This window comes from Pseudophaeobacter sp. C1-32P7, from assembly GCF_041008775.1.
Classification (GTDB): Bacteria; Pseudomonadota; Alphaproteobacteria; order Rhodobacterales; family Rhodobacteraceae; genus Phycobacter; species Phycobacter gallaeciensis_A.
In genome coordinates, this window is sequence record NZ_JAXGFR010000002.1 from 1 (window position 1) to 55,943 (window position 55,943).

At 61.8% G+C, this 55,943-nt stretch carries 57 protein-coding genes, 1 tRNA gene and 1 pseudogene (1 of these 59 running past the window's edge); 28 read left to right on the forward strand and 31 right to left on the reverse strand.

Annotated elements, in window-relative coordinates; translation table 11 throughout:
* From SM763_RS02840 to SM763_RS02935, 20 genes and pseudogenes are all read right to left on the reverse strand, one after another.
* Window positions 1-2,806, reverse strand: a 2,806-nt coding sequence (locus tag SM763_RS02840) for a phage tail tape measure protein (protein ID WP_490363260.1), incomplete at its 3' end; no start/stop codon positions are given.
* A 1-nt stretch (window position 2,807) separates the two neighbouring features.
* Window positions 2,808-3,038: a hypothetical protein gene (locus SM763_RS02845; RefSeq protein WP_368997516.1), complete on the reverse strand. Its 231-nt coding sequence runs from the start codon at window positions 3,036-3,038 to the stop codon at window positions 2,808-2,810.
* 98 nt (window positions 3,039-3,136) lie between these two features.
* Complete coding sequence (locus SM763_RS02850) at window positions 3,137-3,508, reverse strand: GTA-gp10 family protein (RefSeq protein WP_368997518.1); 372 nt, start codon at window positions 3,506-3,508, stop codon at window positions 3,137-3,139.
* Window positions 3,505-3,954, reverse strand: a complete 450-nt coding sequence (locus SM763_RS02855) for a phage tail protein (protein WP_368997520.1) — start codon at window positions 3,952-3,954, stop codon at window positions 3,505-3,507. Before SM763_RS02855 ends, SM763_RS02850 begins: the two co-directional genes overlap by 4 nt.
* 51 nt (window positions 3,955-4,005) lie before the next feature.
* Window positions 4,006-4,368: a tail completion protein gp17 gene (gene gp17, locus SM763_RS02860; RefSeq protein WP_368997521.1), complete on the reverse strand. Its 363-nt coding sequence runs from the start codon at window positions 4,366-4,368 to the stop codon at window positions 4,006-4,008.
* Window positions 4,365-4,844 (reverse strand): HK97-gp10 family putative phage morphogenesis protein, encoded by a 480-nt coding sequence (locus SM763_RS02865; RefSeq protein ID WP_368997522.1) that lies wholly within the window; start codon window positions 4,842-4,844, stop codon window positions 4,365-4,367. Before SM763_RS02865 ends, gp17 begins: the two co-directional genes overlap by 4 nt.
* Before the next feature lie 373 nt (window positions 4,845-5,217).
* The gene (locus SM763_RS02870) at window positions 5,218-5,553 is read right to left on the reverse strand and encodes a head-tail adaptor protein (RefSeq protein WP_368997524.1); all 336 of its coding nucleotides are present in this window, start codon (window positions 5,551-5,553) and stop codon (window positions 5,218-5,220) included.
* On the reverse strand, window positions 5,550-6,155 hold the full coding sequence (locus tag SM763_RS02875; protein WP_368997525.1) for a head-tail connector protein: 606 nt from the start codon (window positions 6,153-6,155) through the stop codon (window positions 5,550-5,552). Before SM763_RS02875 ends, SM763_RS02870 begins: the two co-directional genes overlap by 4 nt.
* 6 nt (window positions 6,156-6,161) lie before the next feature.
* Window positions 6,162-6,389 (reverse strand): hypothetical protein, encoded by a 228-nt coding sequence (locus SM763_RS02880; protein ID WP_368997527.1) that lies wholly within the window; start codon window positions 6,387-6,389, stop codon window positions 6,162-6,164.
* 74 nt (window positions 6,390-6,463) lie between these two features.
* Complete coding sequence (locus SM763_RS02885) at window positions 6,464-7,669, reverse strand: phage major capsid protein (protein WP_368997529.1); 1,206 nt, start codon at window positions 7,667-7,669, stop codon at window positions 6,464-6,466.
* A 216-nt stretch (window positions 7,670-7,885) separates the two neighbouring features.
* A pseudogene (locus SM763_RS02890) lies at window positions 7,886-8,368 on the reverse strand (HK97 family phage prohead protease); the annotation flags it as partial.
* Window positions 8,368-9,591 carry a phage portal protein gene (locus SM763_RS02895; RefSeq protein WP_368997533.1) on the reverse strand — a complete coding sequence of 408 codons (1,224 nt, stop codon included), beginning with the start codon at window positions 9,589-9,591 and terminating at the stop codon, window positions 8,368-8,370. The gene SM763_RS02895 and the pseudogene SM763_RS02890, both read right to left, overlap by 1 nt.
* Before the next feature lie 3 nt (window positions 9,592-9,594).
* Window positions 9,595-11,379: a terminase large subunit gene (locus SM763_RS02900; RefSeq protein WP_368997534.1), complete on the reverse strand. Its 1,785-nt coding sequence runs from the start codon at window positions 11,377-11,379 to the stop codon at window positions 9,595-9,597.
* A gap of 3 nt (window positions 11,380-11,382) precedes the next feature.
* The gene (locus tag SM763_RS02905; protein ID WP_368997536.1) at window positions 11,383-11,829 is read right to left on the reverse strand and encodes a hypothetical protein; all 447 of its coding nucleotides are present in this window, start codon (window positions 11,827-11,829) and stop codon (window positions 11,383-11,385) included.
* Window positions 11,830-11,885: 56 nt separating this feature from the next.
* Entirely contained in the window at window positions 11,886-12,296 is a 411-nt protein-coding gene (locus tag SM763_RS02910; protein WP_368997537.1) for a DUF8602 domain-containing protein, read from the reverse strand.
* A 477-nt stretch (window positions 12,297-12,773) separates the two neighbouring features.
* Entirely contained in the window at window positions 12,774-13,469 is a 696-nt protein-coding gene (locus SM763_RS02915) for a hypothetical protein (protein WP_368997538.1), read from the reverse strand.
* Entirely contained in the window at window positions 13,466-14,050 is a 585-nt protein-coding gene (locus SM763_RS02920; RefSeq protein WP_368997539.1) for a hypothetical protein, read from the reverse strand. Before SM763_RS02920 ends, SM763_RS02915 begins: the two co-directional genes overlap by 4 nt.
* A 275-nt stretch (window positions 14,051-14,325) precedes the next feature.
* Window positions 14,326-14,958, reverse strand: a complete 633-nt coding sequence (locus SM763_RS02925) for a hypothetical protein (protein WP_274840212.1) — start codon at window positions 14,956-14,958, stop codon at window positions 14,326-14,328.
* Entirely contained in the window at window positions 14,955-15,203 is a 249-nt protein-coding gene (locus SM763_RS02930) for a hypothetical protein (RefSeq protein ID WP_368997541.1), read from the reverse strand. The genes SM763_RS02925 and SM763_RS02930 overlap by 4 nt, the downstream gene beginning before the upstream one ends.
* Window positions 15,200-15,526, reverse strand: coding sequence for a hypothetical protein (locus SM763_RS02935; RefSeq protein ID WP_368997542.1), 327 nt, complete (start codon window positions 15,524-15,526; stop codon window positions 15,200-15,202). The genes SM763_RS02930 and SM763_RS02935 overlap by 4 nt, the downstream gene beginning before the upstream one ends.
* A gap of 304 nt (window positions 15,527-15,830) precedes the next feature.
* Between SM763_RS02935 and SM763_RS02940 the strand changes: the two genes are divergently transcribed.
* The 6 genes from SM763_RS02940 to SM763_RS02965 all read left to right on the forward strand — a co-directional run bounded on the left by SM763_RS02940 (window position 15,831) and on the right by SM763_RS02965 (window position 19,577).
* Window positions 15,831-16,094: a helix-turn-helix domain-containing protein gene (locus SM763_RS02940; RefSeq protein ID WP_065271008.1), complete on the forward strand. Its 264-nt coding sequence runs from the start codon at window positions 15,831-15,833 to the stop codon at window positions 16,092-16,094.
* Window positions 16,095-16,415: 321 nt separating this feature from the next.
* Window positions 16,416-16,697, forward strand: coding sequence for a hypothetical protein (locus SM763_RS02945; RefSeq protein ID WP_274832573.1), 282 nt, complete (start codon window positions 16,416-16,418; stop codon window positions 16,695-16,697).
* Window positions 16,698-16,936: 239 nt separating this feature from the next.
* On the forward strand, window positions 16,937-17,257 hold the full coding sequence (locus tag SM763_RS02950; RefSeq protein WP_368997543.1) for a hypothetical protein: 321 nt from the start codon (window positions 16,937-16,939) through the stop codon (window positions 17,255-17,257).
* A 77-nt stretch (window positions 17,258-17,334) separates the two neighbouring features.
* Entirely contained in the window at window positions 17,335-17,607 is a 273-nt protein-coding gene (locus SM763_RS02955) for a DUF2312 domain-containing protein (protein WP_368997834.1), read from the forward strand.
* A gap of 4 nt (window positions 17,608-17,611) precedes the next feature.
* Window positions 17,612-18,292 (forward strand): hypothetical protein, encoded by a 681-nt coding sequence (locus SM763_RS02960; protein ID WP_368997545.1) that lies wholly within the window; start codon window positions 17,612-17,614, stop codon window positions 18,290-18,292.
* 193 nt (window positions 18,293-18,485) lie between these two features.
* Window positions 18,486-19,577, forward strand: coding sequence for a tyrosine-type recombinase/integrase (locus tag SM763_RS02965; RefSeq protein ID WP_368997546.1), 1,092 nt, complete (start codon window positions 18,486-18,488; stop codon window positions 19,575-19,577).
* 74 nt (window positions 19,578-19,651) lie between these two features.
* Here SM763_RS02965 and SM763_RS02970 read toward each other — a convergent pair.
* From SM763_RS02970 to SM763_RS02980, 3 genes are all read right to left on the reverse strand, one after another.
* Window positions 19,652-19,727: transfer RNA gene (locus SM763_RS02970), tRNA-Val, on the reverse strand.
* A 73-nt stretch (window positions 19,728-19,800) separates the two neighbouring features.
* Entirely contained in the window at window positions 19,801-20,376 is a 576-nt protein-coding gene (locus SM763_RS02975; RefSeq protein WP_368997548.1) for a histidine phosphatase family protein, read from the reverse strand.
* Between the two features lie 123 nt (window positions 20,377-20,499).
* Window positions 20,500-20,970, reverse strand: coding sequence for an Lrp/AsnC family transcriptional regulator (locus tag SM763_RS02980; RefSeq protein WP_065270674.1), 471 nt, complete (start codon window positions 20,968-20,970; stop codon window positions 20,500-20,502).
* 127 nt (window positions 20,971-21,097) lie between these two features.
* On the opposite strand from SM763_RS02980, the gene putA reads away from it, so the two are divergent.
* Together putA and SM763_RS02990 are read left to right on the forward strand one after the other, a co-directional pair.
* A complete protein-coding gene (gene putA, locus SM763_RS02985) occupies window positions 21,098-24,538 on the forward strand; it encodes a bifunctional proline dehydrogenase/L-glutamate gamma-semialdehyde dehydrogenase PutA (RefSeq protein ID WP_347510130.1) in 3,441 nt (1,146 codons plus the stop codon).
* A gap of 72 nt (window positions 24,539-24,610) precedes the next feature.
* Complete coding sequence (locus SM763_RS02990; protein WP_368997550.1) at window positions 24,611-25,393, forward strand: rhomboid family intramembrane serine protease; 783 nt, start codon at window positions 24,611-24,613, stop codon at window positions 25,391-25,393.
* Window positions 25,394-25,514: 121 nt separating this feature from the next.
* Here the strand turns inward: SM763_RS02990 and SM763_RS02995 are convergent, their stop codons facing one another.
* Window positions 25,515-26,300 carry an inositol monophosphatase family protein gene (locus SM763_RS02995; protein WP_065270677.1) on the reverse strand — a complete coding sequence of 262 codons (786 nt, stop codon included), beginning with the start codon at window positions 26,298-26,300 and terminating at the stop codon, window positions 25,515-25,517.
* Between the two features lie 244 nt (window positions 26,301-26,544).
* Here SM763_RS02995 and SM763_RS03000 point away from each other — a divergent pair, with 244 nt between their 5' ends.
* Window positions 26,545-27,585 (forward strand): NADPH-dependent curcumin/dihydrocurcumin reductase, encoded by a 1,041-nt coding sequence (locus SM763_RS03000; protein WP_065270678.1) that lies wholly within the window; start codon window positions 26,545-26,547, stop codon window positions 27,583-27,585.
* A gap of 66 nt (window positions 27,586-27,651) precedes the next feature.
* On the opposite strand, the gene SM763_RS03005 is transcribed toward SM763_RS03000, so the two are convergent.
* Window positions 27,652-28,557: a LysR family transcriptional regulator gene (locus SM763_RS03005; RefSeq protein WP_274828422.1), complete on the reverse strand. Its 906-nt coding sequence runs from the start codon at window positions 28,555-28,557 to the stop codon at window positions 27,652-27,654.
* A 94-nt stretch (window positions 28,558-28,651) separates the two neighbouring features.
* Here SM763_RS03005 and metF point away from each other — a divergent pair, with 94 nt between their 5' ends.
* Both metF and SM763_RS03015 read left to right on the forward strand, forming a co-directional pair.
* On the forward strand, window positions 28,652-29,521 hold the full coding sequence (metF, locus tag SM763_RS03010; RefSeq protein WP_065270680.1) for a methylenetetrahydrofolate reductase [NAD(P)H]: 870 nt from the start codon (window positions 28,652-28,654) through the stop codon (window positions 29,519-29,521).
* Between the two features lie 102 nt (window positions 29,522-29,623).
* On the forward strand, window positions 29,624-30,115 hold the full coding sequence (locus tag SM763_RS03015; RefSeq protein ID WP_347510128.1) for a PaaI family thioesterase: 492 nt from the start codon (window positions 29,624-29,626) through the stop codon (window positions 30,113-30,115).
* Between the two features lie 17 nt (window positions 30,116-30,132).
* Here SM763_RS03015 and SM763_RS03020 read toward each other — a convergent pair whose 3' ends face one another.
* From SM763_RS03020 to SM763_RS03030, 3 genes are read right to left on the reverse strand one after another with little or no spacing between them, the layout of a single operon-like run.
* On the reverse strand, window positions 30,133-31,215 hold the full coding sequence (locus tag SM763_RS03020) for a T6SS phospholipase effector Tle1-like catalytic domain-containing protein (protein ID WP_065270682.1): 1,083 nt from the start codon (window positions 31,213-31,215) through the stop codon (window positions 30,133-30,135).
* Complete coding sequence (locus SM763_RS03025) at window positions 31,193-33,490, reverse strand: xanthine dehydrogenase family protein molybdopterin-binding subunit (RefSeq protein WP_347510127.1); 2,298 nt, start codon at window positions 33,488-33,490, stop codon at window positions 31,193-31,195. Before SM763_RS03025 ends, SM763_RS03020 begins: the two co-directional genes overlap by 23 nt.
* Before the next feature lie 42 nt (window positions 33,491-33,532).
* The gene (locus tag SM763_RS03030) at window positions 33,533-34,690 is read right to left on the reverse strand and encodes a type III PLP-dependent enzyme (RefSeq protein ID WP_368997552.1); all 1,158 of its coding nucleotides are present in this window, start codon (window positions 34,688-34,690) and stop codon (window positions 33,533-33,535) included.
* Window positions 34,691-34,822: 132 nt separating this feature from the next.
* Between SM763_RS03030 and SM763_RS03035 the strand changes: the two genes are divergently transcribed.
* The 15 genes from SM763_RS03035 to SM763_RS03105 all read left to right on the forward strand — a co-directional run bounded on the left by SM763_RS03035 (window position 34,823) and on the right by SM763_RS03105 (window position 50,808).
* Window positions 34,823-35,266, forward strand: a complete 444-nt coding sequence (locus SM763_RS03035; RefSeq protein ID WP_065270684.1) for an Lrp/AsnC family transcriptional regulator — start codon at window positions 34,823-34,825, stop codon at window positions 35,264-35,266.
* A gap of 331 nt (window positions 35,267-35,597) precedes the next feature.
* Complete coding sequence (locus SM763_RS03040) at window positions 35,598-38,735, forward strand: valine--tRNA ligase (protein ID WP_368997554.1); 3,138 nt, start codon at window positions 35,598-35,600, stop codon at window positions 38,733-38,735.
* Between the two features lie 172 nt (window positions 38,736-38,907).
* Entirely contained in the window at window positions 38,908-39,201 is a 294-nt protein-coding gene (locus SM763_RS03045; RefSeq protein ID WP_065270686.1) for a DUF1330 domain-containing protein, read from the forward strand.
* Between the two features lie 41 nt (window positions 39,202-39,242).
* Window positions 39,243-39,725, forward strand: a complete 483-nt coding sequence (locus SM763_RS03050; protein ID WP_065270687.1) for a tellurite resistance TerB family protein — start codon at window positions 39,243-39,245, stop codon at window positions 39,723-39,725.
* Window positions 39,707-40,147 carry a tellurite resistance TerB family protein gene (locus SM763_RS03055; protein ID WP_065270688.1) on the forward strand — a complete coding sequence of 147 codons (441 nt, stop codon included), beginning with the start codon at window positions 39,707-39,709 and terminating at the stop codon, window positions 40,145-40,147. Before SM763_RS03050 ends, SM763_RS03055 begins: the two co-directional genes overlap by 19 nt.
* Complete coding sequence (locus tag SM763_RS03060) at window positions 40,144-40,926, forward strand: phosphate/phosphite/phosphonate ABC transporter substrate-binding protein (RefSeq protein WP_274832550.1); 783 nt, start codon at window positions 40,144-40,146, stop codon at window positions 40,924-40,926. The genes SM763_RS03055 and SM763_RS03060 overlap by 4 nt, the downstream gene beginning before the upstream one ends.
* A gap of 202 nt (window positions 40,927-41,128) precedes the next feature.
* Window positions 41,129-41,875 (forward strand): ABC transporter ATP-binding protein, encoded by a 747-nt coding sequence (locus SM763_RS03065; RefSeq protein WP_274832609.1) that lies wholly within the window; start codon window positions 41,129-41,131, stop codon window positions 41,873-41,875.
* Between the two features lie 44 nt (window positions 41,876-41,919).
* Entirely contained in the window at window positions 41,920-42,630 is a 711-nt protein-coding gene (locus tag SM763_RS03070; protein ID WP_065270690.1) for a transporter substrate-binding domain-containing protein, read from the forward strand.
* A gap of 128 nt (window positions 42,631-42,758) precedes the next feature.
* Window positions 42,759-43,640, forward strand: a complete 882-nt coding sequence (locus SM763_RS03075; RefSeq protein ID WP_347509672.1) for an ABC transporter permease — start codon at window positions 42,759-42,761, stop codon at window positions 43,638-43,640.
* On the forward strand, window positions 43,637-44,443 hold the full coding sequence (locus tag SM763_RS03080) for an ABC transporter permease (RefSeq protein ID WP_274832549.1): 807 nt from the start codon (window positions 43,637-43,639) through the stop codon (window positions 44,441-44,443). Before SM763_RS03075 ends, SM763_RS03080 begins: the two co-directional genes overlap by 4 nt.
* A gap of 148 nt (window positions 44,444-44,591) precedes the next feature.
* The gene (locus SM763_RS03085; RefSeq protein ID WP_065273508.1) at window positions 44,592-45,911 is read left to right on the forward strand and encodes a glutamine synthetase family protein; all 1,320 of its coding nucleotides are present in this window, start codon (window positions 44,592-44,594) and stop codon (window positions 45,909-45,911) included.
* Window positions 45,912-45,968: 57 nt separating this feature from the next.
* On the forward strand, window positions 45,969-46,649 hold the full coding sequence (locus SM763_RS03090; protein ID WP_347509670.1) for a type 1 glutamine amidotransferase: 681 nt from the start codon (window positions 45,969-45,971) through the stop codon (window positions 46,647-46,649).
* Window positions 46,649-48,007: a glutamine synthetase family protein gene (locus tag SM763_RS03095; protein ID WP_065270694.1), complete on the forward strand. Its 1,359-nt coding sequence runs from the start codon at window positions 46,649-46,651 to the stop codon at window positions 48,005-48,007. The genes SM763_RS03090 and SM763_RS03095 overlap by 1 nt, the downstream gene beginning before the upstream one ends.
* A gap of 73 nt (window positions 48,008-48,080) precedes the next feature.
* Window positions 48,081-49,391 (forward strand): NAD(P)/FAD-dependent oxidoreductase, encoded by a 1,311-nt coding sequence (locus SM763_RS03100; protein WP_347509669.1) that lies wholly within the window; start codon window positions 48,081-48,083, stop codon window positions 49,389-49,391.
* 208 nt (window positions 49,392-49,599) lie between these two features.
* Entirely contained in the window at window positions 49,600-50,808 is a 1,209-nt protein-coding gene (locus SM763_RS03105; RefSeq protein WP_274838508.1) for a DegT/DnrJ/EryC1/StrS family aminotransferase, read from the forward strand.
* Between the two features lie 208 nt (window positions 50,809-51,016).
* Here SM763_RS03105 and phaR read toward each other — a convergent pair whose 3' ends face one another.
* On the reverse strand, window positions 51,017-51,583 hold the full coding sequence (phaR, locus tag SM763_RS03110; protein ID WP_065273509.1) for a polyhydroxyalkanoate synthesis repressor PhaR: 567 nt from the start codon (window positions 51,581-51,583) through the stop codon (window positions 51,017-51,019).
* Between the two features lie 227 nt (window positions 51,584-51,810).
* On the opposite strand from phaR, the gene SM763_RS03115 reads away from it, so the two are divergent.
* Window positions 51,811-52,680, forward strand: coding sequence for an NAD-dependent epimerase/dehydratase family protein (locus SM763_RS03115; protein ID WP_274835682.1), 870 nt, complete (start codon window positions 51,811-51,813; stop codon window positions 52,678-52,680).
* Window positions 52,681-52,820: 140 nt separating this feature from the next.
* On the opposite strand, the gene SM763_RS03120 is transcribed toward SM763_RS03115, so the two are convergent.
* Together SM763_RS03120 and SM763_RS03125 are read right to left on the reverse strand one after the other, a co-directional pair.
* Complete coding sequence (locus SM763_RS03120; protein ID WP_347509668.1) at window positions 52,821-53,264, reverse strand: phasin, PhaP; 444 nt, start codon at window positions 53,262-53,264, stop codon at window positions 52,821-52,823.
* A 133-nt stretch (window positions 53,265-53,397) separates the two neighbouring features.
* Window positions 53,398-55,200, reverse strand: a complete 1,803-nt coding sequence (locus SM763_RS03125) for a PHA/PHB synthase family protein (protein ID WP_065270699.1) — start codon at window positions 55,198-55,200, stop codon at window positions 53,398-53,400.
* Window positions 55,201-55,348: 148 nt separating this feature from the next.
* Between SM763_RS03125 and phaZ the strand changes: the two genes are divergently transcribed.
* On the forward strand, window positions 55,349-55,943 hold the beginning of the coding sequence (gene phaZ / locus SM763_RS03130) for a polyhydroxyalkanoate depolymerase (RefSeq protein WP_065270700.1). The gene runs 683 nt beyond the window's last position; only the first 595 of its 1,278 coding nucleotides appear in the window; it begins with the start codon at window positions 55,349-55,351; its stop codon lies beyond the right edge, outside the window.

A 55,943-nucleotide genomic window follows, 5' to 3' on the forward strand; every position in this document is an offset into this window, starting at 1 on the left:
CCACGCCCAGATCCCCGAACTCTTCGCGCAGACGCCGCAGGATCACTTCCGTGCGCTCGCCTTCGGAGTAGAAGGCGCCGAAGTAGGCCGAGACAGATCCCGCCATGGCCTCAGCGCCGCCAAAGAGATCGACCAGCTGCGAGGCCGCATCGCCGCCCTTCAGGGAAACATCAAAAAGACCATGGCCGAGGAGATCCGCCGCATCGTTGACCGCGGTGAGGCTGCCCGACAGGCGCCCCAGCGTATCAAGCGCGGTTTCCCCGGCGCGGCTGAAGTCATCCGTGCCCAGCACCAGCTCGGCCAGTTCCGCGCCGGTCTCTTCAATGCGCGCCTGCAGTTCTTCCTGGATCTTTTCCTGGCTCTTGCCATTGGTCCAGAGCGTGAAGCCTTCGCTGGTAAAGCCCTCCAGCGCCTTGGTGCCGAGGTTCAGCGAGGCCGCCATATCCTTCACACCATCAGTCAGCCCGGTGACGCTCTGATCCAGCGCCGCCTCGAAGTCTGCCTCCAGCGGTTTGTAATCGGTGCGGTTGGAGCGCAGGAAGCCGCCCTTGTAAAAGTCGATCGAGGAGCCTTCAAAGCCATCGGCGCCAAAACGCCCCCGGATCCCCGAGCCTGCGTATTTGCGGCTGAGACCCTTGGCCAGAAGCGCAATGCCACCCAGCACGAGGCCCGCTGCAGGCAGAGCCGCCCCAAGCGCGCCCCAGCCGCTGGAAGCGCCGCTGACCAGCCCGCCGAGGTTGGCAAAGCTGGAGCCAAGGCCGCCGCCAGTCAGAACACCGCCAAGGCCAGAGCCGATCCCGGCGGCAATACCGCCGCCGCCAACCAGACCGCCGACATTGCTCAAGATCCCCAGCGGGTTCACGCCACCGCCGCCACCGCCCAGCACGGCAGTTCCTGCGCTGGCCGCGTTGCCGGATCCCGTCACCGACAGGCCCAGTGCAATCCTCAGCGTGTTCTGCGCAAAGGAGGACGCCAGATCCGCCAGCCCGCGTTTTGCCGCCTGTTTGATCCCATCCCAGAGGCCCTCAAAATCCCGCAGGCCATTCGCCACCCAGTCCCCGAAAGAGCGCGCAACGCCATCGACCGCAGAGGACAGCGGCCCGTTCAGCTCCTCGGACAGGTCCTTTGCCTTTTTCCTGGTCTTATCCAGCTTGTCCTTGGTGCCGCCACCCGATCCATCATCCAGCGTATCGTTCAGATCCTCGAGGCTGTTCTTCAACGCATCGGCGCTGTCATCGCCCGCATCCAGTTCCGCATTGGCGCTGTCCATCTGCAGCGTCAGGGTTTTGAGCGCAGCCGTCGCCTTAGCCCAGCCCTCGCGCACCAACCCCTTGGCCTCTTTCTTCAGTGTCGCGCTGCTGTTTGCAGCCCGCACCGCCAGCGCATCGTACCTCGCAACGCCCTCAAAGGCCCGGCCAGAGGCTTCATTCAGCGCATCAAAGGCCCCCGACATGCCCGGGATGCTCTTCACCCGAACCGCCAGCCCCGACAGGAAGGCGGACCAGTTTTCCGAGATCGTGCCCATCATGCGCAGAAAGCCTGCCTTGACGGTCTCCCAGACGGCACCAAGCGCCGGGCCGATCGATCTGGCACTGGTTTTGATCCCCAGCCAGACGCCCGAGGCCAGATCCCCAAGCGCCTGCAATGCCATGCCCCAGCCACCGGTCGCGGTAACCAGCTTGTGGAACTTCATCGCCAGGTACCCCGCGCCCACGACCAGCGCTCCGATCCCGGTGGTGATCACCGCACCGCGCAAGAGCACCAGCCCCCGCGACAGGCCCTTGATGGCAACACTGCCAAGCGCCGCCCGGGTCGTGGTTGCCCCGAGCGCCATTTCCAGCGCCACCGCAGACTTTGCAGCCGCAAGGAACCGCACTGGCGCCAGCGCCACGGTGGAGATCATCCCCGCCATGGCTACACCCAGCGGCGCGGTCAGCTTGAGAGTGAGGCCCAGCCCCACCGCCAGAGGCCCCAGCGCCGCCGCCCCCGCCGTGCCAAGCGCAATCACCCGCTTGGTGCCCTCGCCGAGCCCATTGAACCATTCCGCAACCGAGGCCGCGCCATCGCTCACCGTCTGCATCGCAGGCACCAGCGCGATGGTCAGTTGGTTGGCCAGACCCCGCCCGGCCAGCCCCATCCGCGACATCGCATCATTGGCCGTCTCCAGCCGGTCCGCATCCACTTCGGAGATCGCCACACCAAAGCGGCTCACATCCTCTGCGGCGAGTTTCAGGGTGGCGCTGTCGATGCGGGTGAAGATCAGACCGGCTCGGCTGCCAAAGAGATCCGAGGCCACCGCCGCGCGCTCTGCCTGCGGCACATACTCCGCCAGTGCCCCCTGGATCCGGGCCAGACGCTCATCCAGCGGCAGGCGCTGCAGGTCAGAGGCGTTCAGATGCAGCCGTTTCAGCGCCTTGGCCGCGGCGCCAGATCCGCCCGCCGCCTGGCTCAGCCGCTTGGTCAGCTGGATGGTTGCCTGCTGTACTTCCCCGATCGACACGCCCGACAGATCCGCTGCCCGATCCAGCACCTGCATGGATTTGACAGTGGTCCCGAGGGATTGCGCCATCTTGGCCTGCGCATCCACCATCTGCAGGCTGGATTTGACCGCCACCGCAGCGGCGCCCGCCAGCGGCAGGGTCAGGCCCAGCGACATCCGCCGCCCGGCCTTCTCCATATTGGCGCCCATCCGCAGCATGCGCCGCTCGGTCTTGCCCATGGTGGACTGCGCCCGCTTGGCGCCGCTTTCAAAGGCAGCCGAATCCATGGACAGAACGCCCCGTAGAGCGCCGATAATCGCGGCCATCTCATGCCCCTCTCTGATTGTGGAAGTGCAGGCTCATCAGCGAGGCGCGCAGCTGCTCAACAGCCTGCGCATCGCTCTTCTTGTCCCGCTTGTTCTTGCTGGATGTCTCATTCCCGGCCTTGGTGAAGTCGGGGATGGTTTTTGGGCTGTGGAATGCATGGCTGATCAGAACCGCCAGCTCCTGCTGCAGCACCCGCCGCGCCTGGACCTGGTCGTTCTTGCCATCGATCACCGCCCGGGTGATCTGATCGTATTCCCGCAGGGTGACCGCGCCAAAATCATCGTGGTGCAGACCCAGCCTGCACCACGACCGATAGAGCGCCTGCCAGTCTACGCCCCTGCGGCCTGCCCGTTTCCCACGCTGTTTCCCTCTGCGTCCTCATCGGGATCAGCGTCCGGATCTGCCTCGGCAGGGAAAGCGGCCGCGATGGCCTCACCGACAAAGGGCACCGCCTTGCGTATCCCGCCAACCGCATCGACCAGGGCGACGGCCTTTTCGCGCTCCACCCCCTTGCCATCATTGAGACCAGCAGCCAGCGCCGAGATCACCAGGGAGGCACCGCCCTTGCCGGTGATCAGACGATCCAGCAGCACGTCAAATGGCTGGCCGTCATTTTCCGCTTCCATCCGCATCAGCGCAGCGGTCGAGAACTTCAGCTTGTGGGTGGTCTTACCCACCTTCATCTTCGCGTGATTGATCATACCGCTGCCGTCCCTTCTACCCAGTCAACCGCGCCGGTGGTGCGCAGCTTGAGATCTGTCATCAGATCGCCGTCCTGGTCGGTGGTGGGGATCGTCGGAACCACAAAGGCCTTGTAGGCGAAGAGATCGCCCGTGCTCTGTCCCTCGCCCGGCGGCAGCGTCGCCCGGAAGAACACCGGCTTTCCGGCGGCGTTATAGGCCGCCGCCTGCTTGTAAAGCTCGGTCGAGTAAAAGCAGTTGAGGGTGATCTCGCCGCCATCCTTGAGGCCAAGGCCCCATTCCTTGAACCGGCCCGGGCTGTCCAGCGAGGTCCGGTCCCGGTATTCCTGGTCAACCTCCGGGATCCCGATCGTCTTGCAGCCCTTGATCACCGCAAAGTTCCCGTCCACCCCGTCGACGGACCATTCCATGTCAACGAGATCGCCCGGAATGACATTCTCTGCCATTGGCTTCTTCCTTCCATCATTTGTTGATTGAGCCGGTCACCCGGCCAGAGGTCAGGCGCGGTAGCGCACCTGAATGTCCAGCATCTGAAGCCGGATCACATCGCCGCCGGAGGGGGTCGTCCCATCCCGGCGGGATATCTCTTTGCAGCGGATCACAGACCCGCCGCGATAGTCAGTAAGGGTCTGCGAGACCAGCCGAGCGAGTGGGATAATCTCGCCATAAGCGCGGGCATGGATGTTCACCTGCACCCGCGCGGTCTCCACATTGCCGCGCCCGGTCTGGGAATAGGCCGACAGGTTGCTGATCCGCTGCAGGCTGATGCGGGGAAAGCCCACGTCCCGGTTAAAGACGCCCCAGACCACCGGATGCCCGAGCGTTTTCAGGAGATCCTTCAGCTCGCCTTCCATGCTCATGTGCCTGCCCGCGCCGCCTTGCGCCGCGCCCGCTCCACGGTCTTTTCGATCTCGGCCCAGGTCTCGCGCTTCAGGGTCTCCAGCATCTGGGCCTTGTTGGCATCCCAGGCGGGCCGCATGAAGGGACGCGCAGGCATCGCCCCGACAAATCTGCCGGTGCTGGCCTGTACCCTCGCCCCTGTGCCGAACTCGTAAAGGTGCCCGTGTGGTGCGTCGCTGTCATCCGGCTGCACCGGCCCCACATAAAGCACCACCTTGCTGCGCCCCCGGTCCCCGCGCGCCTCCCGCGCCTGCCGGGCGGTCAGCTTGCTGGTGACCTTCACCGTGAAGGGCGACAACGCATCGGCCATCGTCGCAACCGGCTGCAGCGCCTTCTTCATCGCCCGCCGCTGCACGCCCTTGGCCGTGCCCCGCGCGAGCTGCCCCAGCGCCCGCTCGATGTCACCGGCGCCTTCAATCTTCATCTTGACTGACATGTCAGAGATCCTTGCCTCAATAAATACATGCAAAACGTGCAATTCATTAACCGCGCGTTAACCATCAGAGAGCTGAGGATAGGTGCTTCCAACGAAGCAGCAGCCCGCGGTGGGCTTGACCCCTCTTGCTCAACGCCGCGGGCTGCACGTCCCTTGCCCTGCCCCACGCAAACTCCCCCGACGCCTATTCGATGAGATGTCAGCGATCTCTGTCTCATCAAAAATCCTCTCAAACGCTCATTCCATTAATCTCTGAGCAATCCGGACGTTGTACGATGAGTAACGGACCGAAGAAGCTGCAGCCCGTGGCACTATCCCTATCTCGTTTCGAACCACGGGCTGCACGCTTTGTGCCGCAATCCCCCGCTTCCAGTTACCGGATCCTCCATGCGGTAATCTCGATCCAGAGCCCCCGGCCGAGCTCCTTCACCCCGGTGATCTGCCAGTCCGCCCCGTCAAACCGGATCCGGTTCTCGCCACTGACCGCCGCCAGCTTGGTCGACCAGCGGACAACAAACCGCGCATCCGTCTTTTGCTCCACGGATGCCGCCCGCATGCGCTCGCCATCAGAGACCGGCGTGTATTGCGCCCGCCCCTCGGCATATTCCGCCCATCCGGTGGCAACCTCTTCCCCAGCCTCATTCTCCGCAAAGCGCGCCTCAAGGATCACGATCCGCCGGTCCAGGCGCGGCGCCGCTCCGGCCTTCATCCTGCAAAGGCCCGGTAGCGGCGGGTCAACCGGTCCACCCCGCGCTGCACCTGCTCCGGCACACCCAGAGCCGCATCTGCCAGCGGGTGATCATAATAGAGCTTCACCAACTCACGCGCCGCCGCCCGGATATCCTCTGGCACCGCCTCAGCGGTGGCAAAGCCCGTAGTGAACACGATCTCAACCGCATCGGGGCGCGCCGCATGGGAGGGCCAGGATTTCCCGGGCAGCAGGTCTATGCGCCGGGCGCGGCCGGATCCGGCAAGGATGTAATCCTCAGGCGGCACGGTCAGGCTGGATCCGTCCTCCTGCAGGCAGCGCACCGCATCCACCGAGTGGATCCGCGCAAACGGCAGGCGCAGCAGATCGCCCGTGAACCCTGCTCCCTTGCGCACCCATTGCTGCGACACGAGAGGAAAGCCGAGGCCACCAAAGCCATCGCCGTCCACATCCAGATGCGTTGAAGCCGCAGCAATGGCCCGGGTGATCTCCGCATCAAGCTCCGGATCTTCTCCTTCAGGCGTGAGGATCCGCAGCTTGTCCTTTGCATCCGCAAGCGTGATCAGCGCCGCATTGCCACCAGAGAGCCGCTCCAGCCACATCGCGGCCTACTCCTGCCCTTTGGTTTCAGCAGGCTCGGAGGCCTTGACCTCAGGAACCGGGCTGGCCTTGCTGCCCTCCGGATCCTCAAGCGCCTCTGCGGCTTCTCCCTCTTCGGGCAGAACAAGCACGCCGCGCGCCATCAGATGCGCAACATCGCGCGGATCCGCCTCCCGCGCGTCCCCCTCATTGTACCACTGGTCGCCCTGATGCGGACGTTTGACGATGTATTTCATGGGCTTTCTCCCGTTCTTTCAAAAGAAAAGGGCGCGCAAAACTGCGCGCCCCTGATGGCTCAGATCACTCCGGATCAGACAACAAAGCCAAGATCCCCGTAGATGAAGGCCTCCGGGCGATAGATCGCCAGCGCCAGGCGCTCCTCGGCCAGGATCGTCACCATGTTCCGGGTGAAGTCATCGTTTTCATAACCGGTCTCGACAGAGGCATCCCAGCGGTCAAAGACCTGGCCACCCATGCGGAAGGCCCCGGTCAGGAACTTGTCCACTGTGATCGCCTGCGTCTGAACCACCGGCAGGCGCCACAGCATTGGCTGCGCACTGCCCTGCGGATTGCCGATGATGTAATCCTCGTTGGCGTTCTTGGTGAGCTCAATCCGCGCCCAGTCGATCGGGTTCAGCACATGACCCGTGGCCGGGTATTCCGCCAGCGCCGCCTGCAGCATCGCAAGCCGCAGCTTGTCGATCACTGTTTCCGCCCCGACCGCAAAGGCAGGCGCATAGGCCGTCGCATTGGGGATGATCCCATGCAGGTTCTGCCCGGTGCCATCGCCGTTCAGGATCTGCACCTCTTCCTTGAAGTCCAGACCATAGAGCAGGCGCTGGTCAATCATCGAGCGCAGCTGCGAGACATCGCTCAGCGCCTGACGCGACACCTTCATGTGATGCGCGATCACCTTGGCCCCGGTGGATTTCTCAGTGAGCTTGATGTCCGATCCCGGCTTCGGGCCCCCTTCGGAAACAGGCGCGGCGTTGTTGTTGAACCCGGTCTCCTGCACATATTCCAGCGTGTTGCCATCCATCCGGCCCGGCGACAGCAGATCGCGCACCGTCATCCGCCGCTGCGGCATCTCCTGGATCCCCGGAAGGCGCGTTGCGCCAACCCCGGCCCCCACCGCCCCATCGGTATCCGTGGTCGCCAGCGTCAGCGAAGCCTTCAGCTCCATCCGCGCCTTGGAATTGCGGCCAAACCCATCTTCCCCGAAGGACTTGAACTCATCACTCTCGACGAACTGCTGCCCCACGCTTTTGTGCTCAGGTCCAGCCGCACCGCCATCGCGGTCCAGCTTCTGCTCGAGCTCGGTCAGCGTGGATTTGAGGCCGTTCATTTCCACCAGGGCCTCATCGGCCTTTTCCTTGACCGACCGGCCCAGCTCTTCACCAGCCTGCGCCTTGCCCAGGGCATCCTCGGCAATGGCTTTCACCGCGTCGAACTGACGATCGAACGCAGCTTTGGTTTCCGCTGCCAGCTCTGCAGCGGTCTTGGTCTCTCCCGACATGGGGAACCTCCTGTAAATTGTAGGGTTATCTGCGGGTCAGGAACCCAGCATCGCGGAATAGAACTCCGCAGCTTCACTCTCCGCTGTGGCAGGCTCCCCCTGCCCCTTCAGGTGGATGCGCGCGGCACGCTCCGCCTGCGAGTTTGAAAGACCAATTCCCTTGGCCATGCGTTCAAACTCCCGCTCCGTCAGCCGGTCCCCGGCCCGGAGCTTGTCCAATACCTGCGCGGGCACATCAGATTTCGCCGCCACCCGCGCTTCAGGCAGCATCGGGAAAGTCACAAGCGAGACCTCCCAGAGCTCCAGCTCCTGCAAGAGCCGCTGCCCGCCGCTCTGCTTTTGCGCCTTCACCGTCCGGTAGCCGATCGACAACCCGTCAATCGATCCCGCCTTGATCAGCGCCTGCGCCTCGCGGCCCTTGGCCACTTCGGTCAGGATCCGCCCTTTCACCCAGAGCCCGCGCTCGTCTTCGCGCGCCTCATCCCAGACCCCGATCGGCTGCGCCGGATCATGCTGCCAGAGCATCTTCACCCGGCGCCCATCCTGCGTCAGCTTTGCAAGGCTGGCGGCATAGGCGCCCGGCGCCACGATATCGCCGCCCTGGTCCTCGATCCCGAAGAGGCTGGCATAGCCTTCAATCGCGCCACTGTCCGCGGCGGCCGTCAGATCAACCGCCATATCCTTCGTCTCCACCACCATCAGCCCTCTCCTGTCTCCGTGATCGGAATGTTCTGCATCTGCATCCGCACCTCATCGCCGCCCGTCACAGGCCGCCGCCCCTCCAGCTTGCGCACCTCGTTGATCGTCATTGCGCCGATCTGAACCATGATCTGATAGAAGGCCGCCCGGCTGGCACTGTCCCCGCGCATCAGCCCCTCCATGTTGATCCGCACGCTCACACCCGCCGCACGGTCCGCCGGGGTCAGCAGCTGTTTCCTCACCGCCTGCTCAATCCGTTTCACCCGGCGGCGCAGGTAGAACTTGGTGAACATCAGAACCTGCTGATCCACGCTGGTCGGCCAGGCCGTCGAAGCCCCCGCATGACCGATGAGCGCAGGCGGCACCTGGAAGTAGCGGCAGATCTCCTCGACCGAGAACTGCCGGGTTTCCAGCATCTGCGCATCTTCCGGCGATATGCTCAGATGGTCATATTCCATGCCGCCTTCGGCAATGAACGGCTTGCCTGAGTTCACAGCCCCCAGATACTTTTCGACGATCTTCTCCGCCGCCTCCCGCTCCGGTGCGCTCAGCCATTCCTTGAACTTGATCAGTGCTGATGGACGCAGCCCGTTGCGGAACATGCCCGCCGCCGCCCGGTCCGCCGCCAGTGCCGAAGAGAACGCCTGCACCCCGAAGCGCAGCGTCGACATGCCCCCGAGCGCATTGCCGCCCGGCCCGCGGATATGGAACACATCCCGGTCCAGCCGCACGAAGGATTTGCCGCCATCGCTCCAGCGGTATTCAATCCGCCCGCTCCCAAGCCGCCGCACCGACATTGCCTCCGGATGCACCGGGTAAAGCGCCACGATCTTTCCGTCCCGGCGCTGCACCGAAGCATAGGCATTGCCCCAGAGCTCGATCGACAGGTTCATGAAGTCCCAGAAGTCCAGCGCCGTCTGGTCAAAGTTCGGGCTTTCATGGATCACCGCATGCAGCGGATGGCCCGGATCCGTTTCCGTGAAGCCATCGCCATCGCTGCGCTGCACCTCGAAGGGCAAGGACGACAGCGTGCCGCTGATCAGGTTGGCGCAGCCCCAGACCGCCGAGAGGCTCAGGCTGGAACGCGCGCTCACCACCTCACCCGCATTGCCCACATGGCCTTCACCGCCCCCGCCTTGCGCGCGGCCGTCGAACCATTTCACGCTGCTTTCGGATTTCAGCTGCAACCCGACAGAGGACAGCGCCTTGCTGATCAGACCCATTTGTTACGCTCCCTGCGGCATGCCAAGTGCCTGGAAAAAACTGTTCCGCCGGTCATCATTGCCCGTGTCTTCCGGCACCTGGCTCAGCGGCCAGAGCGCGTTGATCAGAGCAACAATCCCGTCGATCTTGTCCTCCGGCACCAGCTTGGCCGGATAGATGTAGTCGCCCCCCTGCACCTGCTTCAGCAGCGTGTTGCCGGCCATCCAGGTCAGAACCGGATTGCCGTCATTGATCAGCCGGTGATCATCCACAGCCGCGATCAGCTTGTTGAAGGGTTCATTGAGGTTCGAAGCGCGCGAGCGCAGCTCCACCGCCGTCATGCCCGCAGCCTCCCAGGCCGCCGCCATCTGCGCTGCAAAGAGCGCATCATAAATCACCATTTCGATATCAAGCGCAGGCAGGTGCCCCCAGCCCCAGCTGTCATCCCCGAGACCCGCCAGCTGCAGAACCAGCGCCTCCACGATGCGCAGATCCAGCTCGGCTCCCGGCGTCGTGCGGATGAAGCCATCCTTTGCCCAGCCCCAGAGGTGCTCATTGCCCGGCGCCTCGACCAGCTTCTCCGGCAGGAAGTGCCAGCTGAAGACCTTGAGCGGCCCCTTGGCCGGATCGCTCTCATCGGGGATCACCAGCGTCACGCTGGCCGGATCGCGCCGCGTCGCCAGATCCACGCCGAGATAAGCCTTGCACCCGGCAAAATCCGCAAGCCGCAGCCCGGGATCCTCGCTGGCGCGCCAGGCATCCATATCCAGCGCCGCGGCCCCGACACTGGTCCAGATATCCAGGTGCTTGCGCAGGAATTCCCCCATCGCCGCCGGGCTGGCCGTGGCCTTCTCCCATTCGTCCTGCATGTATTCCAGCGACTTGGCCGAATAGAGGCTGGGGTTCGCCTTCTCCCAGGTCGCCGGATCGCCCGGCTCATCGCCCTCATCGGCTTCAAAGATCAGCCCCAGGTAGCGCTCATTGGCCCGCGCCCCGTCCAGAAGGCTCTGCACATACTTGCGCTGCTCGTAGCAGATCCCGGCCGTGTTATAGCCCGCCGTGGTGATCGCGATCAGCAGCGGGTGCTCCCGCGCCCCCAGAGCCGAGGCCATCGAATCCCAGACATCGCGTTTTTCATGCTCGTGGAGCTCGTCGACGATGGCGCAATGCGGGTTCTTTCCGTCCTTCGATTTGGTCTGGCTCGCGATCGGCTGGAACACCGCCGCCGGATCCGGCGTCTTGATCTTGTGCTCCTCGATCGTAAGCCCGAGGAGCTCATCAAGGCCGGTGCCCTCGAACTCGCCCGTCAGCGCCATCACCCGCGCCGCGTCAAACACGATCCGCGCCTGGTGGGTCGAGGCCGCCGCCGAATAGACCTTGGCCCCTGGCTCGCCATCCGCGCCGAGGAAGTAGAGCCCGACCCCGGCCAGCAGCGTCGATTTGCCGTTCTTTCTCGGCACCTCTACATAGGCCGTCCGGAACCGGCGCAACCCGCTGACCATGTGCCGCCAGCCGCCGATCTGGCTGATGAGGAACGCCTGCCATCCCAGCAGCTCGATGGTCTCGCCCCGCGCCGCCCAGGCCCCCTCGATATGAGGCAGCGTTTCCATGAAGGCGCACATGTGCTCAGAAGCTTCTGCATCGAACACATAAGGAAAGACATCCATGCCCGCCCGGCTCAGATCCGTCCTGAACCGCTGGCAGGCCTGAATGATCCGCTTGCCGCTGGGGATGGCGCCAGACAAAACCCCATCCACCCAGTCAAACGCCCTTTGCGTGACCGGCATCTCCACCAGGTTGTCTTTCATTGCCTACCCGCGCCCCGCCTTGCGCGTCAGCGGCTTGAAGGGCGTCACCTTGCCACCGCCGGACGGCGCAGGATCTCCCAGCAGATCCATGAAGGAGGTCTGGGTTGCCTGGCCATTCTTGGCCCGCACGTAAGGCGTGCCCAAGAGTTCCTTTTCCAGCGCCGCCAGGCGGTTTTCATGAAAGGCGCGCTGCTGGCTCAGGCCAGACAGGAAGTTGCCTTCCATGGCCTCAAACCCCTCATCCACGATCAGCACCGACAGCCGGTCAAACGCCGCCCGGTGCACCGCATAGCGCACCACCTGGCCAAACACCGGCTCATCCACCAGCCCGTCCCGCTTCAGATATCGCAGCAGGCTTTCGCCATGCGCCTTTTCCACATCATCAAAGTGAGGTGGCCAGCCACCCAGAAGGCGCACCAGTTTATCAATGTCCGTTCCACTGTTCTGCATACCCCCCCCTCTAAATTTGTGCGCGGAAAAATCCGATTACCCCCGCCGGTTTCACATCAAAAGGCCCCGGACTTTCCAAGGCCCCCCACCCTACCTGCGCGCCGTTCGGCCCGCTGTTTCTTGCTGTCATGACAAGACTTGCAGAGCGACTGCAGCGCCCCGAACCAGAACAGCCCATAATCATCCCGGTGCGGCACCACATGGTCCGCCACCGTCGCCAGCTGTTTTGAATGGTCCGGGCACATCCGGCACAAAGGTTCCGCGTCCAGCTGCGTCAGCCGCCGCCCGCCTTTGCCCCGCCAGCCCTTGCTTGCATACCATTTTCGGCTCGGCCGCTCTGACCGCCGCCGTGCCTCTGATGGCCGGTCCCGGTTCTGCTTCTCGGCCCGCTCATGGGTCTTGCAATAGATCGTCCCGACCTCAACCAGGCGGGAGCACCCGCCCTGCGCACAGGGTTTCTTCGGCATAAGCTCTCCCCCAAACGCAAAAGCGCCCGACGGTTTCCCGTGGGCGCTGGATCAATCTGGTCAGGTTTCCCGTCAGTCAGCTTGCGGCAAAGTCCGGCAGGCTGCTGTTAACACAGACATCGCGTTGACTGCTCTTCATGATTTGCAACGGTCTGAACCCGCCGCTGGCGTATGCGTCGCTCTGGCTCGTGCTTCGGGTCCCCCAGCCGCGCCCAGACGACGAACACACAGTCCGGATGATTGTTTCTGCAGGTGCGGTATCGCTCATGGTTCGTTCCTCTTGATCTGCAGACCGTCTATCAGACTTTCCCAATGAAAGCTCCGCCGCCAAAGGACAAATGCTCATCAAAAAGAGAGAGAAACTATCCTTTAGGTTAGACAAAAGCACAGTTCCCAAACGCAAAAACGCCCGGAGCAGGATCTCTGCTTCGGGCGCAATTCAGACAGGTGCTTTATGTCAACAGATTGAGATCCGCGTCAACCCCTTTGCCACGGCGTTCGTGGCGGCATCGCCTCCGTCACGACAAAGGACGTCAGGTGGCAGGCCGCCTGGAAGATGTGCCGCAAGTGCAGGAGCGCCCCGTACCAGCTGAGATACCGGCGCCGGGCCGCTGCAATCTCCCGTCCCGTCACGCTGTAGCCAACAGGGCACCAGGACCCATCCGCCCGCTTGCCCAGCTGATCCGCAGGCCAGCGCAGCCCCGGCACCCGGCAAACCTCCACCGCTGCAAACCGCCCGTGTTTCGTGCCTCGCCAATCCAGCGGCGCACAGCGCTGCTCTGCATCCATCAGGCAATCCGGTCGCTCACCAACCCGGGCCAGCTCTGCAATCTGCACCGCCATCCGTCGCCCGCCATAGATCTCGGGCAGGCAGGCCAGTGACGCCGCCACCATATCCGCATCATGGTGGCGCGGTGATGTCCCGCCGCCCTGCACCCGGCATCCGAGCTGTGCCTGCTGCATCATCAGGTATTCCATCCCGATCCCAGGGCGCGCGCCGGTTTCCAGTTCGATCTCGTCAAAGTCGAGCCCGACCTTCTCCCGCTGGAACGCCCATTCGATCAGGTCCAGAACCCCAACCGCCAGCCTGCCAGTGCGCGGGGCCCGAACCCCGGTCAGCGCCGCACCCCGGGCGCTACCCAGAACCGGTCGCTCAAGAACCGCCATGTTCATGCTGCCCCCTTTCGGCGGGCCTGATCCGCAATGTCCTGGCACCTTCGCAGCGCAGCCCGGCGCTGCAGCCGGAACCGGTCTTCAGCCGCGCTGATGGCATCACCCCGGCCCAGGCGCATCTCGATATCCTCCAGACGTCGTACCGGATTGTCCGCGCTTTCCCGGATCTTGGTCTGGCTCCACCGACCCGGCCATTCCCGCCCGGCGGTGATGAACTCCAGGAGCTCCGGTGCCCAGCCCTGCCGGATCGCCCTGAGGCCCAGCTCATCGCGGAACACATTCAGCATCAGCGGCGATGGTCCGGTATCCGGCGCTTCCTTTTCCCGCGCCTTGGCCAGGATCTTCAGCGCAATCGGAAACCGGTCCTTGTTCTTGCCTTCAGGGTGCGCCTCGATCCACTCCCTGAGATCCGTCAGCCCGTCTTCGCTCATATAGGCAAGCTTCTGGCGCAGCTCCTTCTTCATGACTTCAAACTTGGCAAGGGTAGCCGTTGACGGCCGCGCCAGCCCCAATGCCTCCAGCGGCGCAATCAGGATGTCCTGCACCCGCTTTTCTCCCGCTGCCTGCTCTTTCGCATCCATCGCCTCTGTCTCCTTTCTAAGCCTGTTCCGACATCGCCGCAGCCACGCGGTGGCCACTCTGGCCCTGCCCGCTGCGGTGCGCGTTCCGTCAGTCTCGTTTCATTTCTTTTCGTTTCTTCTCCTTTCAGCGGTGACGGAAACCGCGCAAAAAAAGGAGAGAACGGTATCAATCCCGGGAACGTCCGTGATTTTCCGGGGCAGTTCCGTGATTTTCAGTGATTGTTCCGTGATGTTCCGTAACCGTCACGGAAAGTCACAGGTGGTTACAGAACCGCTCAGCCCCGCCCCGGCACCTGTCCCTGCAGCTGGAATTCATCCAGCGCCTTGCGGATGAAGGCCTCGCGGCGCTGCACATCCGGATAGGTCTCTTCCAGCCAGCCGTGGAAGCGCTCCAGGAAGTCCGGCGCCCGCAGCAACTGCCCTGCCCCGATCCGCACCTCGATCATGTCGCGCAGATCCTTCAGCCGCTTGTTCACACGGCGCTGTTCCTTATCCGCCAGATTGGCCCGGCGGGATTTCAGCGCCTCGATGGCAACTTCCGTCACCACCTTATGGGCATAGCGGACCTCGCCATTGTCACAGCGCACCAGCGACCAGTTGTGCAGCGGCGTGATCTCCCGATTACACAGCTGCCGCCAGCGATCGACCGAGATCTCCGCCGCATTCGCCAGCAGCCGTTCATCCGTGGGCAATGTGCCCACAGGGGTTTCCTCATGGGAGACGCAGAACAGGTTGAACCCGATCCAGCCGACCTCCGGCTCCGCCAGTTGGCGGAACTCGCTGCGCCGCCAGCGTTTCAGGTTCCACTGGATGAAGAAGTGGCTGTCCAGCCGGTCCTGCGACGAGATCGGATAATCCGGCAGGTCCCCGGCATCGACCGGACGCAGAAAGTTTGGCGCGGTGCTCATACGAAAACCTCCGTCAGATCCTGCGCCCGGCCCGACTGATAAGGCCGCATCTCTGCCGGGCGCCATCGGCCCGCTACCGCCTGGCGACGATAGCGGTGCCCCCAACCTCGGTGCATGCAGATGTTGCGGCAGGTCTCCGCGCTAGCGCCGGTAAAGGCAGCCAGATCAGCCAGCGCGCAATCGCCACCGGCCTCGCGGGTCAGCCACCAGATCTGATAGGCGATCCGTTCAATCCGCACATTCATGCTGCGGCCCTCCTCATCTCATCATGGAAAAAGCCCGGCGCGCCGGGGTCCGTCAGCATCACCAACAGCGCGATGTGACTGGTGGGGGCCGTAACCGCGCCCCACCAGTTCAGCGCAGTCTGGAAGCTCACATCACAAAACAGTGCCACCTCGCGCGGGCTGTTGAAGCGTTCGCGGAAATAGGCAGACCACAGGTCCGCCGCGGTGGATTTAAGCGCATAAGGGTCAAACCGATTTGACCAAGACGCTGCATCAAAAGACGTGCCAGGCTGCTCACATGGCACATCATTGCTCACAATCAGGGTTAGACGCGGGCGGCTCATGCGGCAGCCCCCCTACCCGAGGACGGCTGAACCATCGCAAACCAAGCTGTTTCGCATTTCAGGCCCCGTGCCTCGCACAAAACCCTTATGCTCAAGTACCAAGACGCAGGGAAAGCACCCCGCGCGATGGCGTTGCTTACGGCTGTTGGTCGAACGCTGACAGTGTCGGCGATTTCTTTTCGGCCGATCACATCGGCTATCTGGGTGACATTCATCATGCTGGCAATATCCACGTTTTGTGGATTATCACAAGTCCACATTTTGTGGTTTGCCTAGAATTCACAAAATGTGATCCAAAGAACCCATGAACATCGCCAACAAAACCTATCCCGAGATCGCTGATCGCCTGGTCGCCATTCGCAAAGCGTTCGCTCCCGACGCGAACCAAAAGGAATGGGCGACCAAGCACGGGTTCAATGCGACTCAGGTCAACAACTGGGAAAAAGGGCTCCGGCGCATTCCCGTAGAAAACGCCGAAAAGCTCTGTGAGACCTACGGCGTGACGCTAGACTTCATATACCGTGGGAGAAGAGACGGCCTTTCAGAGACCGCTTCAAAGGTGCTCTGATTGCACCTGCCTATGTGTTTCACGACGTGATCCAAGGGAACGCCTAGCTCGTCTGCGATTTCAATCATCCTGTCCAATCTCTTGTCTACTGCCTTCATACGCTCTTCGCCCGCAAAGTGTTCTCATTTTGTTCTCGTTTTTGATCCAGAAGTAGAACTTCCAACACATGCTGGTCAATCGGTCTTCTGAGACCCCGCTAGCACCAGTATTTTCCTGCCCCGATGCGCCCCTCTGCTCGAAAATCCACTTTTTGTGATTTTATTATTGCAATATCCACTTTTTGTGAATTATAAATACATCCATCAACCGATGGAGGATTGAATGCAAGATTTTAAGAACACCGTGCTGCGGGACGCCCGCCGGATCGTGGGATCCCCGGCAGACTACATTGACGACCCTGACCAGTTCGCTGCGGCATGGGCGGCCATGAAAGCCGGGCGCGGCCAGGGGTTTGATCCCGCTCGCCTGCACCCCCAGCATCTTGTGGACCGGCCCGGCCCCGCGCCGGAACCGACAGAGCAGATCCTGGCCCGCGCGGGCCAAAAAGCCCGCGCTGTGATCGAGGCTAAAAGCCTGCCGATCCGCCGCCGCCATGTGGCCTGACCCGGCCCGGTCTGTCGCTCCTCCTGCTGCCACTCACGGCAAACATCGAACGACACAGGCAACTCAGCGCGGCCCACCCGCGCCCTCCCACTGACACAACCAAATAAGCGGCGCGGGCTGGAGGATTGCCTGCGCCGCTGATCAACAGAGTTTTCGCGCCCGGTCCCCGAAGGCGCGGATCAGCGCGGGCGGCGCAATCCTCCAAATCAAGTCGCCCGCGCATCTTCGACGAGGCCCCAATGCGAAAAGCCGCATCATCGACCCGACAGGAAATCTATTCCGACATGCAGCAGCTGGCGAATACGCCACTATTCATGCGCGCCGCCCTATTCAGGAAGGCAGGCGGCACCCTGACCCCACCACATGAGGACTGCTGCTGGGACTATGATGCAAGCCGCTGGTGGGCCTCTTTGCACGGTATGACCGCGCATGGCGTCAGCCGGACCGATGCTATTCGCGCATGGCTACATGCAGCCGGGCAAAGCCTTCGGGCCGACCCGTCCCGCCGCGCAACAGATGACCGCCCGGATTGTCCCTACAACGGGCAGGCTCCCCTATGACCGAAGCGACAGATCCTACCGCACGCGGCCTGAAGCAGGCACATGAAGCGCAACGCCGGAAACAGGGCAAGCCACCGATGAAACCAGATCCCACATTCGATCAGGCCGCCGACAATACCTACCGTGTCACTGCTGCAGAGCTGCGTAGCTTCGTTGGACGCTGGGAACGTCTGGACGCGGAAAGAACCGATATTGTCGCCCAACAGAAGGAGGTCATGGCCGAGGCCAAATCCCGCGGCTACGACACGAAGGTCATGCGCAAAGTGATCCTCCTGCGCAAACGGGACAAGGACGACATCGCCGCTGAGGAAGCAGTTCTTCAGATGTATAAAGAAGCGCTGGGGATGTGAGGGCATGAAAATCCGAACGATCACTCACGAGCCATTGCGGGTTCTGGTTGGATGCGAAACCTCTGGAGTAGTGCGCCGCGCCTTTCTGGATCGCGGGCATGACGCCTGGTCGTGCGACCTGCTGCCATCCGATGACGCCAGCAACCGGCACATGCAATGCGATATCCGTGAAGTGTTGAGCATGGGGTGGGATCTGCTGACCGTCATGCACCCGCCTTGCACCCGGCTCTGCAACAGTGGAGTGCGCTGGCTCAGCAAGCCGCCCAAGGGGCGCAGCCTGGATGACATGTGGGCGGAGCTTGACGAGGGCGCTGCACTGTTCTCAGCCTGCTGGAATGCGCCGGTGCCGCGCGTCGCCGTGGAAAATCCGGTGATGCATCGTCATGCCAAGGAGCGGATCCACAACTATCAACCCGCAGCCCAACATGTGCAGCCCTGGTGGTTCGGTGAAAAGGCGTTCAAGGCAACCGGTCTCTATCTGCGCGGCCTGCCCCCTCTGGTCCCAACAGACAAGCTGACACCGCCCGAGAAGGCCACCGAAGAACACAAGAAATGGTCTGCGATCCACCGCGCCAGCCCCGGTCCTGACCGCTGGAAACTGCGCAGCAAGACTTTTCCCGGAATCGCCGTTGCCATGGCCGACCAATGGGGCGGCTGGGCTGTAGAAAATGAGGCCGCAGTATGAACGGCAGGAGACTTTGAACCATGGCAAATCGACCAGCTCTATTTACCAAAGCTGACCTTCGACGCTTTGCAGGTGTAGCCAAGGAATGCGGCAAGACCGTTGCCGTTCGTCCAGACGGCACCCTAGTCATGGTAGATGTGGAACCCCTGCCGGTACCTAGGCAGACGAAGAAAACCGAAAAAGGTCCCCGACAATGGTCAAGATAGAACTGCCAGGGCTGATCTGCGAAGCGATGCCATCGGGCAATTCCCGAATGCGAGTGCGTGTAGCAAGAGACAAAAGGCGTCGGATCACCCTCAAGGTCGGATTGGACAGCCCGCACTTCATGGAAGCCTACCACGCTGCCCGCGCCGGAGTGCTATACGAGCCTCCAGCGCGTCCGGCGGACATGGCAGTACAGAAGTCAACAGAATGGCTGTGGCTGCTTTTCCTGGAGCACATGGAAGCCATGGAAACCGCAGGGGAAATCAAGGCAGCAACTATTAAACAGCGTCAGCATGTACTCGGGCGCTTCCTGGACCACGAAGTTGATGGCGCGCTATTGCGCGAGTACGACGCTGGCGTCCCGCAGGAGGTGATTGTCGAGTTCCTTGACACCCTGATCGAGAAGCCCGGCGCCCGAAAGAACACAATCGGTGCCCTACGCGCGATGTACAAGTTCGCCGATGAGCGCGGATATGTTCGCCCCAACCCGGCCAAGGGGATCAGCACCACATACAGATCAGCAGGCGGCGCCACCCCCTGGACAGTCGATGATCTGAAAAAATTCCGCGAGCGCCATCCCTTTGGGACGATGGCTCATCTGGCACTGACCGTCTTTATGTTCACCGCCTGCCGCGTCTCTGATGCAATCTGGATCGGACGAAACAACGAATCCACCAGCAACGGTATCCATTGGCTTGGATGGCAACCACGAAAGAAGGGGTCCACGTATGTGGAAATCCCGATCATGCCCCCACTGGCCAAAGCTATCGCTGCGCAGAACGTCACTCATGTGGATGGGTGCTACCTGCTCAGCTCACACGGCACGCCTTTTTCCTCAAGTGACAGCTTCAGGAACCGGTTCAAGACTTGGTGCAGAGAAGCCGACCTGCCGGACCGAAGCCCACACGGCATTCGAAAAGCGGCTGGCCACCTATTGGCGCTGGAAGGCGCCACGCAACATCAGATCATGGCGGTGCATGGGCACTCCCAAGCAGCCACGTCAGAGATCTACACAAAAGACGTAGAACGCCGACGACTGGCCGCTGATGCGGTTGCTAAACTAGCCAGTATGGACTGGTAGGTGTCCCACGCAGCAAAACTGCCCCCAAAATTGGGACACTCACGCATTGATTTAATTGATCATCGGGGAGGGAATGGTGGGTGATGAGAGACTCGAACTCCCGACATCTTCGGTGTAAACGAAGCGCTCTACCAACTGAGCTAATCACCCGATGAAGCGGGATTTAGAGAAATCCCCGTTGCAGCGCAAGAGCTTCCTCGCGTTTTTTGTCACAAAAATTCGCTCAGCGTAAAACCGTTTCCCGGCCCTGCTCCAGAACATAGACACAGCCCTGTCCATTCGACAATTTTGCCTGCTCCGATCTGTCCAATCCGCATATGATTCCGCGCATCACCTGCCCCAGAAGACCATGCGCCACCACGACCGAAGGCGCACTGAGCGTTTGCAGGAAATCCAGTGTCCGCGCTTGGAAGCGCTCGTACCCCTCACCGCCGGGCGCCGCGCAGAACATATCCAGCGGCGTGGTGTTCCGCGCAAAGATATCCGGGTAGTCCTGCTCCAGATCCACCAGCCGGTGGCCCTGAAAATCACCGGCGTGAACTTCGGCCAGACGGGCGTCGGTGGTAAATGCGCGACCTGCCAGAGCGATCTCTGCGGTCTGCTGCGCGCGGCCCAGAGGCGAGACATAGCACGGCGGGTTTTCCGCACTCAGGATGGGCTGCATCAATTCGGCCTGACGCTGCGCATGTTCCAGCCACAGCGGGCTGAGACGGGACTCCAACTGCCCCTGAACGCGGCGCTCGGCGTTCCATTCGGTCTGCCCGTGGCGCAAAAGCCAGATTTTGGGATACTTGCTCATGTAATGCTGCCTCAATTTCTTACCGAGCGAGGCGGCCCGGCCTGCCCGCTGTTGAATGCAAGATGGGGGAATTTCCGGGGGCTGTCCATCCCAACGCGCGCAACAGCACCCCCTGCACACCACCTAAAGCTGAGCGAGGGCGCCGTCTTCCTTGACCGCCTGCATCGCCACATAGGTCGAAGTCGAGGCAACATGCGGCAGCGAGGAAATCTTCTCTCCCAGCACCGCGCGATAAGCCGACATCGAATGGGTGCGCACCTTCAGAAGATAGTCGAAATGCGAGGCCATCAGGTGCACCTGCTCAATCTCCGGGATCCGCGCCACGGCGGCGTTGAATTTCGCCAGCGCCGCCTCGCGGGTGTCTTCCAGCTTGACCTCGACAAAGGCGACGTGATCAAGCCCCAGCCGGATCGGATCCAGCAAGGCCCGGTAGCCGGTAATGATGCCTTCGGCCTCCAGCCGTTTCAGGCGGGTCTGGGTCGGCGATTTCGACAGACCAATGCGACGGGCCAGATCCGCGACCGAAATCCGACCATCCTCGCCCAGCACATGCAGAATCGCGCGGTCATATCTATCAAGATCGCTATAGTTCATTTGACCCTCCTACTGCGCAAATTTGCGGCAATTGACCTGAGTATCCCCCACAATCAGGCGAATGTCCCGCAATATTTGCTGTATTCTGGGCATCAGACTTTTTGCGGAACATACTGGAGCCTTCTGCATGACACACGCCCCCGCCCCCCAGAGCCCCGACACACAGCAGGAACAACTGCGTTATCGCATCGATGCAGGCACCTATGTCGATCAGGACGCCATGCGCGACCAGCTGATCGCCACCGCTGCCCTGCCCGCTGCCGAACGCGCGGCAATCTGCGCCAATGCGGCCGCCCTGGTACGGGATATCCGCGGCCATTCGGCACCTGGGCTGATGGAGGTGTTTCTGGCGGAATACGGTCTGTCGACCGACGAAGGGATCGCCCTCATGTGTCTGGCCGAGGCGCTGCTGCGGGTGCCGGATGCCGACACCATCGATGCCCTGATCGAAGACAAGATCGCGCCGTCTGACTGGGGCAAACACCTCGGTCACTCCTCCTCCTCGCTGGTCAATGCCTCGACCTGGGCCCTGATGCTGACCGGCAAGGTTCTGGATGAGGCCAAGCCAAGCCCAGTGCGCGCGTTGCGCGGCGCCGTCAAACGTCTGGGTGAGCCGGTGATCCGCACCGCCGTGGGCCGCGCGATGAAGGAAATGGGCCGCCAGTTCGTTCTGGGCGAAAGCATCGAAAGCGCGATGAAGCGCGCCGCCGGAATGGAGGCCAAGGGCTACACCTATTCTTACGACATGCTGGGCGAAGCCGCGCGCACCGAAGCGGACGCCTCCCGCTATCACCTGTCCTATTCAAAGGCGATTTCTGCCATTGCCGTGGCCTGCGGCAGCGATGACATCCGCAAGAACCCCGGCATTTCCGTGAAACTCTCGGCGCTGCACCCGCGTTATGAACTGGCGCAGGAAGCCCGAGTGATGCTGCAACTGGTGCCGCGGCTGAAGGCGCTGGCGCTGCTGGCCAAGGCCGCAGGTATGGGGCTGAACGTCGATGCAGAAGAGGCCGACCGCCTGTCGCTGTCGCTGGAGGTGATCGAAGCGGTGGTGTCGGATCCGGCGCTGGCAGGCTGGGACGGTTTTGGCGTCGTGGTGCAGGCCTATGGGCCGCGCACCGGGCTGGCGATTGATGCGCTTTACCAGATGGCCGAAAAATACGACCGCCGGTTTATGGTGCGGCTGGTCAAAGGCGCCTATTGGGACACCGAGATCAAGCGCGCCCAGGTCGAAGGCATCGACGGCTTCCCGGTCTACACCAACAAATCCCTGACCGATGTGTCCTATATCGCCAATGCCCGCAAACTGCTGGGCATGACCGACCGCATCTATCCGCAATTTGCCACCCACAACGCCCATACGGTCAGCGCCATCCTGCATATGGCCAGCGACAGCAGTGTCTACGAATTCCAGCGCCTGCACGGCATGGGCGAAACCCTGCACCAGATGGTCAAGGAGCAGAACGGCACCAACTGCCGGATCTACGCCCCCGTTGGGGCGCACCGTGATCTGCTGGCCTATCTGGTGCGGCGTCTGCTGGAAAACGGTGCCAACAGCTCTTTTGTGAACCAGATCGTCGATGAGAACGTCCCGCCCGAGGTGGTGGCCGCCGATCCCTTCGATGCGGTTGCCGATGTCAGCCGCAGCATCCCCACCGGCCCCGAGATGTTTGCGCCCGAGCGCAGCAACTCCATGGGGTTCGATCTGGGCCACGCGCCGACACTGGCTGCCATCGAAGCCGCCCGCGCGCCCTGGCGTGATCACCAATGGCAGGCAGGTCCCCTGCTGGCAAGCACAGCCACACCGGATGCCGCCGAGGATGTGACCAACCCCTCGGATCTGACGCCAGTGGGACAGCTCACCCCATCCAGCGCAGCGGATATCGAAACGGCGCTGTCCTCCGCCCAGCCCTGGGACGCCCCTGCCGCAGAACGGGCGGCAGCGCTCAACAAGGCAGCGGATCTGTACGAGGCAAACTATGGCGAACTCTTTGCGCTGCTGGCGCGGGAGGCGGGCAAGTCGATCCCCGATGCCGTCGCCGAGCTGCGCGAAGCGGTGGACTTCCTGCGCTACTATGCCGCCCGCATTCCGGATGCTGCGCCAGCCGGGATCTTCACCTGCATTTCGCCCTGGAACTTCCCGCTGGCGATCTTCTCGGGGCAGGTCTCTGCCGCGCTGGCGGCTGGCAATGCCGTGCTGGCCAAACCGGCCGAGCAGACGCCGCTGATCGCTCAGCGCGCCGTGCAGCTGCTGCATGAGGCAGGCGTTCCGCGGTCCGCCCTGCAACTGGTGCCCGGTCCCGGCTCGCGCGTTGGTGCGGCCCTAACCTCGGACCCGCGCGTTGGCGGCGTGGCCTTTACCGGCTCAACCGCAACAGCCCTGCGTATCCGCCGCGCCATGGCGGCAAACCTGAAACCCGGCGCGCCGTTGATTGCTGAAACCGGCGGGCTGAACGCAATGATCGTGGATTCCACTGCGCTGCCGGAACAGGCCGTGCAATCGATCCTCGAAAGCGCCTTTCAATCCGCAGGCCAGCGCTGCAGTGCGCTGCGCTGCCTCTATGTGCAGGAAGACATCGCGGATGATTTCCTGAAGATGCTGAAAGGCGCGATGGACACGCTGACCCTTGGCGACCCCTGGCATCTGTCCACCGACAGCGGCCCGGTCATCGACGCAACCGCACGGGCGGGCATTCTGGCCCATATCGACGCCGCGCGCGCCGAAGGCCGGGTGGTAAAAGAGATGCAGACACCGCAGGGCGGCACCTTTGTGGCACCGACCCTGATCGAAGTGCCCGGCATCGCCGCGCTGGAGCAGGAGATCTTTGGTCCGGTGCTGCATGTGGCGCGTTTCAAATCGCGGGATCTGGACCGGGTGATCGCCGAGATCAACGGCACCGGCTATGGGCTGACCTTTGGCCTGCACACCCGGATCGATGACAGGGTGCAGCATGTCTGCGACCGGATCCACGTAGGCAATATCTACGTCAACCGCAACCAGATCGGCGCCATTGTCGGCAGCCAGCCCTTTGGAGGCGAAGGCCTGTCCGGCACCGGTCCCAAGGCGGGTGGCCCCTTCTACCTGTCGCGCTTCTGTGCACCGGATCCTCAAAGCAGCGCGGAGACTTGGTCAGGCGCCGCCTCCCAACTGCCCGGCGCACTCGGGACGGCTACGGCGCCGGTCACCACCTCTCTGCCCGGGCCGACCGGCGAATCCAACCGGCTGACCGTCACCGCCCGCCCGCCGCTTTTGTGCATGGGTCCGGGAGCCAAAGCTGCCGCCGCACAGGCCAAAGCGGTCATGCAGCTTGGCGGCACCGCCATTCAGGCGAACGGCATGCTGGACCTGCAGCAGCTTGAGAGCCTTCAGGATATCGCTGGCGTCCTGTGGTGGGGCGATGAGGACACCGGTCGCCAGATCGAAGAGACCCTGGCCAAACGGGATGGCCCTATCGTGCCACTAATCCCCGGGCAGCCCGACCGCGCCCGGGTCCTGGCCGAGCGCCACGTCTGTGTCGATACAACTGCGGCCGGCGGCAACGCCGCGCTGCTGGGCGGCAACGCCTGACGGTCAAGATCCGGCAACAGCTTTGCCCGATAACCGCTTGACGCTGGGCCGAAACCGGCCCAGCGTTCCCGCATGTTTCCGCTGCGTGATCACAATCCATCCGGGCGCACGCCCTATGTCGTCTACCTGCTGATGGCAGTGAATATCGCGGTGTTTCTATATGCCGTGACCACCTACACCAGCCCCCGGCTGATGGCAGGCTTCTACTATACCTACGGCATCGTTCCGGCTGAACTCTCCTACGGTCGCCATCTCAGCAGCTTGTTCACCTCGATGTTCCTGCACGCGAGTTTCATGCATCTGGCCGGGAATATGCTGTTCCTTTGGATATTCGGCGACAACCTCGAAGACGAGATGGGCCACCTGCCGTTTCTGGGTTTCTACCTATTGGCAGGGCTTGGTGCCGGACTGATCCACGTGATGGCAGGCCCAATGTCCAACGTGCCCACGGTCGGGGCATCTGGTGCGATTGCCGGGGTCATGGGGGGCTACCTTCTGATGTTTCCAAAGGCGCGGGTGGATATCCTTCTGGTGCTCATTATCTATTTCCGGGTCTTTTCGATCCCCGCCTTCATCATGCTGGGGGTCTGGCTGGCCCTGCAATTCATCGGCGGGCTTGGCGCGGATCCGAACACCGGCGGGGTCGCCTATTGGGCGCATACGGGCGGTTTCGTCGTTGGCATGGCGCTCTGCCTGCCCCTGTGGATGAAACGCGGCGGCCCTGTGTTCTGGAACCGTACCCATGGTCGCCCCGATCATCCTGATACCCATTACACCTATTGCCCCAGCCGCATTCCCCGCCTGCCCCGCAAGAGCCGCCATCCGCATTCAAGGCCGGGTCCCTGGGGCAAATAAACCAAATCCTGCCCAGGTGGCTAAATGAAGAAGCGCGCGCAACCGCTGGGATTGCACGCGCTTCTTCATGTGGAATTCTTGTGGACGTCCTGGGGATAACCCCGGCACCCCTGTCTTGGGATCAGCCCCGGATCACTTTCGCAAAGGCTTCGAACATCGGCTCGTTCGCGCAGACGACTTCGCCGGATTCGAGAATGCTCTCCTCGGGGTCCAGTGCCTCGATCAACCCGCCGGCCTCTTTGACGATGATGATGCCAGCCGCCATGTCCCAGGCGTTCAGGCGACGTTCCCAGAACCCTTCGTAGCGGCCAGCCGCAACATAGGCCATGTCCAGCGCCGCAGCGCCCCAGCGGCGCACACCGGCGCAGGCGGGCATCAGCCGCGCCAGATCCTGCAGGGTCGCAGGCAGATCCGAGCGGCCACCAAACGGCAGCCCGGTTGCAAAGATGGATTCGATCATCCGGTGACGGCCAGACACCCGGATGCGGGTATCGTTCATCCAGGCACCGGCGCCCTTTTCGGCAAAGAACATCTCGTCCTTGGCCGCGTCATAGATCACCCCGGCCACGATCTTGCCCTTGTGCTCCAGCGCGATCGAAATCGCCCAATGCGGCAGGCCGTGCAGGAAGTTGGTGGTGCCATCCAGCGGATCCACGATCCAGCGGCGGGTGGGATCCTCGCCGGGGGTCTCTCCGCCCTCTTCGGCCAGCCAGCCGTAGGTCGGGCGCGCGCCCATCAGCTCATCCTTGAGGATCTTTTCCGCGGCAATATCCGCCCGGGACACAAAGTCACCCGCGCCTTTCATCGAGACCTGAAGGTTCTCAACCTCGCGAAAGTCTTTCACGAGGGAGCGGCCTGCCTTGCGGGCGGCCTTGATCATCACATTAAGGTTCGCGCTGCCAATCATATCTGCAGACTCCTGTGTCGGTCGGGGAGATGCCGGTCAAACCGTGCCTATACGCGCCCTGCCCCTTCTTGCCAAGAGCCAATACCCTGCAATTCCGGGACAGCGCCTTTGCCTTCTTTGCCGTCGGGTTATTTTCGAGGATGGTTGCATTCCGCAAAACTGAACTACACAGTTCAGATAAGCCGCATCGCCCCAGTGAGACACAGGTGAGACGGACAGTGACACAATGGATAGGGAGATCCAAATGACCGAACAGATGCAGCGTATCGTGCTGGCCAGCCGCCCGGACGGCGAGCCCACGGATGACAATTTCCGCCTTGAAACCGTTGACCTGCCGCAGCCCGGCGAGGGCGAAGTGCTTGTTAAATCGCACTATATGTCGCTGGACCCCTATATGCGTGGCCGCATGGACGATGCCAAATCCTATGCCGCGCCGGTGCCTATCGGCGGCACCATGGAGGCCGGCGCCGTGGGTGAGGTCATCGCGTCGAACAGCCCGCACTTCAAACCGGGCGATTTCGCCTTTGGCATGCTGGGTTGGGCCAGCCACGGCTGCCTGCCAGCCAAGGAACTGCGCAAGCTGGATCCGGCGCAGGGTCCGATCACTGCAGCGCTTGGCGTGCTGGGCATGCCCGGTTTTACCGGATGGCATGGCTTGACCGCCTATGGCCGACCTGAAGCGGGCGAAACCCTGGTGGTGGCCGCCGCTACCGGTCCCGTTGGTTCAATGGTCGGACAACTGGCCAAACTGGCAGGCCTGCGCGTTGTCGGCATCGCGGGCGGCGCCGACAAATGCAAACTGGCGACCGAGACCTTCGGCTTTGACGCCTGCCTGGATCACCGTGCCTATGCGGATGCGAAATCCCTGCGCAAGGATCTGGCCGAGGCCTGCCCCAAGGGCATCGACATTTATTTCGAAAACGTCGGCGGCAAGGTGCTGGAGGCGGTGCTGCCGCTGATGAACCCGCATGGACGTATCCCGATCTGCGGCATGATCGCCTGGTACAACGCCGGCGGTCTGGGCGCAGGCGCATCGGATGTGGCGCTGACCGGGCCGAACATCTGGCGCAATATCCTGGTGAAATTCCTGTCGGTGAACGGCTTCATCATCTCGAATCATTTCGACCGCTACCCGGAGTTCCTGAAAGAAGTCGCGCCCAAGGTTGCCTCGGGTGAGATCCGCTTCCTTGAGGACATCGCCACTGGTCTGGAAAACGCCCCCGAGGCGTTCCGGTCGCTGCTGAAGGGCGGCAATACTGGCAAGCAGATCGTCAAACTGATCTGACCGCCTGTTTACGTCCAAGAAACCGCCCCCGCCGAGATCAGCCCGGCGGGGGCACTGCCAAACGCGTTATTGCTGCTGAAGCTTGCGCGCCTCGACCTTGGCCAGGCGGATCAGCTCTTGCATATAGGGCTTTTCGCGGTCCTCGCTGCGCACCGCAGCATAAAGCCTGCGGGTAATCCCCTCTGCGGTCAGCGGCCGGGTCACATAGTCCGAGGAATACTTGACCTCGCGCACCACCCAATCCGGCAGAACAGACACCCCCCGGTTCGACGCCACCAGCAAGAGGATCACGGCAGTCAACTCGACCTGACGGATAGACGCAGGCTCGACCCCCGCCGGTGTCAGGAGCTGGCTGAACACATCCAGACGGGATTTTTCCACCGGATAGGTGATCAGCGTCTGATCCCGGAAATCCTCAGCCTCGATATAGGGTTTTGCCGCCAGCGGGTTCTGCGATGAGGCGACAAAGACCGGTCGGTAATCAAACAACTCGATGAATTCGACGCCCGGCAGCGTATCCGGGTCGGAGGAGACCACCAGATCCACCTCTTCCTTTTGCAGCGCGGGAAGTGCGTCAAAGGCGAGGCCCGGGCGGATATCCACATCCACGTCCGACCAGCTTTTGCGAAAGGCCTCAAGCACGGGGAACAGCCATTCGAAACAGGCATGGCATTCGATGGCGATATGCATCCGCCCGGCGTGACCCTCGCGCAGGTTGGAAAACTCGGCCTGTGCGGCCTCGACCTGCGGCAGCACCTGTTCGGCCAAACGCAATAGCCGCAGCCCGGCAGGCGACAGTTTCATCGGCTTGGAGCGGCGCAGGAACAACTCCACCCCCGCTTGTTCCTCCAGCCCCTTGATCTGATGGCTGAGCGCGCTTTGCGTGATGTTCAGCTGCTCGGCCGCGCGGGCCAGACCGCCGGCTTCGTGGATGGCCTTGATCGTGCGCAGATGGCGGAATTCGATGTGCATTCTATCGCGTCGCTCATGTTGTTCTTGAGAATTATGAGTTTGTCTCACAATGCTGCGTGTGCAACAAGAGGTCAAATCAGTCGGAGATCCCCTAATGAAGACCCCTGACATCTCGTTCGAGTTCTTTCCGCCGCAGTCGCTTGAGGCTTCTTTCCGCCTTTGGGACACGGTTCAGGTTCTGGCACCGCTGGACCCGCGTTTTGTATCTGTCACCTATGGCGCCGGTGGCACCACCCGCGATCTGACCCGCGATGCGGTGGCGACGCTGCACAAATCCTCGGGCCTTAATGTGGCCGCACACCTGACCTGCGTGCAGGCGACCAAGGCCGAAACGATGGAGATCGCGGACCGCTTTGCCGAGGCAGGCGTGTCTGAAATCGTTGCCCTGCGCGGGGACCCTCCCAAGGGCGAAGGCAAGTTCACCCCGCACCCCGACGGGTTCGCCAATTCGGTTGAACTGATCGAGGCCCTGGCGGACACCGGAAAATTCACCGTGCGTGTCGGCGCCTACCCCGACCAGCACCCCGATGCCGCAACCGCCCAGGCCGATGTCGACTGGCTGAAGCGCAAGCTGGACGCAGGCGCGGACGAAGCGTTGACCCAGTTCTTCTTTGAACCCGAAACCTTCTTCCGCTTCCGCGATGCCTGCGAAAAGGCGGGCATTGACGGCTCGAAACTGACGCCGGGCATTCTGCCGATCGAGAACTGGAAAGGCGCCCGCAATTTCGCCCGCCGCTGCGGCACCAAGATCCCCGCCTGGGTCGAGGATGCCTTTGAAAAGGCGCTGCGCGATGACCGCGCTGATCTGCTGGCCACCGCGATGTGCAGCGAGCTCTGCACCGAGTTGCTGGAAGGCGGCGTCGAGAAGCTGCATTTCTACACGCTGAACCGTCCCGAGCTGACCCGCGATGTCTGTTTCGCCCTTGGCATCACGCCCAAGGTCTCGCTCGAGAACGTGGCGTAAGACTTGCTGGCGCCGTAAGCCGCGCCTAGCCTCATTCCAAAATGGAACTCTGATTGCCCGGCCTTGGCGCCGGGCACTTCAATTGGATGGGGCATCTCTTTCATGTTCATTGCAAAATCGCCTGCGGACCTGCTGTCGATGTCGGAAATTACCCAGCTTTCGGGCCTTGAATTCATGCAAGGTATTCTGGATGGCAAACTGCCCGGCCCGCCCATCGGTGCGCAGCTGGGATATGCTCTGCACGAGGTTGGCGAAGGCCGCATTGTCTTCCGCGGCACGCCGGAGTTTTCCATGACCAACCCCATGGGCACCGTTCATGGCGGCTGGTATGGCACGCTCTTGGACAGCGCCATGGCCTGCGCGGTGATGACCCGCGTGCCCAAGGGATCCGCCTATACGACGCTGGAATACAAGATCAACATCCTGCGCTCAATTCCACTGGGCGTCACGGTGGATTGCATCGGCGTTACCGACCACGTGGGGCGCTCGACCGGCGTGGCCCATGGTGAAATCCGCGGCGTCGAGGATGGCAAGCTCTATGCGACAGGTTCAACCACCTGCATCGTGATGAAACTGCCCGATCCGAAAGGCTGATCAACCCGCCGCGCGCCTCAGCGTGCTGCGCGCGAGGGCCAGAACAGGCGCCAGGCCGAGCGCTTTTCCTTGATCACAAAACCCTTAGCACTGCTGTGCAGACGCTCGCTCGGGTCCTTGCCCACCGGACGGCGACTGCGCAGCAAGAAGATCTTACCCCAGCCGCGCCAGGTGCCGACCGATGGCGCGCCGGGATCCACCGGGAACCGCATGCGCCAATCCTGCGGCAGCGGCAATCCGCAATCCTCGGCCTTTTCCAGCATCCAGACCAGCGACAGGTTCGCGAGCGGCCGCGCCGCCTCAAAACCGCCAAGCTGCCCGCCCACATCCCCATGGGCGCCGCGGAACCACATCTGCTCCACCCGACCGTTGAACCCGTCGGGACAGGACCACAACACCGGGGCAAAGACGTCGCGGGTCTCCTCCAGCGCCAGCGCATGATAGCCATTCTTCACATGCGGCCCCAATTCATCGTTGTGAAAGCCATGCGGGTCCTTGGACCAGCGCCACAGCACCGGCAGACGAAAGCCCAGTGCCTTGACCGTGTCCCAGACGCCGATCATTTCGATCTGGGTTTCAGCGTGGCAATAGGCATCGTGAAAGGCGCGCGCGATCTCCGCGTCCTGCCCCTGCTGGTAATGGCGGTAGGCGGTGCGAATATTGCGTTCGGTGGCGTGTTCGGGCCGCAGCAGGCCCACCTCGCCGATCACACCGGCCAATGAGCGTACCGCATAGGCCCCGCGGCTGTATCCGATCAGGAAAATACTGTCGCCAGGCCGGTAGCGCGAGGCGAGATAGCCATAGGCACGACGGATCTGCCGGTTGATCCCAGTGCCCACCATGACATCCCGCGCACTGGACCAGCCAGTCCACTGCACGCCGGTTTCGTAGAATACGGAAACTTCCGGGCCGACCTCCTTGCACAGAAGGTAAGTCTGCCCGGCATGGGATTCATGGCCCGGCCGCAGCGAGGTCATGGTCCCGTCCAGAATGATCACATGGGCCTGCGGCCCGCGCAGCGCGGTCTCGGCGGAATGCTCGGACCTCAAAGGCCGTCCGAGCCATCCAAAGACACGTTTACTCAGCTGCGACAGAGACATCCCTTAGCACTTCCCATAGTTTCAACGGCGTGAACGGCATGTCCATCTGGTGCACACCACGTGCCCAGACCGCATCCTGCACCGCATTGGCGACCGCCGCCATGGCGCCCACGGTTCCGGCCTCGCCGCAGCCCTTCATCCCCATCGGGTTCTGGGTCGAGGGCACGGCCTCAGTCGCAAAGCCGATCATTGGCATATCTGACGCCCGTGGCATGGCATAGTCCATGAACGTTGCCGTGAGCAGCTGCCCCTCTTCGTCATAGACCACATGTTCCAGCATTGCCTGACCCAGGCCCTGCGCAACACCGCCATGCACCTGCCCTTCGGCCAGCGCCGGGTTGATCAGGTTACCAAAATCATCCACCACAGTGTAGCGGTCAACCTCGGAAGCGCCGGTTTCGGGGTCGATCACCACCTCACAGATATGAGCCCCGTTCGGGAACGAGCGCCCCGGCAACGTGGCCCGCGCCGAGTGACGCAGCAACTCGGTCCGGCCCTGCGCGCGGGCCATCTCGGCCGCTTCAAGAACGGTCGGGGTAACGTTAGATCCCGGCGCGCGGAAGGTTTCACCATCAAATTCGATTGCGTCTTCCTCGACGCCCATCTCATCGGCGAGGAAAGGCGTAAAGGCCGCGACCATCGCATCGACGGTGGCAAGGGTGGCATTGGCCTGCGTGGTGACCGAGCGCGACCCGCCGGTGCCGCCGCCCTTGGCGATCAGGTCACTGTCGCCCTGCACCACATGGATCTGGTCTGCGGGAATGCCGGTCTGATCCGCAAGGAACTGCGCGTAAACGGTTTCATGCCCCTGTCCGTTGCTTTGCGTGCCGACATAGATATTCACCCGGCCGTCCTCCAGAAACTCCACTTCCGCGCCTTCCGAAGGATCACCCAAAATGCTTTCGATATAGTAACACAGGCCGACGCCCCGCAGCTTGCCCGATGCTGCATCTGCAGCCTTGCGGGCCGGATAGCCTGCCATATCAGCCTCTTCCGCGGCGCGGCTCAGCACCCGGTTGAAATCGCCGACATCGTAGCTTTCGCCAGTGACGGTGGCATAAGGAAAGGCTGCCGGGGCGATGAAATTGCGCCGACGCAGCTCCCAGGGATCGACGCCAAGTTCACGCGCGGCCCGGTCCATCACCCGCTCCAGCACATAAATCGCCTCGGGGCGGCCCGCGCCGCGATAGGCATCGACCTGGGTGGTGTTGGTATAGATCCCTTCGACACGCAACCAGGCGGTCTGGATGTCATAAACCCCGGCCAGAACGCGGCTGAACAGGGTCGTCTGGATGATCTGGCCAAAAGGCGCGTTATAGGCGCCAAGGTTGCAGCGGGTGTTGACCCGATAGGCGGTGATCTTCAGATCCGCATCAAAGGCCAGTTCCGCCAGCGAGGTCAGATCGCGCCCACCATTGTCCGACAGCATCGATTCCGTGCGGTCCCCAACCCAAAGCACCGGTCGTCCCAGAACCTTTGCCGCATGGGCGACAGCATAATATTCCGGATAGGGCTGCGATTTCATGCCAAAGCCGCCGCCCACATCCGGGGTCACCACATGTACCTGTTCTTCTTCAAGGCGCAGTTTCTTGGCGAGGTTGGATTTGACGCCCCAGACGCCCTGCCCGCCAAAGGTGAAATGCAGACGGTCGTCCTGCCATTCGGCGAAACAGCCGCGCGGCTCCATCGAGTTGACGATAATCCGGTTGTCCTCGACCTGCAGCGCCACGGTATGGGCGGCCTCGGCAAAGGCAGCCTCGGTTGCGGCCTCATCGCCCATGCCCCAGTCAAAGCCGAGGTTGTCCGGCACATCCGGGTGCAGCGGCTCACCGCCCGGCGCGATGTCCATTTTCACCGGCAGGTCGTCAATTTCCAGCTCGATCAATTCTCCGGCATCACGGGCCTGATCCATGGTTTCGGCTACAACAACCGCCACAGGTTCGCCCACGTGACGCACGCGATCATGGGCCAGCATCGGCCGATGCGGTGCCGCCGCGCCCGATCCGTCGCGATTCTTGATCAGGATGCCATCGATTCCGGTGTCATAGCCCGCCTCAAGATAGTCGGCGTAGGTCACCACCATCTGCACGCCCTGGGCGGCGCGGGCATCTTCGACGTCCAGACGGGTGATCGTGCCATGCGCCACGGGGCTTCGCAGAACCCAGCACCGCAAGGCGCCCTGGGGCGCAGAATCCTCGATATAGCGGCCGTGTCCTGTCAGGAACCGGACATCCTCGACCCGTTTCACCGGCTGGCTTTTTCCGAACTTTTCCATGCTCATCCCCTTCGCGCGCTCAGTGCTGCTTTGGGGCCGACATTAGCCGTGCTGGCCAGCTTGTCCAGAGAGCTCGATCACGGTGGCCACATCCGAAAGGCCATAGCCATTGAATTGCGTGCTCATGGCGGAAGAATAAGCACCAAGCCCAGGGAACAGCACATAATCGCCTATCACGCTGTCTTCGGGCAACGGCAGACCATCCGGCAGACGGTCCAGACTGTCGCAGGTCGGGCCGAACGCGATGCGCGGTTTGCGCGGCGCCGACCGGTGCTGCCCCTCGGCGCTGACCACGGTCACCCGCCCCGGCAAACCCATGTCGCGGATGTCGACCAGCCCGCCATAGATCCCATCGTTGAGGTAGACCACGCCGCCGCCCTGGCGGAGGCCTTTGATGCGGGCGGCAAGGGTAAAGGCCTCAGACACCATCGCCCGGCCCGGCTCGCAGATCAGCTCTGGCGCGGCGTCACCAAAGGCATCGCGAACCGCAGTCCCAATGGCGGAAAACACCGTCTCAAGATCCGGCGCCACGCCATCGCGGTTGGCGGCAAAGCCACCGCCGACGTTCAGTCGCGCCACCTTTACCCCGGCGGCATCGACGATCCGGCGGGCGGCGTGGATATATTCGACCCAAGCCGAGGCATCCTCGCATTGGGTGCCGGGATGAAAACACAGGGCCGGTGTCCAGCCCTCTGCCGCCACCCGTTGCAGCAACGCGATCGCCTCTTCCGGGGCGGCACCGAATTTGCTGCCAAAATCATAGGCTGCGCCCTCGACCGGCAAGGCAAAGCGCACCGCGATCTCGCAGGTGCGCGGCACATCGGCCAGTTTGGCCAGCTCGCTCGCCTCATCCACCGACCAGCTGGCCACGCCATGAGAGATACCCGCCGCGATTTCCACATCCGAACGCACCGGGTTATTGTAATGCATCACCGCATCCGCACTGGCCGCGCGCACCGCCTCCATTTCCGCTGGCGAGGCCACATCAAAGGCCGACACACCTGCGGCAACCAAATTGGACAGAACCGCAGGATGGGGGTTCGCCTTGACTGCATAGGTCACCAGCCCCGGAAAGCCGGTCAGGAACCGGTCCGCCACCTCGTGCAGCACCCGCGGCGAGAAATAGAGGATGGGATGATCCGGCTGCCGCCGCGCAAGATGCGTTTCGGGGTCAAGCCAGAGCGGGGGAATATGCTGCATAAGATCAAAGCCTTGTTGGACGGACTGCGTGCCGATTGACGGTTTTCTTGCATTTTCGCCCGGTTGCGCGTCGATTTCCCCCGTCACTATTGATATTATGACGGTAATTCCCGTCATTATGGCGCACACAAAATGCAGATAGACGAAACAGATCAGCGACTTCTGGCGCTTTTGCGCGACAATGCCCGCCGCCCGGTGGCCGAACTGGCGCGTCACCTCAATCTTGCGCGCACCACCGTTCAAACCCGGATCGAACGGTTGGAAACGCTGGGCGTTATCGCAGGGTACACGCTGAAAATCTCCCCTGCAGTGCGCCCGCCCCTGCAGGCGACAGTGCTGATCTCCATCGAACCGCGCAGCGGCCCCGAGGTTCTGGCCCGTCTGCGCAGCCTTCCGGGGGTCGAAGTGGTGCATACGACCTCGGGCCGGTTCGACCTGCTGGCGCAGGTCGTGGCGCAAACCACGGATGAACTGGATGAAACCATCGACCGCATTGGCGAGGCGCGCGGCGTTCGCTCTTCAGAAAGCCTGATCCACCTGTCGACCAAACTGGACCGCAGCGGCAGCCGGGGCTAGGCGCCGCCCCCATCCTTCAACACAAGCGAAAACAGAATTTACGGGGTGCCAAAAGTAGTGCGCCCGGCCGACTTTGCGGGCATCCGCATCAAAGTCTGGCCGGGCGTCTCGTGAATGGCGGACCGAGGGGAGGACCCGCTGTTCTCTTCGTAAACGACCTTAGCGGCTCAGAGTTAAACCACCGTTACCGCCCCGCGCGATGACGGCGCCAAAACCCGCATTATTCCCCCCGCCTGCCTTATTTTCCTGCCCGCCTTGGCACTTTCCCTTTGCCGCCCCGTTCTATATGGGAGAACGCGACGAAAAATGACACGCACGCAGGACCAAACCGATGGCGATGGAAAAGACATTCAACGCAGCCGAAGCCGAAAGCCGTCTTTACGCGGCCTGGGAAGAGGCGGGCTGTTTCAAGGCAGGCGCAAACGCGAAGCCCGAGGCTTCCACCTATTGCATCATGATCCCGCCCCCCAATGTCACCGGCGTCCTGCACATGGGCCATGCTTTCAACAACACGCTGCAGGACATCCTGATCCGCTGGAAACGCATGCAGGGCTTTGACACCCTGTGGCAGCCTGGACAGGACCACGCCGGCATCGCCACCCAGATGGTTGTGGAACGCGAACTGGCGAAAAACCAGCAGCCCTCCCGCGCCGAACTCGGCCGGGAAAAGTTCCTGGACAAAGTCTGGGACTGGAAAAGCCAGTCTGGCGGCACCATCGTTAACCAGCTGAAACGCCTCGGCGCCTCCTGTGACTGGTCGCGCAACGCCTTCACCATGTCCGGCGCCCCCGGTGCCCCGGAAGGCGAAGAGGGCAACTTCCACGATGCCGTGATCAAGGTCTTCGTGGAGATGTTCAACAAGGGCCTGATCTACCGCGGCAAGCGGCTGGTGAACTGGGACCCGCATTTTGAGACCGCGATTTCCGACCTTGAGGTGGAGAATATCGAGGTTGCGGGCCACATGTGGCACTTCAAATACCCTCTCGCGGGCGGTGCAACCTATACCTACGTCGAAAAGGACGAGGACGGGAATGTCACGCTTGAGGAGGAGCGCGATTACATCTCCATCGCCACTACCCGCCCCGAAACCATGCTGGGCGATGGCGCCGTGGCCGTGCACCCCGATGACGCGCGCTATGCCCCCATCGTAGGCAAGCTGGTCGAGATCCCAGTGGGCCCCAAGGAACACCGCCGCCTGATCCCAATCATCACCGACGAATACCCCGACCCCGACTTCGGCTCGGGTGCGGTGAAGATCACCGGCGCACATGATTTCAACGACTATCAGGTGGCCAAGCGCGGCGGCATCCCGATGTACCGCCTGATGGACACCAAGGGCGCGATGCGTGCCGATGGTGCGCCTTACGAAGAGGCCGCAACCACGGCCATGGCCGTCGCCAAGGGCGAACAGACCCTTTCGGAGGCCGAAGCCGACGCCATCAACCTGGTGCCTGAGGACCTGCGCGGTCTGGACCGCTTTGAGGCCCGCAAGGCCGTGGTGCAGCAGATCACCGACGAAGGTCTCGCCGTGATGGTGAAAGAGGCCAAGACGGACGACGAGGGCAACCTTGTCGAAACCATGGTGCCGCTGGTCGAGAACAAGCCGATCATGCAGCCCTTTGGCGACCGCTCCAAGGTGGTGATCGAACCGATGCTGACCGACCAGTGGTTCGTGGACGCTGAAAAGGTCGTCGGCCCGGCGCTGGACGCCGTGAAGGACGGCACCGTCAAGATCCTGCCGGAATCGGGTGAGAAGACCTATTACCATTGGCTGGAGAACATCGAACCCTGGTGCATCTCGCGTCAGCTGTGGTGGGGCCACCAGATCCCGGTCTGGTACGGCTTTGACCTCTCCGGCGAAGGGTTCACCGATGACGAGGGCGACGGCGCGCTTGATCTGGTCGAAAGCCTGCGCCTTATGTGGGAGCAGAAGCTGCTGATCGGCGAAGAGCCGCGTCATTGCGCCGCCGATTTCGACAGCGTCAAACCACAGTTTGACGACATTCTGGTTGGCCTGCCGACACCGCTGAACCACGCGCAGGTGGTTGAAGTCGAAACCCGCGCCGATGCGGTCAAGGCCTTTGCCGCCGCGCTGGCCGAGTATGAAACCACTCAGGATCCGACCAAACTGGTCTACCCGGTCTGGCGTGACCCCGATGTGCTCGACACATGGTTTTCCTCCGGCCTCTGGCCAATCGGCACGCTGGGCTGGCCTGAACAGACCGAGGAACTGGGCAAATACTTCCCGACCTCGACGCTGGTCACCGGGCAGGACATCCTGTTCTTCTGGGTTGCCCGCATGATGATGATGCAGCTGGCCGTCGTGGATCAGATCCCGTTTGACACCGTCTACCTGCATGGCCTCGTGCGCGACGCCAAGGGCAAGAAGATGTCGAAATCCACCGGCAACGTCATCGACCCGCTGGATATCATTGACGAATACGGCGCCGATGCGCTGCGTTTCACCAATGCGGCGATGGCGAGCCTCGGCGGGGTGCTGAAGCTCGATATGCAGCGGATCGCCGGCTACCGGAACTTTGGCACCAAGCTGTGGAACGCCATCCGCTTTGCCGAGATGAACGAGGTCTTCACCGATGCGGTGCCGCAGACCGATGTGGCCGATCTGAAGCCCGCGCAGGCCGTCAACGCCTGGATCATCGGCGAAACCGCCCGCGTGCGTGAGGAAGTGGATGCGGCGCTAGAGGCCTATCGCTTCAACGATGCGGCGCAGGCGCTTTACGCCTTTGTCTGGGGCAAGGTCTGCGACTGGTATGTGGAGCTGTCCAAGCCATTGTTGCAGGGTGAAGACGCCGCAGCCCAGGCCGAGACCCGCGAGACCATGCGCTGGGTCATGGATCAGTGCCTGATCCTTCTGCATCCGATCATGCCCTTCATCACCGAAGAGCTGTGGGGCCAGACCGGAACCCGCACCAAGATGCTGGTGCATGTTGATTGGCCCGCCTATGCCGCCGCTGACCTGGTCAATGCCGAGGCCGACCGGGAGATCAACTGGGTGATCTCGGTCATCGAGAACACCCGCTCTGCCCGCGCGCAGATGCATGTGCCTGCGGGCCTCAAGGTCGCCATGTTGGTGACCGAGATCGACGAGGCCGCCCAAACCGCATGGGACCGCAACGAGGCGCTGATCAAACGCCTTGCGCGGATCGACAGCCTGACCAAGGTCGACAGCCTGCCGAAGGGCTGTGTCTCGATCTCGGCGCCCGGCGCTTCCTTCGGCCTGCCGCTCGCCGATATCATCGACATCGACGAGGAAAAGGCACGCCTTGAGAAAACCCTTGGCAAACTGGCCAAGGAACTTGGCGGCCTGCGCGGACGGTTGAACAATCCGAAGTTCGTGGCCTCCGCCCCCGATGAGGTGGTGGAAGAAGCGCGCGAGAACCTTGCCACCCGCGAAGAGGAAGAAACCAAGATCAAAGAGGCGCTTGCCCGCCTTTCTGAACTCGGCTGACATACCCCTTGAAGCCGCCCGCGCAAAACGGGCGGCTTTCACTAGGCGCAACCCCGTTATTTAACGAATTTTTTAGATTTTCCGGAACCGAACGGGGAAATTCAGGCCAAGGCGGCCATTGTTTTTGTGTCGCTTCTGTTTCAGCTTATCAAAAAGACAAAAAGGATTCCGAATGCCAAAGGGATATTGGGTTGCCCATGTCGATGTTGACGATATGGAGCGTTACAAGGACTACGTGGCGGCCAACGCGGCGCCCTTTGCCGAATACGGCGCGAAATTCCTGGTGCGCGGCGGCGCGAAAGAAGTCCGCGAAGGACAAACACGCGCCCGTACCGTCGTGATCGAATTCAAGGATTTCGACACCGCAAAGGCCTGCTACGACTCGGTCGCCTATCAAGACGCCAAGGCGCTGCGCGATCCGGTCTCGACCGGCGACATGGAAATCATCGAAGGCTACGACGGTTAGAAACTGTTGGCCCCACCGGCGTTGCAGGGTATCCTGATCTCATGCTCAAAAAGCTCTTTCAAGCCTTCCGCCCGCCGCAGCCCCCGGCGCTGCCGGATCCCGACGCTGAACTGGCCCTCGGGGCGCTGATGGTGCGCGTGGCGCAATCCGACCGGGAATATCAACTGGAAGAGATCAGCCTGATCGACCGGATTCTGGCGCGGTTATATCAGCATAACGCCATTGAAGCGGCCAAGGTGCGCGCCAGCTGCGAAAAATTGCACGCCGCAGCGCCCGAGACCGATACATTCGGCCGCCTGATCCGCGAAACCACCGGGCTTGACGAACGGCTCGCGGCGCTGGACGCCCTGTGGGAAGTGGTGCTTGCGGATGGCGACGAACACGAGGGCGAAGTCAAGATCGTGGAAGACGCCCGCAAGGCCATGGGCCTGTCCTATGCCGACAACGAAACCGCGCGGGAGCGGGCGCGCCGCAAACTCGCCAACGCCTCAGAGGAAACTCAGACTTGTTCCAGGACCTCCTGAACCGCCTTCTGTCCCCCGCGAAAGTCACCCTCGCGGATGAGGACGCCCGACTGGCCCTCTGCGCCCTTCTGGTGCGCGTCGCACGATCGGATCACAACTACTCCGAAGAGGAAAAGGACCGGATCGACCGCATCAACCAATCCCGCTACGGGCTGGACATGGGAGGCGCGATCCTGCTGCGCGAAGAGGCAGAGGCGATGGAGGCCGAAGCCCCCGACACCGTCCGTTTCACCCGCGCCATCAAGGATGCCGTGCGCTACGAGGACCGCACCGCGGTGATCGAGGCGCTGTGGATGGTCGCCTTGGCTGACGGCCACAGGGATGACAGCGAGGATACGTTACTCCGGCTCTCCTCCAGCCTGCTTGGGGTGAACGACCGGGACAGCGCCCTGGCCAGACAACGTGCGGAGGCTGCACTGTGATTGCTTTTCTTGGAATGTACGACCGCCCGGAAACCGCCGAGGCCAATGACCGTTTTTGGGCGGCAATACGTGAGGCCCTGGCCGGTGAGTGGGACGTCCCGGAGGCGCTGGACCGCAAAAGCGATCCCTGGAGCGCCTGGACGGCAAAGAACCTGCTGCTGGCCCAGACCTGCGGCTGCCCGCTGCGCACCCGTCTATACGGCGAGGTACAGCTGATCGGGACCGCCGATTACGGCCACGCAGGCTGCGCGCCGGGGCATTACTACAGCGTCTTTGTTGCCCGCAAGGATGCAGATGTCTCCCGCCTGAGCCAGCTTGATGGCAAGATCTTTGCCTATAACGACGGCCTGTCGCAATCCGGCTGGGCTGGACCGCTGATCCACATGCAGGATGAGGGCATGTTGCCGGGCGAGTTGCTGGAAACAGGCAGCCACCGGGACTCCGCGCTGGCCGTGGCAGAGGGGCGCGCCGATTTTGCTGCCCTAGATGTCCTGTCCTGGGAAATGATGCAGAAATACGACGATTTCGCCGCCGACCTTCAGGCCTTTGAGCGCACCGCGGAGACCCCCGGCCTGCCCTTTATCACGGCCATCGGGAACGCTCCGGACGTGCTGTACAAGGCGATTGAAACCGCGATTTCCAACCTCGACGAGGACACGCTGGCGACGCTGCACCTCAAGGGCATCGTACAAATTCCCATGTCCGATTATCTGGCGGTGCCGACACCGCCCGGCCCGGTGCTGACCGGACAAAAGATCCGCGCCCGCGCCAAGGCCTGATGCATTGTCCGTTTTGTCGGCAGGCCTGACCGTTTCGCAGGAAACCACGGATCTTTGTGCGGTTTGAACATTGCAATTCGGCTTTTTTTGGGTCCAATAAGACAAAATTTTATCCAACCGGACGACGCGCACCTTGACCGAAACAACGACCAAAGCAACGCCTGCGAGCAAAACTGCACCCGACGCCACTCCGGTTCTGGAGATGCGCGGTCTGCATAAATCCTATGGCGATCTGGAGGTCATCAAGGGCGTCGACATCACCGCCCCGCGCGGCGCCGTGGTGTCGCTGATCGGCTCATCCGGGTCTGGAAAATCGACGCTGCTGCGCTGCTGCAACCTTCTGGAAGACAGTCAGCAGGGGGAAATCCTGTTCAAGGGCGAGCCGATCAAATGGGTCGGCAGCGGCCTGAACCGTCGCCCTGCCGACGCAAAACAGGTTCTGCGCATCCGTACCAACCTGTCGATGGTGTTCCAGCAGTTCAACCTGTGGTCCCATATGACCATCCTGCAAAACGTGATGGAGGCGCCGCTGACGGTGCTGAAACGCGACCGCGCCGAGGTTGAAGCCTCTGCGCGCAAATATCTCGACAAGGTCGGCATCGGCGACAAATGCGACGTCTACCCGGCGCAACTGTCGGGTGGCCAGCAGCAGCGCGCCGCCATCGCCCGCGCTCTGTGCATGGAGCCCGAAGCCCTGCTGTTCGACGAACCCACCTCGGCGCTCGACCCGGAATTGGAGCAGGAAGTCGTCAAGGTGATCAAGGATCTGGCCGCCGAAGGCCGTACCATGATGATCGTGACCCACGACATGAAGATGGCAGAGGACGTCTCCGATCACGTCGTGTTCCTGCATCAAGGATTGATCGAGGAGCAAGGCACCCCGGCCGAGGTCTTTGGCAACACCAAATCCGAACGACTGAAGGCTTTCCTGTCTTCGACCAAACGCTAAAACCAATAAAACGACCAATAACCAACCAAAACGGGAGTATACTCATGAAATCCATTCTTCTCGGCACCGCCGCCCTGGCCCTGACTGCGGGCGTGGCACTGGCAGATACCGTGCGTCTGGGCACCGAGGGCGCCTACCCTCCCTACAACTTCATCAACGACAAGGGTGAAGTGGACGGGTTCGAGCGCGAGCTGGGTGACGAGCTGTGCAAACGCGCCGAGCTGACCTGCGAATGGGTCACCAACGACTGGGATTCGATCATCCCGAACCTGACCTCGGGCAACTACGACGCCATCATCGCGGGCATGTCGATCACCGAAGAGCGTGAGGAAGTCGTCGACTTCACCCAAGGCTACACACCGCCGTCGCCCTCGGCCTATGCCGCGATGTCCAGCGATGTGGACCTGACCGGTGGCATCATCGCCGCCCAGACCGCAACCATCCAAGCCAACCACGTGGTCGACACCGGCGCGACCCTGGTGGAATACCCGACCCCGGATGAAACCATCGCAGCCGTGAAATCCGGCGAAGCCGATGCCGTTCTGGCCGACAAGGATTACCTGGAACCGGAAGTCGAAGCCTCTGACCTTGTCTTCGTCGGTGACGATGTACCGCTGGGCGGTGGCATCGGCATGGCCTTCCGCGAAAGCGATGACGAGCTGCGCGGCAAGTTCGACGCCGCCATCACCTCGATGAAGGAAGACGGCAGCCTGAACGAGCTGATCACCAAATGGGAAGTCGGCGGCACCTGGTAAGCCACGCCTGCCCTTTCCAAGAGACTGGCAAAGGGGGGCACTGCTCCCCTTTGCTGTATTCCCCCCGTTGCGCGCATGATCCGGCTCCGTCAGGAGGGATGCGGGTGACATAGACGACGAGGTCAGCCATTTTCGCCTATTGCTCAGACCCGGCCACCCTGGAGGGCCTCCAGTGGCTGTCATGTTACCTGACCACCGGAAAGCACATGGGATTTTATCTCGCTTTCGGGACGGTCCTGCTGCTGCTCGCCATCACTGCGCCGCTGGCGCTCCTGTTCGGCTTTGGTGGCGCTATCGCAGCCCGCTCTCACTTCCCGCCCCTGTCCTGGTTCGGCAAGGGATACATCGCCATCGTGCGCGGTGTGCCCGACATTGCCTTCTTCCTATTCTTCGTCATCGCGCTGGATCAGGGAATTGAATGGCTGCGCCACAAGGTCAAATGCCCGGACTGGGATCAACCGATCCGCCAGGGCAGCGATTTTCTGGTCTGCGACATCGCCAAGATGCCGCTGGGCACCTCACCGCAGTGGATCCACGAGGTCTATGGCTTCTCCCTTGCGGTGGTGACCTTCGCCATCGTGTTCGGCGCCTTTGCAGCCAACGTGCTCTATGGCGCGATGAACGCGGTGCCGCGACCGCAGATCGAAACCGCCGAGGCCTATGGCATGACACGCAGGCAGGCCTTCTGGCGCATTCAGGTGCCGCAGATGTGGACCTATGCCCTGCCCGGCCTGTCGAACCTCTGGATGGTGCTGATCAAGGCGACGCCGCTGCTGTTCCTTCTGGGCGTCGAGGATATCGTCTACTGGGCGCGTGAACTGGGCGGCTCCAAGACGGCCAAGTTCACCGATTACCCGCACGGCGACTGGCGCATGTGGTATTTCCTGGCGCTGCTGGTCTTCTATCTCGCCTTTACCAAGGTGTCAGAGGTGGTGCTGGCCCGGATCACGACCCGCCTGTCGCATGGGCAAGCCACCCTGGGCGGCGAAGCGCAGAGGAAAGCCAAATGAGCTGTATCGAGACCATTCAGGCCTACGCCTTCCGCTCACTTGGCTACGGGGAACGCCTGCTGCCGCGCAGTGATTTCACCCTGTGCGAACATTTCACCCTGATCGGTTCGGGGATGATCTGGAACATCTATTTCGGCACCCTTGCGGTGATCACCGGTTTCTTCTTTGCCAACCTCCTGGCGGTGGCGAAGAACTCCTCCTCCGCGGTCTGGCGCAAACCGGCAGAGTGGTTCATCTTCGTTTTCCGGGGATCGCCACTCTTCATCCAGTTCTTCTTTGCCTATTTCCTGTTCCTGGAAATGAAGGGCTTCTCGCCCATTCTTGATGCCTTCTCCTCGGCCTGGTTGGGGGCGCTGGTGGTGCTGTTCTTCAACACCTCGGCCTATAGCGCCGAGATCTTCTATGGTGCGCTGCGATCCATCCCCAAGGGCGATATCGAGGCGGCGGACGCCTATGGCCTGTCGGGCTGGCACCGGTTCCGGCGCATCATGTGGCCGACGATGATGCGTCTCGCCTGGCCGTCCTACACCAACGAGGCGATTTTCCTGTTCCACGCCACGACGCTGGTCTTCTTCTCCGGCTTCCCAGCCTGGCGGCAAAAGGGCGATGCGCTCTACTACGCGAATTACTTTGCGGACAAGACCTTCAACCCCTTTGTGCCCTATCCGATCCTAGCCTTCTATTTCATCCTGCTGACGCTTTTGATCATAGGTCTGTTTGGCCTTGTGAACAAAAGACTGAACCGGCACGTACCGAAGGAAAGACGGGTCAAAATGCGGTTCAGGCCAAGCCTTATCCGCTGAACGCCGCCACGGAATAGCACTTTGAAAATGGCTCCTTCGGGGGCCATTTTTTGTGCGCAGGCGCGGCTGCGACAATTTTTGATCAAATTTTGATTGCGTCTTTACGCGGCTCGGGTAGAACTATGGTCAGAAACAATGGAGCCCCCCCATGGACCTGTCCGGCCTCAGAACCGTCCGCATTGCCGCCTGTGACATGAACGGACAGATGCGCGGCAAGCGCATGCCCGCAAGCGCAGCACATAAGCTGGATGATGGCACCGCGCGCATGCCGGTCTCGGTGCTCAACGTGGATATCTGGGGGCGCGACATCGAAGACAGCCCGCTTGTGTTCGAGACCGGCGATGCCGATGGCATCCTGCTGCCCACGGACCGGGGCGCCGTGCCCATGCCCTGGCTCAGCACGCCGTCCGCCCTGGTTCCGATGACCATGATGCTTGAGGATGGAACGCCGTTCATGGGCGACCCCCGTCAGGTTCTGGCTCACGTTCTGCAGCGCTATGCGGCACGGGGATGGAGTGTGGTTGCTGCCACCGAGATGGAATTCAACCTTGTGGATGATGGCGGCGCCCAACCCGGCCCGCCGATTGATCCGCTCACCGGACGCGAGCTAGACCAGCAATCGGTTCTGTCGGTGGCCGAGCTCGACGCCTTTGACGCCTTCTTTTCCGATGTCTACGAGGGCGCCGAGGCGATGGGCATTCCCGCCAAGGACGCCATCTCCGAAGCCGGCCTCGGCCAGTTCGAGATCAACCTTGACCATCAGGATGCCATGCGCTGCGCCGACGATGCCTGGCTGTTCAAGGCCTTGATCAAAGGTCTGGCACGCAAACACGGGTTTGCGGCGACCTTCATGGCGAAACCCTATGCCGAGGAAGCCGGTAATGGCATGCACGTGCATTTCTCAGTGGTCGATGAGGCTGGAAACAACATTTTCGACAATGGCACCGACGCCGGGTCAGAGCTGCTCCTGAACGCGGTGGCCGGCTGTCTGGCCGCAATGCCCGCCAGCACCCTGATCTTTGCGCCCCACGGCAATTCCTATGACCGGCTGATCCCCGGCGCCCATGCACCAACCAGCGCGGCCTGGGCCTATGAAAACCGTACCGCCGCAATCCGCATTCCCGGCGGCAGCCCCAAGGCGCGCCGGATCGAACACCGCGCCGCAGGCGGGGACATCAACCCCTACCTGATGCTGGCCACTGTACTTGGCGCGGCCCTTGTCGGGATCGAGGACGCAATGCAGCCGCCTGCCCCCTCGAGTGGGAATATCTATGACATCAAGGGCCTGCCGCAGCTTGCCGCGACATGGCAGGAAGCAATCGACCTGTTCGAGAGCGATCCCATCATCGCCCGCATCCTGCCAAAAACCGCGATCCGCAATCTGGTGATGACAAAACGGCAGGAACTGGAGGAATTCGCCCGCCGCCCTAAAGAGAGCCACTGGCTGTCCTGGCTCGAAGCGGTATGATCCCTTGCCTGGCCTTTATGGCTCGGCTACAGTAAATTTGATCAAATTTGGTGACCCATGAAAATCGGCATTCTGCAAACCGGCCATGCCCCGGACGACCTGATCGACAGCTCAGGTGATTACGACCAGATGTTCTGCGACCTGCTGGCCGGGCACGGTTTTGAATTTCAGACCTGGGCCGTAGTCGATGGGGCGTTCCCGGACGGTCCCGATGCGGCGGACGGCTGGATCATCACCGGATCCAAACACGGCGCCTATGAAGACCACGACTGGATCCCGCCGCTAGAGGAGTTGATCCGCAAGATCGACGCCGCGAAACGCCCCATGGCAGGGATCTGTTTCGGACATCAGATCATCGCACAGGCCCTCGGCGGCAAGGTCGCCAAATTCGATGGCGGCTGGGCGGTGGGTCACGTGACCTATGAACAGGACGGCCAGCCGGTGACCCTGAACGCCTGGCATCAGGATCAGGTTGTGACCCGCCCCAAAAACGCCCGGGTGCTGGCCGGCAACGATTTCTGCGAAAACGGAATCCTAGCCTACGGTGACCACATCTGGACCGTGCAGCCCCACCCGGAATTTTCCAACAGTTTCGTACAGGGGCTGATCGAGAAACGCGGCCGCGGCGTAGTGCCGGCCCCCATTCTGGAGGGCGCAGCCGCAGGCCTCAGCACCCCCGTAGACAACCTTAAGATCGCAACCTTCCTCGCAGAGTTTTTGAAGAAAGAGAGGACCTGATGTCCGCCTGGCTCGATACGCTTCCCGACGCCGCCAAATCCTACCTGGAGGGCCGTCGTCTTGACGAGGTGGAATGCGTTATCTCGGATCTGCCGGGCATCGCCCGCGGCAAGGCTGTCCCGGCCACCAAATTCGCCAAGCAGGAATATTTCCACCTGCCCGACAGCATCTTTTACCAGACCATTACCGGGGACTGGGGTGAGGCCGCCGACGAGGATGGCTTCATCGAAAAGGACATGACGCTTTATCCCGACATGACCACCGCCACGGCGGCGCCGTGGACCGGGGACTGGACGCTTCAGGTCATTCACGATGCCTTTGACCGCGACGGCAACCCAATTGCCTGCTCGCCCCGCAACGTGCTGAAACGCGTTGTGCAACTCTACCACGACAAAGGCTGGGAGCCGGTGGTGGCACCCGAGATGGAGTTCTTCCTGGTTGCCCGCAACGTCGACCCGGCCCATGAGATCAAACCGATGATGGGCCGCTCGGGCCGCCCCGCGGCGGCGCGACAGGCCTATTCCATGACGGCCGTGGACGAATTCGGCCCGGTGATCGACGATATCTACGATTTCGCCGAGGCACAGGGGTTCGAGATCGACGGCATCACCCAGGAAGGCGGCGCCGGGCAGCTGGAAATCAACCTGCGCCACGGCGATCCGGTGAAACTGGCTGATGAGGTCTTCTACTTCAAACGCCTGATCCGCGAGGCCGCGCTGCGCCACGACTGTTTCGCCACTTTCATGGCCAAACCGATCGAGAATGAGCCCGGATCGGCCATGCATATCCACCATTCGATCATCGACAAGGCCACCGGAGAGAACATCTTCTCCGGACCGCAAGGCGGTGAAACCGACGCCTTCTATCACTTTATCGCCGGTCTGCAGAACCACCTGCCCGCCGGGATCGCAGTGATGGCACCCTATGTGAATTCGTACCGCCGCTACGTGAAGGATCACGCCGCGCCGATCAATCTGGAATGGGGCCGCGACAACCGCACCACCGGCATCCGGGTACCGCTGTCCAGTCCCTCGGCCCGCCGGGTGGAAAACCGCCTCGCTGGCATGGATTGCAATCCCTATCTGGGGATCGCCGTGTCGCTGGCCTGTGGCTATCTTGGCCTGATCCAGGAGGAGCGCCCGCGCCGCCAGTTCAAGGGCGATGCCTACGAGGGCGAAGGCGATATTCCGCAGGTCATGGGCCAGGCTCTGGATCTGTTCGATACGGCCACCGAACTGCACGAAATCCTCGGCCCCGAGTTCGCGCGCGTCTATGGCATCGTCAAACGCAGCGAATACGAGGAATTCCTGCAGGTGATCTCCCCCTGGGAGCGTGAACACCTGCTGCTGAACGTCTAGGCAGCAACCGTTCCTGCCCACTTCCCGACCACCGTGCCGCTGCTGCGGCGCGCCCGCCCGCATGAGGTAATCTATGGCTTTGAACCTGCTTTATTCCAACGACCGCAAGGGTCAGTACCCTGCCAGCTGGTACAATGCGACGGCAACAGAGCAAAAGCCCTATGACGCCCTGCGCGGGGATATACGGGCCGATGTCTGCATCGTCGGCGCGGGCTACACCGGCCTGTCCGCCGCGCTGCATCTGGCGGAGGCAGGCATGGAGGTTGCGCTTCTCGACGCTCACCGCGTCGGCTTTGGCGCCTCCGGGCGCAATGGCGGGCAGCTCGGCAGCGGACAGCGAATGGATCAGGAAGATCTGGAAAGCTTCATGGGCGAAGCCGAGGCCCTGAAGCTCTGGCGGCTGGGGGAAGAGGCCAAGGATCTTGTCAAATCCCTGATCGCCCGGCACGATATCGACTGCCACCTGAAACCCGGCGTGGCGTGGACCGGCTCCTCATGCAGTGAGGTGTCGCATCTGCACGACTATGCGCGCCACCTGCAGGATTGGTACGGCTACGATCAGATCGAAGTTCTGAACGACGACGCATGCCTCAAGCTTTGCCCTTCGCCCGATTACAAGGGGGGCTTTCTGGATCATGGCGCCGGGCATCTGCACCCGCTGAACTATGCGCTTGGCCTCGCCCGCGCAGCCGAGGCCGCAGGCGCCAAGATATACGAGCAGAGTGAGGCACTGGAGATCACCGAAGGCGCCGAGGTCACTGTGCGCACCGCCGAAGGCACGGTCACGGCAGACCACCTGATCCTGGCCTGCAACGGCTATCTTGGCGGTCTCAACCGTCAGGTCGCGGCCAAGGTCATGCCGATCAATAATTTCATCGTCGCAACCGAGCCTTTGGGGGATCGCGCTAATCAAGTGCTGACCCGCGACGTGGCGGTGGCGGACAGCAAATTCGTGGTCAACTATTTCCGCCTCAGCCATGACAAGCGGCTGCTGTTCGGCGGCGGCGAAAGCTATGGTTATCGCTTCCCCGCCAATATCGAAGCCGTGGTACGCAAGCCGATGCATCAGATCTTTCCGCATCTGAGCGACGTGCGCGTCGATTACGCCTGGGGCGGCACGCTGGGCATCACCATGAAACGGATGCCCTATCTGGCACGGCTGGCGCCAAATGTCCTGTCGGCCTCCGGCTATTCTGGCCATGGGGTCGGCACCGCCACCCACGCCGGGCAATTGATGGCGCTGGCCATTCAGGGGCAGGCCGAAGGTTTTGACACCATGGCGCGGGTTCCCGCTCCGGCCTTCCCAGGCGGACCGCGCATGCGCTCACCGCTGCTGGCCCTCGCCATGACCTGGTACGCACTGCGCGACCGGCTTGGTATCTGATCCGGCTCTGATCCCCTCCTCTTTTACCATCCCCTGCCGGGACCGACGGCCAGAACGCACCCCGTGCCTTCTGGCCGTTGTCGCTCTGCGCGCCTTCGCAACAGTTCTGTGAAATTTTCACCCCTGCGCCGGGAAATGCACCGTCGGCCTTGGCTTTGCGCGCCCATTGTTTTAGATTTATGAAATGATCCATTTGGGAAATTGAAATATGACGCAGCCACCGAATGTTCACGACGCCGAACCGATCCCCGCAGCAGCCCGCGAAGCCATTGATGCGCTGATGCAATCCGGCGATCTGTTTCGCTATACCGCGCCCCAGGATGCCCCTGTTGCCCTGCTGGAACAGGAATTCGCAGAACTCATTGGCTGCAAATATGCCCTCGCCGTCTCTTCCTGCTCGGCTGCGCTGTTCCTGTCGCTGAAGGCGCTGGACCTGCCGCGCGATGCCCGCGTCCTGATCCCCGGCTTCACCTTCGCCGCGGTGCCCTCTTCGGTGGTACATGCCGACTGCGTTCCGGTCCTCTGCGAAGTTGGCGAGAACTACCGCATCGACATGGCCGATTTTGAGGCCCGTCTGGATCAGGATATCGCGGCTGTCATCATCAGCCACATGCGCGGTCACACCTCGGATATGGACGCGATCATGGCGCTTTGCGATGCGCGCGGCATTCCGGTGATCGAAGATGCGGCGCATTCGCTTGGCACCACCTGGAACGGTCAGAACATCGGTACCATCGGCCGGATCGGCTGCTTCTCCTTCCAGTCCTACAAGATGCTCAACGCAGGTGAAGGCGGCATCTTGATCACCGATGATGCCGAACTGGTCGCCCGCGCGGTCATCATGTCCGGCGCTTATGAGCACAACTGGCAAAAGCACAAAGGCCCCCGCGGCGAAAACACCCCGGATCTGGCGCAGGCCTTTGCCAAGTGGCAGAACCAGCTGCCGCTTTATAACCTCCGGATGAGCAATCTGTCGGCTGCCGTCATCCGCCCGCAGATCCCGGAACTGGCCCGCCGGGTCCGCGATGGTCTGAAGAATCACGATTACGTCGCCGCCCGTCTGAACGCCGCGCCCTATTTCGATGTGCCCGCCCCGCTGGCGCCCGAACAGCGCGCCCCGGATTCGATCCAGTTCAATCTGGTTGGCATGACCGAGGACGACATCAGGGCCTTCTCCAAATCCGCCGCGGAAAAAGGCGTCAAGGTGCAGGTCTTCGGCCTCTCCGAGGACAACGCCCGCGCCTTCTGGAACTGGCAGTTCCTCAAGGACCTGCCCGAGCTGCCGCAGACCCGCGCAATGCTGATGAAAGCCTGCGACGTGCGCCTTCCGGTCCGCCTCACCAAGGATGAGCTGGACGTGATCGTCGACATCCTACTCACTGCCGCCAGCGAAACCATGGAACGGGTCGCCGCCTGAACCGGCCCGGCGGTCTGCTCCGCCGGGCGACCGCCCGGCGCCGAGCCCAACGGATCCGGATCCCCCAATGGGGTGTCCGGGATCGGGTGGGAGCCTACCGCCCCTTGCAGACTTATCGCGCAGTAAAGCCTGACCCTAGATACGAAAAAACCCGGGCTTGCCCCGGGTTTTTCTCTTTCATCGGATCAGACGCTTTCTCGTGCGTCCGTCACTTTATCTTCGAAAGCTTGTCCTGCAATTCGCTCAGCTGGCGCTTGATCGATTCCAGATCTTCTTCGCCATCAGCATCCGATTTCGCGCCTTCCGGTTCCGGGCCGCTGCCGCCGCTCCAGCCGCCGGACAGGCCACCGGTCATTGCCTTGAGGAAAGCTTCCTGCTGAACCTTCATCGCTTCGAACCCCGGCATGGTGGCCATCGGGTTCATCGCCGACATGTTTTCCATCATCTTGGACTGGCTGTCGCGCAGCATATCGAATGAGGTCTGCAGGAACTGCGGCATTACCCCGCCGCCTGGCACCATATAGCTGCGGACCAGATCATTCAGCACATTCACCGGCAGCACGTTTTCTCCGCGGCTTTCGTGTTCTGCAATGATCTGCAGCAGATACTGGCGTGTCAGGTCGTCCCCCGTTTTCAGGTCGACGATCTGGACCTCGCGTCCATCCCGGATAAACCCAGCAATATCCTCCAGCGTGACGTAGTCGCTGGTCTCCGTGTTATACAGCCGACGGCTGGCGTAGCGTTTGATAAGCAGGGGTTTTTCCTGTTCCGCCATGGTCATACCTCCCCAGACATGATGCATTGCAGAAACCCTATGCGAGCGCAGAACAAAAGAAAAGCCTCGCGCCGCTTTGGAAAACAATTGTTCTCACTGTCCCTCTGATCCGCCTTTGTGAACCATCGGTCAAAACTGTCTTCACATCAAGAAAACCACCTTGACCTAAAGTATACTTGAGATTTTACCCCAGACCTCACAATCAGTTTCAGACCGAAGGACGAAACATGCGGGTATTGTTGCTTGGCGCGACAGGATCAATCGGAACCGCCATCACGCGTGAACTGGTCGGCCGGGGCCATCAGGTAATCGGTCTGGTCAGATCAGAGGCCAGCGCGCAGAAGATCGCCGCCCTTGGCGGTAGCCCCCTGCCCGGTGACCTGCGGCAGCCTGAGGCATGGGCGCCCGTGGTGAAAGAGGTCGATGCCGTTGTGCAGGCCGCCGCGACCTTTGATCAGGACATGGGAGAGACCGACGAGCGCGCCATAGAGGCGATCCTTGATCATGCCGCGGATCGGGGCACCCCGCTGAGATTGATCTATACGGGCGGTTGCTGGCTCTATGGCGCAACCGGCAACCGTATTGCCGATGAAACCTCGCCCAAACGGCCGATTGCCAGTTTCGCCTGGATGACAGAACAAAGCCGGACAGTACTGCAGGCGAAGTGGGTTTCAGGCGCCGTGATCCATCCCGGTATGGTCTATCACGAGGATGGCGGCGTCTTCGAACGCTATCTGACCGCAGCCCGCAGCGATCAGCCGATCGAAATCTGGGGCAGTTTAAATACCCGCTGGCCGCTGGTGCATCGTTACGATCTGGCGGTGGCCTATCGCATCCTGTTGGAGCGTCCCGATCTGACGGGGGAATTCAACGCCTGCGCCCAAAGCGGCGTCGCGGCATCGGACATCGTCGCCCATATCGCGCAGCAGACGGATCATGCGGGCGGGTATATGGTGCGCACGCTCAAACACGTTCTGTGTAAATACGGGGCCTGGGCCGAGGGGCCGACGCTGGACCAGCAGATGTGCGCGGAAAAGCTGCGGCGCCTGTGTGGCTGGACACCACGATACCGTTGTTATTCGATGGCCACCTTCTGACAGCCTGCATCGGCGGCCACAAAAGCAACAGTCCGAAAAGACCGTTCCACAATATAAAAAGGGCAGGCCCGCGTGGCCTGCCCTTTCATCACAATCCGGCACTGATTGGGAGGAGAGCTGGTGCCGTCTTGTGGACTTTCTTATTTGGTTGCAGCTTTCTTGGCTGCGGTGGTCACCTCTTCGGTGGCCTTTTTCACGGCGGCAGTCGCTTCTTCGCTCATATCCTTGCCTGCGGCCATCAGCAGCTCGACGGTGTCGGTCTGTGCTTTCTTGGCGACTTCGGCAAAGGCAGCCATGTTTTTGGCAGCCACTTCAGCAGAGGCGCTGGCGAAATCGGTTGCGGCTTTGGCATAGTCGGCAGGCTCGGCCTGAACTTTGGACATCGCGCCCATCTTGGACAGGGTGTCTTTGGTCCATTTGGTCGAAATCTCGGCGGACTGCTCGGCAGCACCGATCGCAACGGCGGCCAGCTTTTCATTCAGAGCAGCAGAGCTCTTGAACGCATCTTCCATGGCCTTGGTGTCCATGGGGAATGCGCCCATCATGTCTTTCATCATCGCGGTAAAATCTTGGGTCTTAGCCATCGTACTAGTTCCTCTCGTTGCCGTGGCAGGGAGATGCCCGCCCGCTGTGTCTGACAACAATATGCTTTCTGCATCGCAGCATTTCAAGATTTTTTTGCTGCAATGCAGAAAAATTATGGGAACCGCAGCAATATCAGGACTTTACCATCTTGCGCACATAGTCGCCGGGGGCCTGCACCAGTGGCGGATGGGTCGAATCACCCGGTTCGCGGGCCGGAACCTGCTTGCCCGAACGCTTTTTCAGCCAGGCTTCCCAGCGCGGCCACCAGGATCCTTCATGGAAGGTTGCGCCTTCCATCCAGGCAGCGGCATCCAGTTTCAGATCGTCATTGGTATAGTGACCATACTTGTTGCGGGTGGGCGGGTTCACGATGCCCGCGATATGGCCCGACTGGGAAACGATGAAGTTCTTGCTGCGCGATCCCATCTGCTGCACGCCGCGATAGCAGTCCTTCCAGCGGGCGATGTGATCCGTTTCGCAGGTGACGGCCATCAGCGGAATGTCGACATCTTTGAGCTGCAGCTTGTGCCCCAGCAGCTCAAAACCGTCCTTGGCAAACTGGTTTCCCTGACATAGCCCACGCAGGTATTGGATCGCCATCTTGCCCGGCAGGTTGGCGCCATCGCCGTTCCAGTAGAGCAGATCAAAGGCAGGCGGCGTCTCTCCCATCATATAACTGCGGATCGCCGGCCCGTAGACCAGGTCATTGGCGCGCAGGAAAGAGAAGGTCCGCGCCATGATATAGGAGGGCAGCATGCCATCGTCGCCGATCTGCTCCTCAATGGCATCCACGAAATCGTTTTGCAGGAAGGGCGTGAATTCCCCCTGATCGTCAAAATCGGTCAACGCGGTAAAGAAGGTCGCCGATTTCACCGATTTGTCGCCGCGCTGTTTCAGCAGAGACAGGGTCAGACCCAGCGTTGTGCCAGCGATGCAATATCCGACGGCGTTGATCTGTTTGACCTTGCAGATCTCCTTCACCTGCTCGATCGCGGTCAGGAAACCGTCCTGCACATAATCCTCAAGCCCCACATCCGAATAGGAGGCATCCGGATTGACCCAAGAGACCACGAACAAGGTATAGCCCTGATCGGTGACCCATTTGATCAGGCTGTTCTGCGCCTTGAGGTCAAGAATGTAGAACTTGTTGATCCAGGGCGGGAACAGCAGGATCGGCGTTTCATGCACCGTATCCGTGGTCGGGCGGTACTGGATCAGCTCCATCATGCGGTTGCGATAGACGACTTCACCCGGGGTGGTGGCCAGATTGCGGCCAATTTCAAAGGCGGTATCATCCGCCAGCCGGACCACCAGCTCGCCATCATTGGCTTCGAGATCCGCGACCAGATTTTCCAGCCCTTTGATCAGCGACTGGCCCTCGGTCTCCAAAGCCCGCTCCAGCGCATCCGGATTGGTGGGCAGAAAATTGGTCGGCGCCATCATATGAATGATCTGGTCCGCGAAATAGGACAGCCGCTGCCGGTCAACCCGGTCCAGATCGCCCGCCTCGTCAACAGCCTCGCGGATAGCGGCGGCATTGGTCATATACTGCTGCTTGATAAAGCGGAAATAGGGGTTCTTGTCCCACATCGGGTTGGTGAAGCGGCGGTCCGAGGGTGCATCGTCGCCTTCCCCGTCCTGTTGCCCGGCCAGCGCCTGCTGGGCCTCGGCGAAATTCAGCACCGATTTGCCCCAATATTCGATCTGATGTTCCAGCAGCTTTGCCGGGTTTTGCAGCATAGAAGCCCAGTAAGACGTTGCTGCACGTGCGAACAATTCCTGATTCGGACCGTCCAGTCCGGGATGATGCGGCTTCTTGCTTGCCATCACCTCGACCAGCCGTTTCGACAGATGTTCTACCTTTTCTAAATTTTCCTTAAGTCGATCAATGTGTTCTGGAGAAGTTCCGGCACCCTGCACGTCACTTGTTGTCATCTTAAGGAATCCCCCCTAATCTTTCTGCTATGCAGAATACTTGCTCAGGTAGTCTACGAGAAAGTGACAGCAAGTTCTAATCTCTGCACTTAATCCGCCCATGATTTATGATAATGGGTTGCAGGGCGGACACCTAAAGGAGACACCCATGCGCTACATGATGTCCTACGACCTGATGGAAACGACCCGGAACATGAACCAGTGGCTGGGGGCGACCGCATTGTCGATGGCATCCTATCCGGCGTTTTCCGCGATCCCCAATCCGGCGCTCAACTGGCTGGCCGCATGGGGTGAGGTCACGGAGCGCACCTTTCAGCGCATGGTTGCCCGGCCCGACTGGGGCATCGGCACCTTCACCTGTGAAGACGGCAAGGACCATACCGTCGAAATCGACACGGTTCTGGAACGCCCCTTTGGCGATCTGATCCATTTCCGTGTCGTCGGCCGCGAAGTGCAGCCGCGCAAGGTGCTGCTGGTGGCGCCGATGTCCGGACACTACGCAACCCTGCTGCGCTCGACGGTCAAAAGCCTGGTGGAGAACTGCGAGGTCTATGTCACCGACTGGCACAACGCCCGGGACATCCCGGTCTCCGCTGGCAAGTTCGACATCGAGGATTACACCCTTTATCTGGTGGATTTCATGCGCGAGATGGGTCCTGAAACCCATGTCATCGCCGTCTGCCAGCCCGCCCCGCTGACCCTCGCCGCCACCGCCTATCTGGCCGAGCAGGACCCCGAGGCGC

What these genes read in the sequence shown, in the direction of transcription:
- SM763_RS02850 (WP_368997518.1), bottom strand. Translation starts at nt 3,508, where the DNA reads ATGATCAATCACGCGAAGATGAAGGTGGGTAAGACCACCCACAAGCTG.
- SM763_RS02855 (WP_368997520.1), bottom strand. Translation starts at nt 3,954, where the DNA reads ATGGCAGAGAATGTCATTCCGGGCGATCTCGTTGACATGGAATGGTCC.
- gp17 (WP_368997521.1), bottom strand. Translation starts at nt 4,368, where the DNA reads ATGAGCATGGAAGGCGAGCTGAAGGATCTCCTGAAAACGCTCGGGCAT.
- SM763_RS02865 (WP_368997522.1), bottom strand. Translation starts at nt 4,844, where the DNA reads ATGTCAGTCAAGATGAAGATTGAAGGCGCCGGTGACATCGAGCGGGCG.
- SM763_RS02870 (WP_368997524.1), bottom strand. Translation starts at nt 5,553, where the DNA reads ATGAAGGCCGGAGCGGCGCCGCGCCTGGACCGGCGGATCGTGATCCTT.
- SM763_RS02875 (WP_368997525.1), bottom strand. Translation starts at nt 6,155, where the DNA reads ATGTGGCTGGAGCGGCTCTCTGGTGGCAATGCGGCGCTGATCACGCTT.
- SM763_RS02880 (WP_368997527.1), bottom strand. Translation starts at nt 6,389, where the DNA reads ATGAAATACATCGTCAAACGTCCGCATCAGGGCGACCAGTGGTACAAT.
- SM763_RS02885 (WP_368997529.1), bottom strand. Translation starts at nt 7,669, where the DNA reads ATGTCGGGAGAGACCAAGACCGCTGCAGAGCTGGCAGCGGAAACCAAA.
- SM763_RS02895 (WP_368997533.1), bottom strand. Translation starts at nt 9,591, where the DNA reads ATGGGTCTGATCAGCAAGGCGCTGTCCTCTGTCGGGTTGCAGCTGAAA.
- SM763_RS02900 (WP_368997534.1), bottom strand. Translation starts at nt 11,379, where the DNA reads ATGAAAGACAACCTGGTGGAGATGCCGGTCACGCAAAGGGCGTTTGAC.
- SM763_RS02905 (WP_368997536.1), bottom strand. Translation starts at nt 11,829, where the DNA reads ATGCAGAACAGTGGAACGGACATTGATAAACTGGTGCGCCTTCTGGGT.
- SM763_RS02910 (WP_368997537.1), bottom strand. Translation starts at nt 12,296, where the DNA reads ATGCCGAAGAAACCCTGTGCGCAGGGCGGGTGCTCCCGCCTGGTTGAG.
- SM763_RS02915 (WP_368997538.1), bottom strand. Translation starts at nt 13,469, where the DNA reads ATGAACATGGCGGTTCTTGAGCGACCGGTTCTGGGTAGCGCCCGGGGT.
- SM763_RS02920 (WP_368997539.1), bottom strand. Translation starts at nt 14,050, where the DNA reads ATGGATGCGAAAGAGCAGGCAGCGGGAGAAAAGCGGGTGCAGGACATC.
- SM763_RS02925 (WP_274840212.1), bottom strand. Translation starts at nt 14,958, where the DNA reads ATGAGCACCGCGCCAAACTTTCTGCGTCCGGTCGATGCCGGGGACCTG.
- SM763_RS02930 (WP_368997541.1), bottom strand. Translation starts at nt 15,203, where the DNA reads ATGAATGTGCGGATTGAACGGATCGCCTATCAGATCTGGTGGCTGACC.
- SM763_RS02935 (WP_368997542.1), bottom strand. Translation starts at nt 15,526, where the DNA reads ATGAGCCGCCCGCGTCTAACCCTGATTGTGAGCAATGATGTGCCATGT.
- SM763_RS02940 (WP_065271008.1), top strand. Translation starts at nt 15,831, where the DNA reads ATGAACATCGCCAACAAAACCTATCCCGAGATCGCTGATCGCCTGGTC.
- SM763_RS02945 (WP_274832573.1), top strand. Translation starts at nt 16,416, where the DNA reads ATGCAAGATTTTAAGAACACCGTGCTGCGGGACGCCCGCCGGATCGTG.
- SM763_RS02950 (WP_368997543.1), top strand. Translation starts at nt 16,937, where the DNA reads ATGCGAAAAGCCGCATCATCGACCCGACAGGAAATCTATTCCGACATG.
- SM763_RS02955 (WP_368997834.1), top strand. Translation starts at nt 17,335, where the DNA reads ATGAAACCAGATCCCACATTCGATCAGGCCGCCGACAATACCTACCGT.
- SM763_RS02960 (WP_368997545.1), top strand. Translation starts at nt 17,612, where the DNA reads ATGAAAATCCGAACGATCACTCACGAGCCATTGCGGGTTCTGGTTGGA.
- SM763_RS02965 (WP_368997546.1), top strand. Translation starts at nt 18,486, where the DNA reads ATGGTCAAGATAGAACTGCCAGGGCTGATCTGCGAAGCGATGCCATCG.
- SM763_RS02975 (WP_368997548.1), bottom strand. Translation starts at nt 20,376, where the DNA reads ATGAGCAAGTATCCCAAAATCTGGCTTTTGCGCCACGGGCAGACCGAA.
- SM763_RS02980 (WP_065270674.1), bottom strand. Translation starts at nt 20,970, where the DNA reads ATGAACTATAGCGATCTTGATAGATATGACCGCGCGATTCTGCATGTG.
- putA (WP_347510130.1), top strand. Translation starts at nt 21,098, where the DNA reads ATGACACACGCCCCCGCCCCCCAGAGCCCCGACACACAGCAGGAACAA.
- SM763_RS02990 (WP_368997550.1), top strand. Translation starts at nt 24,611, where the DNA reads ATGTTTCCGCTGCGTGATCACAATCCATCCGGGCGCACGCCCTATGTC.
- SM763_RS02995 (WP_065270677.1), bottom strand. Translation starts at nt 26,300, where the DNA reads ATGATTGGCAGCGCGAACCTTAATGTGATGATCAAGGCCGCCCGCAAG.
- SM763_RS03000 (WP_065270678.1), top strand. Translation starts at nt 26,545, where the DNA reads ATGACCGAACAGATGCAGCGTATCGTGCTGGCCAGCCGCCCGGACGGC.
- SM763_RS03005 (WP_274828422.1), bottom strand. Translation starts at nt 28,557, where the DNA reads ATGCACATCGAATTCCGCCATCTGCGCACGATCAAGGCCATCCACGAA.
- metF (WP_065270680.1), top strand. Translation starts at nt 28,652, where the DNA reads ATGAAGACCCCTGACATCTCGTTCGAGTTCTTTCCGCCGCAGTCGCTT.
- SM763_RS03015 (WP_347510128.1), top strand. Translation starts at nt 29,624, where the DNA reads ATGTTCATTGCAAAATCGCCTGCGGACCTGCTGTCGATGTCGGAAATT.
- SM763_RS03020 (WP_065270682.1), bottom strand. Translation starts at nt 31,215, where the DNA reads ATGTCTCTGTCGCAGCTGAGTAAACGTGTCTTTGGATGGCTCGGACGG.
- SM763_RS03025 (WP_347510127.1), bottom strand. Translation starts at nt 33,490, where the DNA reads ATGGAAAAGTTCGGAAAAAGCCAGCCGGTGAAACGGGTCGAGGATGTC.
- SM763_RS03030 (WP_368997552.1), bottom strand. Translation starts at nt 34,690, where the DNA reads ATGCAGCATATTCCCCCGCTCTGGCTTGACCCCGAAACGCATCTTGCG.
- SM763_RS03035 (WP_065270684.1), top strand. Translation starts at nt 34,823, where the DNA reads ATGCAGATAGACGAAACAGATCAGCGACTTCTGGCGCTTTTGCGCGAC.
- SM763_RS03040 (WP_368997554.1), top strand. Translation starts at nt 35,598, where the DNA reads ATGGCGATGGAAAAGACATTCAACGCAGCCGAAGCCGAAAGCCGTCTT.
- SM763_RS03045 (WP_065270686.1), top strand. Translation starts at nt 38,908, where the DNA reads ATGCCAAAGGGATATTGGGTTGCCCATGTCGATGTTGACGATATGGAG.
- SM763_RS03050 (WP_065270687.1), top strand. Translation starts at nt 39,243, where the DNA reads ATGCTCAAAAAGCTCTTTCAAGCCTTCCGCCCGCCGCAGCCCCCGGCG.
- SM763_RS03065 (WP_274832609.1), top strand. Translation starts at nt 41,129, where the DNA reads ATGCGCGGTCTGCATAAATCCTATGGCGATCTGGAGGTCATCAAGGGC.
- SM763_RS03070 (WP_065270690.1), top strand. Translation starts at nt 41,920, where the DNA reads ATGAAATCCATTCTTCTCGGCACCGCCGCCCTGGCCCTGACTGCGGGC.
- SM763_RS03080 (WP_274832549.1), top strand. Translation starts at nt 43,637, where the DNA reads ATGAGCTGTATCGAGACCATTCAGGCCTACGCCTTCCGCTCACTTGGC.
- SM763_RS03085 (WP_065273508.1), top strand. Translation starts at nt 44,592, where the DNA reads ATGGACCTGTCCGGCCTCAGAACCGTCCGCATTGCCGCCTGTGACATG.
- SM763_RS03090 (WP_347509670.1), top strand. Translation starts at nt 45,969, where the DNA reads ATGAAAATCGGCATTCTGCAAACCGGCCATGCCCCGGACGACCTGATC.
- SM763_RS03095 (WP_065270694.1), top strand. Translation starts at nt 46,649, where the DNA reads ATGTCCGCCTGGCTCGATACGCTTCCCGACGCCGCCAAATCCTACCTG.
- SM763_RS03100 (WP_347509669.1), top strand. Translation starts at nt 48,081, where the DNA reads ATGGCTTTGAACCTGCTTTATTCCAACGACCGCAAGGGTCAGTACCCT.
- SM763_RS03105 (WP_274838508.1), top strand. Translation starts at nt 49,600, where the DNA reads ATGACGCAGCCACCGAATGTTCACGACGCCGAACCGATCCCCGCAGCA.
- phaR (WP_065273509.1), bottom strand. Translation starts at nt 51,583, where the DNA reads ATGGCGGAACAGGAAAAACCCCTGCTTATCAAACGCTACGCCAGCCGT.
- SM763_RS03115 (WP_274835682.1), top strand. Translation starts at nt 51,811, where the DNA reads ATGCGGGTATTGTTGCTTGGCGCGACAGGATCAATCGGAACCGCCATC.
- SM763_RS03120 (WP_347509668.1), bottom strand. Translation starts at nt 53,264, where the DNA reads ATGGCTAAGACCCAAGATTTTACCGCGATGATGAAAGACATGATGGGC.
- SM763_RS03125 (WP_065270699.1), bottom strand. Translation starts at nt 55,200, where the DNA reads ATGACAACAAGTGACGTGCAGGGTGCCGGAACTTCTCCAGAACACATT.